We start from the raw sequence: 43,035 nt of genomic DNA, 5'->3' as shown, positions 1-43,035 counted from the left end.
CCCACCTTTTTCTCGAAGTTTAGTATTCCTAAACAACTTTTATAGGCTTGTTCAGGATGGTTTCTACTTTCAATAATATGTAAAATATATTCCCCTACAAAGGCATCAATGCTACTTGCCCAATCAATGAAGCGAGCAGCACTCCACTGGGCTACAAATTGATGCGTACTGGCCAAATGTTCTGGAGTTGTATTATAGATGTAAGGCTTGTAATTTCGCGCGTGAACGGCTATTCGGTTGTATTTGTAATAGATCTCTACGGTTGATTTGGTATATAATAGTTTCGCTTTTTTCTTTATATATTGATAGGGAACGCTGTAGTAATTTTTGTCCTGACTCAATTGAACATGTCCATTTTGCATCACTGTTGCAAAGGATTGGTATTTGATTTCAAAGCGTTCTTGTGGTAGTGGACGTAGTTTTTGTTGCTCGTCTTCTAAAAATAATTCTATACGAGAGTAAGGACGTCCTGTGAGTTTTCGGCTATTATGAGCATCCAATAAATCCCATATCTGCTGGTTTAATTCTTCCAGAGAAAAGAATTTGGTTTCTTTTAGATTTACATAAATCCTTCGGTACAATATCTTAACGGCTCCTTCAACCAATGACTTATCTCTTGGTTTATAAGCCCTGGCAGGCAAGATTGTGGTTTGGTAATGTTCAGCTAAATCAGCCAAGGTCTCATTAATTGTGGGTTCAAAACGACTGCTTTTTATTACTGCAGATTTTAGATTGTCGGGGACAATAGCCTCAGGAGTACCTTCGAAAAAGCACATAGCATTTTCTACAGAACTAACAAAATCTTCCTTTTGTTGGCTCATAGAAGCTTCTGCATAGGTGTATTGACTGGCTCCCAATATGGCTACAAAAAACTGTACTTCTTTGATTTCTCCTGTGTCTTTATCAATGATAGAGAGTGTTTTTCCAGCATAATCTACATACATTTTATCACCAGCTTTGTGATTCATATGCATTACCGGATTGACCCGTTTGCCCCATATTTTGTAGTGATGGCTAAATTGTGAACTCTTGTAGCCTTCAGGGTTTAGGGCAATATATTGCTCCCAAAGGTGCTGAATGGTAACGCCCACTTTTTTAAGTTCCCGTTCCATTTTAGGAAAAAAAGCATAAAGAATCTGCATCTTGGGACTTATTGATTCCACGGTAGTATGTGAAAACAAAAGTTCTAGTTCTGCATCTGTTTTTTCATTAAGGACTTCTAAACTTAATCCAAGGACTTCAAATAAAGAAATATACTTCTTTACTGTATTCCTAGAAAGAGATAAGTAGCTACTTATGAATAACTTACTCTTGCCGTTACAATAGAATTTAATTACTTTTCTAATTTTACTCATGTCTGTTAATTTGTTTGCCATAATCCGTATTTTTTTAACGAATGTATGGTGCTAACAACATGAAAAAGTAAGTAGTTTTTAATGCTCAATTTTACCCCAAAATTAGGTGGTCATTTTGAACTGGAATAGGGTGGTCAGTTTACTCCGGAACTGGTGGTCAATTTGCACTGGAATTGGGTGGTCAATTTGACCGGTTTTTCCACTAATGAACTCATCAGTATTAAAAATGAATTATACATAGCCGATTTTTATAATATAAATAAATCAGGAGCAAATGTCGTAAATGTATCATCAATCATAGGTAAAAATGGTACAGGAAAAAGTAGTATATTAAATTTTTTAAAGAATAATCTATCTAGTGGACTCAATCTTCAAGAAGAAATAATATTAGTTTATAAAGAAAATGATGTTTATAAAATGATAGCTACCAGTGAATTTAAATATGATTCACAAATTATTACAGAAATTCAATTATTTAAAAAAAAGAAACCTGAAAAAGAAATTGATCATTTTTTTGATTTTGGTTACGAGTTTAAGGGTTTTCCTAATACTGACTTTGTTTATTTTTCAAATGTTTTCGATGGAACACCTGGAGGAAGTCTCCATGGCTTGTATGATATTTCTACAAATTGCTTAATTTTTGAAGATTACAAAATGGCAATTTTACAAGGTACAGCTTCCAAAAATGCGAATCAGGTGGGAGTGCATTTAATTGAAGACATTTTTAGACAACTGAAATTTTTAACAAACGATATTTCTAAAGATAAAATTACATTTCAATTACCTGAGGAAATTGGAATAAGTGTAAATCTTGATTATCTTTTATATAATACAGCATCACAAAAAGATAATGAGTTTCAAAAAGAATTTGATAATTTTAAAAACTTAGTTTTAAATGAATATGCTTCGAGTAATGATGAATTCAATCAGTCTCTTAAAGTTTTTATTTGCTATGTACTTTTAAACTTAGTAAAAGAGTTAATCACAGTAAACGTGCCAAGTGAAGAGCATGAATTCAAGATTAAGTATAATTCGAATTTTATTTTGTCAAAAGATAAAATTCCTTTAGTTAATTTAACTTTTGATGATTGCGTACAAAGCTTCTTTGAAGAAATCAAAAAACAATTAGATAATTTAAAATATAATTTCCCAAGCTTAAAACAACTTATAGGCGATAATCAAGTCTTTATTAAATATATTATTGATAATCAGGATAAATTTGAAAATTCTTATCTCAATAGTCAAGAATCAAAAATATTTATTGATATTAAAAATGAAAATATCATAGATAAATTTCTAGAATTATACTTAAAAACATACACAGTAAATTCATATTTGAATTTTGAATGGAGAAGCATTAGTTCTGGTGAAAAAGCATTGTTAAATATTTATTCAAGATTCTTTTCAATTTCAGACAGCCACAAATTTGGCCAAAAATTAGCAAAAAATGTAATAATTCTAATAGATGAAGGCGATGTATATTTACACCCATCATGGCAGAAAAAATTTGTAAAGAATATATTAGAATACTTGCCTGTAATCTTTAGCAGAGATGAACATGGAAATAAAAGAAACTTGCAGATTATTTTCACAACAAATTCTCCAATTCCTGCATCCGATTTACTAAGCTACAGCACAATCTTTTTAGAGAGAACAACTATTGAGATAAATGGCAAATCAGAAATGGTCGTTACTGTAAAGGATAGTTTAAATGATCAAAAACAAACATTTGCTGCTAATATTCATACTCTTCTATCAGACTCATTTTTTATTAAAGATGGTTTAATTGGAGATTTTGCTGCATTGAAAATCAATTCCCTAATAAAAGATTTAATTAATAAAGTCGACATAAATAAAATTGATAGGGAAAGTATAAGATTATTGATTCATCAAATTGGTGAGCCAATAATAAAACACAAACTGATGCAAATGTACAATGAGAGATTCAATTTAGAAATTCATGAAAGATTGGATATTATCGAGAAAAAGCTAAACTTATAAAATGATTAAAATACATTTAGCATCGGCTCCAAAAATTATTGATTTTCATTACAATAATATTTGTGGGAAACAGCCAGGAAAACAACAGAACATTTCAAAAATGTTTGATAAATACATAAAAAAATACAAGCATAATAGATATTATAGAGAAGTTTTAGAGTATTTAAAATTACATGTTGAAAAAGATTCTAATGGTTTCTCATTGATTACAGCCGAACCTTTGGAATTAAAGAAATTTATAGAAAATTTTAATTTAAAGTTTACAGGCAGATTAACCCCAAAATTAAAATCAATTTTAAGTTATGTTTTTTATTATGAAGACTTATCGAAATGGAAAGCTTATGAACTAGGTAAAAAACTAAGTATTAACGTATGTCCTTATTGCAATAGATCATATACGTTTATTGTGGGAAATGATATAATTAAAGGTACTAGATTTGAGTATGATCATTTTTTTAGTCAAACTGATTACCCTTATCTTTCATTATCTTTTTATAACTTAATTCCGAGTTGTCATATTTGTAATTCTAATTTTAAGGGAGATAAGAAATTTTCATTAGAAAATAACATTCATCCATATTTAGAGGGTTTTTCAAATGAAATCGTATTTTCAATAAAACCAAGAAATATTAATTTTATTAATGGTAAAAGCACATCATATAGAATAAGGTTTAAAAAAGGAGAAAATCCAACATGGTCAAATGAGAAAATAAAAAGTGCCTTTGAAAACATAACAACTTTCCAATTGACAAAATTATATAATATGCATAAAGATTATGTTGATGAAATAATAATGAAAGGAATGATATATAGTCCTGCATATATAAATGCCTTATATATGCAATTTCAAGGAACACTTTTTAATAGTGAAAGTGATGTCAAAAGATTTGTGACTGGAAATTATGTTGATGAAAGTGATTATTCAAAAAGAGTTTTGTCCAAGCTTTCCGCGGATATTTCGAAAGAACTTGGTTTAATATAAAATATGATGAAAATATCATTAATTAAATAAAGTAAATAAAAAAGATATGATTAAATTACTGCCATTATTCAACCCCGATGGCGCGGATTTGCAATCCGTGTTCGTTTGATATTAAGTAAAATATAATTTTATTAAATAAAAAAAGCATAACATCCACAAACTGCAAGCCGCACTACTCGACGATAACAAAGAACAATTAAATAAACACAAACAACTGCTAGGGCAATCCGGTATGGTATCAGTTGTAACCGATTGTTTTTCGGCCGAAAACTTTATGCAGCAAATAAAAGAAACCAAACCAGAAGTGCTTTTTCTAGACCTCAATCTTGGGGATTCTTACATGACCGGTATGGTGGTAGCTTTTGAGATTAAGCTTCCTATACTTTTTGTCAACAGTATACCAACCAATACGTCAAAAACATGGAACTCTTAAAGCGCGAATACGACCTGTGTGTAGATGATATTACCAAACCGTTTACCGTAAAATAATTCCTAAAAACAACAGAACGGTTTTTAACCGAAGTGGATTTTTTCTCCAACAGACAGCAGGTGTATCTCGACTTTGGTGCAGCCTCAGGCAATAAGATAGCCCTGGAACATATCGTCTATCTATCTTCCGACAAAGCCAATGGGGCCGAATTAAACAATAAACAAATTCACTTCATCAACCGCAAAGCAGAAAACTGCAAGATGTAGAACTTTTAAAATAGTGTCTTTATTTTAAATAACATAAATTAAACATCACGGGCAATCAAGCGGTCTCTCTACGGTCGTTCCCTTTGTTTCGTTCGGCTGTTCCAGTCGGTCAACCATACATTTCCATAAGAACATTTTTGGTAAATAGGCAATCTATTATTTCAATTCAATTATCAGGTTTCCCTCCGTTCCACAGACACGTCACAGCACAAAAAAATACAGCAGCTTGAAAATAAGCAGCTATATTTCTTCCGCTGTTCGTTCCTCATCTTCACACGGTCTCTTCCTGCGTTCGGTCGGGCTTATGCATCCCTAATACCGCTTCATTTCGTTTCATTCATTCGTTTGCTTTTCGCTCCATTTCATTACGCTACAAGCGCTCTCTTTCATTGCACTATATTCCAGCCGTATCAGGTCTGCCGCCCTATGTTTTTTCAGCGGTTGCTCCTTCGCACAGCCATCGGGGTTGGCTCCGTTACCACTTTGCCCTAAATCAAGGAACGCCATAGGCTGGCTTATATTTTTTCCCCGCCGTTTCACGCTTCTATCCCTTCTCTGTACTTCGCAAAAGCTACGTGTCGTTCTCGGTCTAGAGTGGCTGTTCGATTGCCGCAACCCCGCCACTTCGCTCCTCGAAAAACAATAATTTCCGCTATCGCTACAATTATCATTTTCTGCGGTGCTTGGGGGTGTTAAAATCTTCGACGAGAACTATAGTGCATTTTCTTGAAAAGAAAGAGAAAAAAATCCAGCAAATTTAGCATTCATTCCTCACTTCCAGTCGGTCGTACCTTCCTCCATTCTCGTTCGTCATTGCTGCAGACTATATGGCTTTCTTTTTTTCTCTTTTTTCTTTTCAAAAAAATTAGGTCGAATTTTTAAACCAACAGTACTATGCAAAACTTCATCATCAAAACCCACCAAAAGGACACTGCCTACAAGGGAAACCAAATCTTTATACTGAACAAAGGAATGAATTCTGGGAAACCTCAAAAAGAACCTTTTACAAATAGCTTTGTAATTATGTTCCCGGATGAAAAAGATGCCGAAACAATCTACTGGTTAGCTTACAGTCTATGGAAATCTAAATTCTGGCACCAATTTTTAATTGGGTCCGTAATTCCATTCTTGCGGATAAAAGATTTCAAAAAAAATTTTGACTCAAAAGTCAATGCAATGATGCAGGAACACGAGTTCCACAAGAAGCATGTCCAAGCGTTAAGGTTATTAGAACAGAAAGAAGTTCAATTGTGCCAAAATATTCAATTTATTAACGAAATAAGGAGGACGATTCTACACTCATACTCCAAGTAATAATAAAACCAATTCTTAGAGTTTAATTAGTTACATTTGAGAAACAAGTAAGTCTTGTCAATTATCGCACATAAATAACAAGTTGTTATTAATTTTTAATATGAGTAAAGAACAAAAAGAAGGCTTCACTAGGCAAAAATTAGATGAAATTATTGAAAATGGTGCTGGGATTATTGGATCAGTATCTTCAACAGCACTAGGTTTTTTAGTTGCAGGTCCAGTAGGAGGCTTCGTTGGTGCAGCAGTTAGCTCACCGATTACTAGCATCTTAAAAAGACTTGGTTCTGAAGTCTCAGATCAAATTATGGCTCCACGAGAAAAAACCAGAGTGAGTGCTACATATCTTAAATCTGCAATTATGATCAAAGAACGCTTAGATGCTGGTGAAGAACCGAGAAAAGATGGTTTTTTCGATTTCAAAGATAATGATAGACCTAGTGCAGAAACTGTATTGGAAGGAATGCTTCAAAAAGCTAAAAATGAACACGAAGAAAAAAAACTTGAGTATTATTCTGCTTTCCTAACTAATATAACCTTTGATGATTCAATTGACTTCCAAAAGTCAATAACTTTAATTAAAATAATTGACCGACTAAGTTACCAACAACTATGTATTTTATCATATATTAGTGATTTAAATCAAATTAATTTTGAGAATTGGGGTAAACTCTTCCAAGATGAAGAAAAGGCACAAACTCATTTAGATTTTTATTTTGAGATAGCAGAACTTTTTGAATTAAGCTTATTGAAACAATTTAATGGAAAGCTATTAGGGGGTTTTAAAAATGGAGAATTAACTCAAATTGGTTCAAAATTATTTCAATTAATGAATTTAAATCAAATACCTGAAACTGATAAAAATCTTGTTGAAAACAAGATTAATTTAATAGAAAATCTATAAATTGATTTCAGCTGAAAAGAAACCTCTTATCTATAAATTACGCAGCTAGTCCTGGAGTTATAAACCAAGAAAGCCAAGTCGTGAGACGTGGATTTCTTGGTCAGTCGTGTAAAGGTTACCAATCATAACCAGACTATTTATTTTTCGATTTTGTCAACCATTTCAATAGGAGGGAAACCATAAAACTTACAGTTGCCCCTAGAACTGCCAGGATAATTGTTTTCGTAATATCTTCTGAAAGGATATTAGGTAAAACACTCAAAAAAGTTCCTGATACGGTTCCGGTTCGGAGGGAAATATTAGTCTCCATCTCTAGGTTTATTTGAGTTTTTATCATCTACCGCCATTTGACTAACTGCTGATATCACACCTCCTGCAACTGCCATATATCCTGCTGTAACGATAATCGCCGTGGGTAAAACTATTGGAGCAGCTATAACACTTCCACTGATGGCCAATAAGGCCAAACCTATACTTCTCAAAATCTTGAAAAACTTCGGAGTTGGTGCTTTTACTCTTTTTATAATATTCATAATTATGAATTTAAAATTTAACAATCAATTCAACACTTTCATTACTGTCCAAAGCTTTATAAACCAAGTCTTTTAATTTGGTATATGCTTTTCTCGACATAAGGCCTAAACCAGGTCCTGAAAGTTTCGTTACTGGGGCTATACAACCATTCAATTCTATTAAAGCATTATTAGCAGGATGAAATAAAATCAAACTTCTATTCATCACATTTGTAACTTCCAAATGCCATTTGAACTTATTACTGTATCTTTTTTTTATAAAATATTTCCCTTCCGGAATGCAGGAAACCCTTTTCTCGTTTTCCTTCCAAGGCAATTCAATTGTATAACAAATAAATTTACCTTCACATTCGAGTTTTCCGTTAGTTCCGTTAGGGAAATAAGTTCTTTGTAGTTGAATAAGCATTCTACAATCCGCTCACTGAAACCAACGCTAATGGGTTATATGCACCATTTTTCAAGGCGTACATTTGTCCATTCACTTCTTGGTAAAACTCCAGTCCTAAAGCCAAAAACAGGGGTTTAGTACTGCCCGGAGTCACTGTGTTTACTTGGTTAATCACTGCTGTTGCAGTTTGTCCCCAAGGAAGAATATCACTTTCAGAATGTGCTTCAGTGAAAGTTTCAGCTTCAAAATCAATTTCTGCACCTGCAGAAATGATTTTAAAATGCGTAGTTCCACCAGGTGCAGCAATCATATTTGAAGGAACAAAAGAATCCAAATCAACAGAAATCACACCACTACCTCGATCAATAACCCCAACATAGGGAGCGAATAAACTGGTGCCCAGTTTCCCTCTAATGTTGAATTCAAAGCCAGAAAGCAATTCTGCTTCACCATCAATTACATTACGCAGTCCTCTCTCACTAGTCACATCCGCTTGGATTACTTTAATCATTGCTTGAGTCAATCTACTCACCATTCTACTATCAGCAGAATTCAAGAGTAAAGATCTCATTGCTGTTCTCAAAATCTTACCGGCCTTACCAGCTCTTCCAAATTCAGCACCGTTCTCACGTGTTCTTTGAAACGCAGGATCACTCTTAATTCTACTAGCGTCAATTCCGCCTTTTTCACGTGCCAAATGCCCGTCTTTGGTTTTGTAAAAAGTAATATCTCCGATAGTACCTTTCAACTTAATTATGCCTTTTTGCCTTGCCATAATTTCTAAAATTTAAATTAATAATTTGTTTTAAATTCTCTCAATCATCATCCTGTTGCAACATCTTTAGATTGAATTGGTAACAAATATGTTATTTAAAGTTTTAGTATAAAAGAAACGTTTCATTGCTTTGTACCATAATGATATAGATGTCATAAATAAACATTAATGTCATTCTAAATGGAAAGAATATATTTACTAATTTTATAATCTGACAAGAAATAATGTTAGTAGTGTCTTAATAGTACTCAAAGCCTAGTCAAAGGCATAGATAGTGTATGAAAATCGAAAACAAGAGGTTGTGTATTTACCCGAAGGATATACAGCGCATTACAGGAAAAAGTTATCGCCAAAGCATTAGATTGTTGCATAATATCAGAAAGGAGCTAAATAAGCTCCAAAATGAGTTTGTAAGCATAGAAGAGTTTTGTCAGTACACAAGTTTAAAACAGGACCAGGTAGAATTATTGATTATTGGTTAGTTTCTGGCCACTGTTGTACTATTTAATATTATAAATGGAATTAATCAGCTCGAATTATGTTAGAGTAGGAGTGAAGTAATATTTTTTATCTCCGATATTGATTTTTAGAATATACTATTTTTTTGAGTTCTGCTTCATTTAGACTGTAAGTATCCCTAAATTCAATATCATCAAATTCAATTGCTTGGTCTTTCATAAATCGCCAGTATTCATTATAATCACCTTCTTTGAGAATTAGTATAACAACTTGATAGTTTTCTGCAAATTCGTGTTTTATACTATCAACATAGAACCAATTTAAAGAAGTAAAAGTACTAACAAAGGGTAAGCTAATGTTTTCGCCAATTCTTGGTAAATGCGTTAATTTATCCATTGTAAAATCAAAAGAATGATCTGAATATTTAATATGGAAATGATATAAAACTTTTTTAAAACTTAGATTTAATTTTCTATCATAAGTAAATATTCTTTCGTGCATCTGAAGTAATAGTTTTCTGAGAGTATGAGATTTTAATCCAGTTCCTTCTTCCACATCTTTAATTTTAGGAAAAGGTAAGTCTAAATCGTCATTTAAATAATCTTTAGCAAGTATGAACTCAATTATCGGTTGGTATTCTATTTTATCGATAAACAGTTCCTTTAGTTGTTCTCTGATGTAAATGAAATCAATTACAATTTGTTTGATTGAGACTGTATCTTTCATGATTTCTATTTTTATTATAAAATTAATAAAAAATAGTAAAAATAAAAAGAATGGATTGTGGGGATAATGTGGGGATATTAGGGAAATAAAAAACCCTAACGCCTTTGTTTACAAGGGTTAGGGTATTTTTTCTGCGGAGAAAGAGGGATTCGAACCCCCGGACCTGTTACAGTCAACAGTTTTCAAGACTGCCGCATTCGACCGCTCTGCCATTTCTCCAGTGAGCGACAACCACTACCTGATTGCGAGTGCAAATATAAGCACCTTTTTCGATTTACAAAAACAATTTGGATAAAAATTTAAGCTATTTTTCAAGCTATTTTTTAATTGTTTCATTTCCTTTGCTTTAGGAAAAATATATTTTTTTAAAACAAATGAAAAAAGGCTAATAATTTACATATTCGGTGATTTCTAAGCCATATCCAATCATTCCAACTCGTTTTGCTTGCTGCGTATTAGAGACTAATCTAATTTTAGAAATGTCGATGTCGTGCAGAATTTGTGCGCCAATACCAAAATCTTTGCTGTCAATTTTAATTTTTGGTGCTTTCATTTCGCCTTCTGCCTGTAATTTCTTTAGTTCTGAGATACGACTTAGTAAATTTACAGATTGCATGTCTTGGTTTATAAAGATTACAGCTCCCTTTCCTTGTTCATTTATTACTTTAAACATGTCATCTAGCTGCTGGTCCTCATTGTTAGTCAAAGTACCTAATAAATCATTGTTAACTTGAGAAGAGTGTATTCTTGTCAAAACAGGTTCTCCTAAATTCCAAGTACCTTTAGTTAAAGCAATATGTATTTGTTTATTTGTCGTTTGTTCGTAAGCTCTCATGCGAAAATTACCAAAACGAGTTTGTATATCAAAATCTTCTTTTTTAATAATCAGACTATCGTGCTGCATTCTGTAGGCGACAAGATCTTCGATAGAAACTAATTTTAAATCGAATTTTTTCGCCACTTCTGCCAATTGTGGCAAGCGGGCCATGCTTCCGTCTTCATTCATGATCTCTACAATCACTCCTGCGGATGTAAAACCTGCTAATCTAGCGAAATCGATAGCTGCTTCAGTATGGCCTGTTCTTCTAAGGACACCCCCTTGTTTTGCGATTAAAGGGAAGATATGTCCAGGTCTGGCTAAATCATGTGGTTTAGTGTCGGGATTAGCAAAAGACATAACAGTGGCAGCTCTATCAGCAGCCGATATTCCAGTAGTCACTCCGCCACCTCTTAAATCTACGGAAACAGTAAACGCAGTTTCCATTGGGTCGGTATTGTTAGTAACCATTACGTGTAATCCTAATTCTTTACAACGACTTTCTGTCAATGGAGCGCAAATCAATCCGCGTCCGTGAGTTGCCATGAAGTTGATCATTTCTGGGGTTACTTTTTCGGCTGCTGCCAAAAAATCACCTTCGTTTTCGCGACCTTCATCGTCGACAACTATGATTATCTTCCCTTGACGGATGTCTTCGATTGCTTCTTCTATTGTATTAAGTTGTATTTTATTTGTGACCATTATAGGTGTTTATTTTTTAGATGGAAATAATTTTTTAAATAGTTTTTGGAATGGACTTAAAATAACGTCCATATTTATTAATCCAATATCATTTGTTGCTCGATAGGTTAATAATATGGCTAGTGGCGTCAAGATGAACGATGACATCCAGGCTCCCATAAAAGGAGACATACCGTTTTCTTGTGCTATTTTTTTTCCGAAAGTATTTATAAAGTGAAAGGATATAAAAATTAAAACAGCAAAGATAATGGGCAATCCAAGTCCGCCCTTTCTAATAATAGCACCCAGAGGAGCGCCTATAAAAAACATCATAAAACAGGCATATGCTATTACAAATTTATCGTAAAATGCAAGTTGATGATTGTTAATGTTTTTTTGCTTACTTTCTAAGTTAACTCTAGTAGCATCAATCGAGTATCCTGTGCTTACAGTGTTACTGTTTGCCATTTTTAATATCTCTAGTTTTTGCTTATCCGTATACAATGACAAAAGATCATCAGGAAGTTGTTTCTTTTTTTGTACGGATGTGTTAGGAATAGTATTGTTACTTGTTATTCCAGTTCTCAAATTGATGTTTTCCGAATAAGAAACGATTTCGGTTTTTAGGTTTTTATGCAGAGAATCTAAAGTATAGCTTAACTCATTTATTGTCAACATTGTGTTGGTGTTGGCTATATTGTTGTCATCGACATCCACTTTATTCAATTGTGATAAATCGATGTTGAGGGTGTATTTTTTGAAAGAGCTTTTTGCAAATGGTAACTTTAGCCGATCTTCATATTTTTTTGGAATCAGGTCTTCGTAGTAGTTACCATCATTAAGAACTAATTGTAAAATGCTTGATTTCTCACTACTAACTAATTTTCCATCTTTTGCTTTGATTACCGTTTTGCTTCCGTCTCCTGTATTGGATTTCTTATGAATGGTAATGCCTGTCAGGATATTTCCATTATCTCCAGACTTTTTATTGACCTTTATATTGTAATCACCTACATCGCTAAATTGTCCTTCGGCGATAGCCATTGCTGGTTTTACCTGTGCAATATTTTTTCTGAAATTAATGAATTTGTATTCTGCATACGGAATTACATTGTTGGCAAAAAAGAAAGCGACAATACTCAATAGAAGAATAAATGCAGTCAGACTTCTCATCGCTCTTTGCAACGATATACCCGCAGATTTCATAGCTGCAAACTCATAGTTCTCTGCTAAATTTCCAAACGTCATTATAGAAGCTAGTAATATCGAAAGGGGAAGTACCAGCGGAATTATTCGAGGCATCGAAAACATCAAAAACTTAATAATTAAAGCTATATCTAAGTCTTTACCAGCTAGTTCAGCTATAAATAGCCAAACAGTTTGCAGAATGAATATAAAAAACAAGATTACAAATACCGTAGTAAATGTAATCAGGAATGTTTTTAATAAGTATTTGTCTAGAATTTTCACCTAAGAATTAATCTAATTTATTGATGTAGTAATTTGGATATTTACTTTCGGCAAAGATAAATTGATTTTTTGACAAAGGTTGATTGGTTTTAAAAGAATTAACTGTTAAAGTAGTTTTTGTTCCTTTTTTACCCATTTCTATCAAGTTATAGATGTGTTTGGTTTGTACATCAATACCTAATAGTATTTCTTTTCTCTGGTCTTTCGCGTTAGTAGGGATTAATTTGATGTATTGAATTTTACGTCCTCTTACATCTTGTAGGATATCCATCGAATATTTATAACCACTATTGAAAAAAGTTAACATTTTTGAAGGTGTAATGGCACTATCGTCTTTTTCATTAAAGCTCGAAATAGTAATTTCTTCATCTTCTGGAACAATAGTATAGGTCTTTTTTCCGTCGAATATTTTAGTAATTCCCATGAAATTCAAGACGTATTGATTGTTTTTCATCGTCACATTTCCTTTACTATCCTGATTGATGTTTTCTTTCGAATTATTCAACGAATATTTAAAATCAATTACAATGTTGTCATAACTTCTAACTTTTGAAGTCACTTGATCTAAAAGCGCTTTTGCTTTTTTGTCTTGTGCTTGTGTCGAAAAGCTAAAAAGTAGAATAAATGTAATTAGAATAAATTTTTTCATAGTATTAATTGTTTTGTTCATTGTTAAAAAATTGATCAAGAGAACTCATGTCTAGGATATTTACACCACGTGCTTTACTTCCTTCAAACGGTCCTACAATTCCAGCAGCTTCTAATTGGTCGATTAGTCGGCCGGCTCTGTTGTAGCCTAGTTTTAGTTTTCTTTGTAACAATGACGCCGAACCTTGTTGTGCATTTACAATGATTTCGGCAGCCTCTCTAAACAAAGTATCTCTTTCGGAAATATCTACATCAAGATTGATGCCACTATCTTCTCCTACGAACTCTGGAAGTAAATAAGCTGTTGCATATGCTTTTTGCGAACCAATGAAATCGGTTATTTTTTCTACTTCAGGCGTGTCTATGAAAGCACATTGTATACGCACAATATCATTACCATTCGTGTAAAGCATATCTCCACGTCCAATCAACTGATCGGCTCCAGAGGTATCCAAAATAGTTCTTGAATCAATTTTTGATGTTACTCTAAAAGCAATTCTTGCAGGGAAATTGGCTTTAATTAAACCCGTGATTACGTTTACCGAAGGTCTTTGTGTTGCAATTATCAAATGAATTCCTATCGCTCTGGCCAGTTGTGCTAAACGAGCTATGGGAACTTCTACTTCTTTTCCTGCAGTCATTATCAAATCGGCAAACTCATCTACAACTAATATAATGTAGGGTAAAAAGCGATGTCCGTTTTCAGGATTTAGTTTTCTAGCCTTAAACTTATCGTTGTATTCTTTAATGTTTCGCACCATCGCATCTTTCAGCAACGAATAACGGTTATCCATTTCTACACAAAGAGAATTCAATGTATTGACCACTTTAGCATTGTCAGTAAGAATGGCATCTTCGCTATCTGGAAGTTTAGCTAAATAATGTCTTTCAATTTTGTTAAAAAGAGTCAGCTCTACTTTTTTAGGATCTACCAAGACAAATTTAACTTCAGCTGGATGTTTCTTGTACAATAAAGAAGTAAGAACTGCATTTAAACCCACAGATTTTCCTTGTCCAGTAGCACCTGCCATCAATAAGTGAGGCATTTTTGCTAAATCGACCACAAAGGTTTCATTAGAAATTGTTTTTCCCAAGGCAATAGGTAGCTCCATTTCAGCTTCCTGAAACTTAGCAGAACCAATTACACTTTTCATGGAAACCATGGTTGGATTCTTGTTAGGAACTTCGATTCCTATTGTTCCTTTTCCAGGAATAGGAGCGATGATACGAATTCCTAATGCCGAAAGGGATAAAGCGATATCATCTTCCAGATTTTTAATTTTCGAAATTCGAATACCTGCTTCAGGAACGATTTCGTATAAGGTTACAGAAGGACCAACAGTTGCTTTAATTTGTGCAATTTCTATTTTATAATTGCGCAGTGTATCTACAATTCTGTTTTTGTTTTCTTCTAATTCTTCTTGGTTGATTGTGATTCCACCGGTTGAATATTCTTTTAAAAGATCAATTGTAGGGTATTTATAGTTGGATAAATCCAAAGTTGGATCGAATAAACCAAAATCCGAAACAAGTCTTGACGCTAAATTCTCTTCAATAAGATCTTCTTCAGGGGCTGTTTCAATAACAAATGAATCGTCAACGTCATTTTTATCTGTTAATACTTCTTCGACTGGTTTCGGTTTAGCAACAGGATCGAGATTAATTTCAGAAGAATGGCTAATCGTTGGTTTTAAAGCTTCTTTGTTAACTTCAAACTGTGAAGGCTTTGGAAGTGGCGGAGGATTTTCTGATTCTTTTTCTTCGGTAATGGCAAACTCTTCTAAATTATAAGAGTTCCCTGTTTTAGGAGCTGTATTAGTCCCTAAATCAGATTTAATTTCTTTTTTTGTATTTTCGAAAAAAGACTGAATTCTTTCTGGAGACAGTTTAAGTTTAAAAATAACGTAAAGAATCAGACCGAAAATCAAAAGTAAAAGGGTTCCTGTTTTTCCAATATAATCCTGCAGGAATGAATTTAGTTCATAACCAACTGTTCCGCCTAATTCAGGTAATGAAGTGGCGAAAAATCCAAATAAAACGGACAAAATAATAATAGCAAATAAATCCCAGAACCAGATTCCTTTAAGTTTTTTAGAAGAAACACCTACAATTAAAAAGATTCCAGTCAAGAAAAATAAGCGAACAAATAGAAAAGATGCAAGTCCAAAACCTTTATAAACGATTACATCTGCCAAGAAAGCACCAAATTTCCCCAACCAATTTTGTACGGTTTCTGATCGATCTCCCAATTCAGAAACGGCACTTTGATCTTCTTGTCCGTGAATATAAAAGGATATAAAAGCAACTAGTAAAGCAACAGAAAATAAGATTAAAAGACTGCCCAACACGATTTTGTGTTGTTTAGTTAATACCCACGGTGTACTTTCTTTAGCTTTTGAATTGTTTTTCTTGTCTAAAGGTTCTTTTTTTGTTGTTTTTGCCATTCTTGATTGTATGTTCTAATGCTTAAAAAATTAGAGGCACGTATATGATTAAACCGATTATTATTGCTGTTAAAGCTGCAAAAAATACAGCTCCCGCAGCAATGTCTTTTATGAAACCAATTCTTTCATGATAATTGGGATGAATAAAGTCAGCAATTTTTTCAACAGCCGTGTTTAATCCTTCGATACTCAGTACAAAGCCGATCGCCAATGTTTGAAATAGCCATTCTGTTGCCGAAATTTGAAAATATAATCCAGCAATGGTAACTAAAATTCCCAATGTAAACTGAACCATTATACTGTGTTCGGTCGTGATTAACTTTATTGCTCCTTGCACAGCGAAACTCACACTTTTCAGTCTTCCTTTGATAAAGCTATTGTCTTTTTGAAATTCCATTAAATGAAAATATTATAGTACAGCTAAGGCAGCGTCGTAATTTGGTTCGTCAGCAATTTCAGGAACTTGCTCTGTATAGATAATAGTCCCGTTTGTGTCAACCACAATAAGGGCTCTTGAGTGCAAGCCTGCTAATGGACCATCAACGATTTCAAGACCATTTGTTTTACCAAATTCTCCGGAATTAAAGTCAGATAAGTTAATTACATTTTCAAGTCCTTCAGCACCACAAAAACGTTTTTGAGCAAAAGGTAAATCTCTTGAAACACATAATACTGCTGTGTTTTCTAATTTCCCAGCACTTTCATTAAATTTTCTTACTGAAGCTGCACAAGTTCCAGTGTCGATACTTGGGAATATATTTAACACAAGTTTTTTTCCAGCGAAATCGCTTAGCGAAGCAACAGAAAGATCGTTTTGTATTAATTTAAAATCAGCCAGTTGCGTTCCCACTTTTGGTAATTCTCCTGAAGTATGTATTGGATTTCCTCCTAATGTAATTGATGCCATTTTTTTTGTTTTTAGTTGTGGTTCAAAAGTATGAAATTTATTTAAGATTTAAGTTTTAACAGTTAAGATTTATGAACTAACGCAAACTATTGTGGTCGAATGCTTTTTAACTTACTAAGTGTATAAAATCAGAAAAACGCACCTAAAAATAAGTGCGTTTTGTGCTTGATGTGAAATAAAAACGGATATTATTTATCAATAGAACCCATCACTCTTTTCATAAAAGTATTTAATGCTTCTTTTTTATCAGTACCACTCTTAACCATTTTATGTACTTCAATCGCTCCATACATATTAGAAATTAGTTCTCCTATAACATCTAGTTCTTCGTCTTTCAATGAAGGAATCTCTGTCATTGCTTCCAGAACTTCAATAGTTTCAATAATGTAATCTTGGTCATTTTCTTCTATAAACTGTGTTAGATGCTTTATTACAGGTAATTTCATTTTTTTTATTTTAAGGTTTAAAGTTTTAAAAGTTTAAAGTTATTTGTTGCTTATAAATTGATTTTTGAGTTTAACATTAAACTTATTTACAAAGCTTGACAACATTAAACTTTAAACAAAAACATTAAACTATTTCGTTCACTAATTCAATTAGGACTTCTTGTTTATTTGTTTGAGTTTCATTTACCAGTTTACCGCCTACAAATGTTGCAAAAGTAGGAAGGTTACTTACGTTGGCCAATTTTCGTGATTCAGGAGAATTTTCAGCATCAACAAGAACAAAAGTAATTGCGTCGTTTTCTGAAGCCAATTTTTTGAATTTTGGTTTCATTATTCGACAATTTCCACACCAAGATGCCGAAAATTGAACTACTACCTTCTCGTTTTTAGTTATTAAATCCTGTAAAGTATCTTCGTTTAAATCTATTAACATAGTTGTTTGTTTTAAAGTTTAAAAATCAATGGCAATAGCAAAGCTCAAATTCCACTAAAGAAACTGATTTTTGGTATTGCCATTAAAATTAATTTTGGAACTAATTTTTATTAGTTTAAGCTTAAGTATTCAGCAGTACTTTTTCTGTCAGCACTCATTGCTTCTTTACCAGCTTCCCAGTTTGCAGGACAAACTTCACCTTTTTCTTGGATATGAGTATAAGCATCAACCATACGTAAATATTCGTTTACGTTACGACCAAGAGGCATATCGTTTACACTTTCGTGGAAGATTTTCCCTGTTTCGTCAATTAAGTAAGTAGCTCTAAAAGTTACGTTTGATCCTTCTACTATTACGGAGTCAGTTTCTTCACTGTATTCAGTTGAGTCGATATCAAGAATACCTAATATGTTAGATAAGTTTCTGTTAGTATCTGCAAGAATTGGGTAAGTCACACCTTCAATTCCACCGTTATTTTTTGGAGTATTTAACCATGCAAAGTGTACTTCATTTGTATCACAAGAAGCACCTATTACGATTGTATTTCTTTTTTCAAATTCTGGTAATGCAGCTTGAAAAGCGTGTAGTTCAGTTGGACAAACAAAAGTAAAGTCTTTTGGGTACCAAAATAAAAGTACTTTTTTGTTGTTGTTTACAGCTTCGTCAAAGATGTTGATTTTCATGTTGTCACCCATTTCTGAGATAGCGTCAACTGCAATACTTGGGAATTTTTTACCTACTAATGACATAATTATATATTTTATTATTAATTTATTCTTTCGGCAAAAGTAAACAATAAGGTCATGTTCGTACAATCAATTTTAATTATATATTTCGATAGAGTTATAGTTTTATATTATAGTTTTAAAAAATAATGACACAACTTATTCATAGTCATGTCATTAGGATTTTATAAGGAAGTAATCGAGTTCTTAATTATTTTTTTTATCAGTTACCAATTGTCGGATTTTGATATTAAATGCCGCGAAAATTAAGGTCATAAACGGACTTAAAATATTAAAGAAGGCGTAAGGCAGGTAATCTAAAGTTGAAACCCCTAAGGTACCAGATTGATAAGCTCCACAAGTATTCCATGGGATTAATACAGAAGTCACTGTTCCCGCATCTTCTAGTGTTCTGCTTAAATTTTCAGGTGCAAGGCCTTTTTCTTCATATGCTTTTGCAAACATTTTACCAGGAACCACAATAGCTAAGTATTGATCTGACGCCGTAATGTTTAAGGCTAAACAACTTCCAACGGTGGAAGCGAAAAGCCCGAAAGTAGTATGGGCTAATTTTAGTAATGTTTGGCTAATTCTTGCCAAAGCTCCTATTGCATCCATAATTCCTCCAAATACCATGGCGCAAAGTATCAACCAAACGGTTCCTAGCATTTTTTGCATCCCGCCTGATGTGAAAAGATCTGCCAGAGTTTTATTATCGGTAGGGATTACCACCTTTCCTGTTATGGCATCCATAACTCCTTTATAAGCTGATTGAAACGTCATCTGCTCGACTCCGGCAATTTGATTAATAATATGAGGTTGAAATAGGACAGCAAAGATTCCAGCTAATAAGGTTCCGATTAATAAAGCAACTAGAGGTTCTGTTTTTTTGATAATTAAACCAATAACAATAACAGGTACCGCAAACAACCATGGTGTAATAGTAAAAGAAGCTTCAATATCAGTTAGTAACGACCCAATATTTACATCTCCTTTGATATCGACTGATAGCCCAAGTATGATGAAAAGAATTAGCGTAATAACATATGTAGGAATAGTGGTTAAAGTCATGTATCTGATGTGCGTAAACAAATCAGTTCCAGCCATTGCCGGAGCAAGGTTAGTTGTATCTGACATGGGTGATAATTTATCTCCAAAATAGGCTCCGGAAATTACTGCCCCCGCAACCATCCCTAGATCAAAACCTAAAGCACCACCCACACCAATCAAAGCAATACCAACAGTAGCACTCGTGGTCCAGGAACTTCCTGTAGCAATAGAAATTATAGAACATATAATTAGTGTGGCCGGTAAAAAGATGGCCGGGCTCAGAATTTGTAAGCCGTAATAAATCATAGAAGGAATAATTCCGCTTATTAACCAAGTACCAGCCAAAGCGCCAACCATTAATAATATTAGAATAGCACCAACAGTAGACTTAATATTTTCAGCCACTTCAGCCATCATTTTTTCATAGGTAACTTTATTAAAAAAGCCAACTACAGCCGCAACAGCCGCACCTAATAATAAGACAAATTGATTGCTGCCACTCAAAGCTTCGTCTCCATATACATATACGTTATAACCGAGCATCACTATAAGCGCAGCAACAGGAATTAAAGCTTCCCCAATTGATAATTCTTTATTTTTGTTAATTTTTGTCTCCATTCTATTGCGTTTGAGTTTGCAATATAGATAAAAAAGTTCCTATGAGCCTAAACAGATTTGGTGAAAACTTTAGATTATAGATTTATTTACGGAGCGTTTAGGTTTAGAAAACGAAAACAATTCGATTTTTTTTCTCGTAACTTGTTTTGGGTTATATTTAAAATTAAAGAGAACACTTATTCTTAAAAGTGTGGCTTTCTAATTTTACAACTATTTAAAAGTTGTTAATGCTCACAGACAGAGTTCCTTTGCAGCTTGAATTTTCAAGCAATTGAGATGCGGCAGTTTCCTGAAATTCATCAAAATCTTGATATACTTGAACAAGGCCGCTAATAGATTGCAGGTCTGGTACAATTTGTAAGGCATAAGGATTACCAAATAAATATAATACACATTTTTTTGATAAAATTAATTTTTTCAGCATTTCCAGAACAGCTTCTTCAATGTCAAAATTATTCTGTGGTTTTGCCTTTGGAACAAAAAGAGCAATAATTAAAGTGTCATAACCCTTCAGACTTTTTTCTATCTCTTCAACTGTATTTTTAGTATCTATTTCAATAGCAAATTCTGGTGCAGATAGGGAAGGGCCAAGCGTTTTAAAAAAGGCATTTTCGGTATTTTTATAGATACTCAATTTTGCTAATGTGCCTCTTTTTGATGCATCAATCACAACTGCTGTATTATGAGTGTCTTTGATAGTGGTAATACATTTTTGAGCAATTTTCCCATTTAAAAGCGAAGCTGTTTCAAAATCCATTTCGGCAGCTAGGTTATTTTGGTCGTCGAATAAACCTGCTTTTTGCTTGCATTTCATTAAGCGATTAAAACTTTCTTCGATGCGTTCTGGACTTGCATTTTTAAGGATTTCCTGAATGCCTTCTGGTACATTTTCAGCAAAGCACAATACGTCGTTTCCGGCATTAAAAGCCTCCCATTCTAGTTGGCCTTTTATTTCATAAAGTTTGGAAACACTGTGCATATTAAGTGCATCCGAAATCACTAGTCCATTGTAATTTAATTGCTTTCGCAAAAGCGTCTCAATCACTGATTTTGATAATGTTGCCGAAGTGTTTGCTCCGTTATTTAATGCAGGAACGGCTAAATGCCCTATCATAATCGAGTCAGCATCACTTTCTATTCCTTTTATGAAAGGGTACAATTCATTTTCAAGTAATTGTTCTAATGTTTCTGTCAAAACGGGTAATCCTAAATGAGAATCTACGTTAGTATTTCCATGTCCAGGAAAATGCTTGAGGCAACCCAAAACCCCCGCGTCGTTCATTCCTCGCAAGTATTCTAAAGCAAAATGGGCTACTTTTTCTTTGTTTTCACCAAAAGAACGGTATCCAATCACCGGATTATTCGGGTTGTTGTTTATATCGGCTAAGGGAGCAAGATTATAATGAAGTCCTGCTGATTTTAAATCCAGACCTATTTGTTTTCCCACTTCATACACTAAATGAGATTCACTCATAGGTAAGGCACCTAGTGTGATAGCATAAGGATATTGTGGCGTTTTTTCAATTCGCATCGCCAAGCCCCATTCTGCGTCAATGCTCATCAGTAAAGGAGTAGTAGCACACTTTTGATACCGAGTAATTAAATCTTTCAATCGCTGGTAACTGTCGTCATTAAAAACGATTTTTTTCTTAGTTTCATAATTAGTGGCAGCACTAGCTCTACTATGAAAAAAAGTAAGTCCACCGATGTTGTGCTTCTTAATTAATTCTTCAGTTGCTTGAATATTTTCTTCTGTATCGTTTATAAAAACGGCTGGAAAAAAGAATTGCCCTATTTTTTGTTCTAAAGTCATTTGATTTATTTTTAACCATATAATCCATCTAAGAATAGCTGATGATCTTTTCTAAAACTTATATGTTTATGAATTTTGTTGTTCTGATTTCTTACCGAAGTCTTTTGGAAAAATTAAAAAACGAGACAGAATCAATCCGGGAAGAGTGGCTAGAAATACCCAAATAAAGAAATTTCCGTAGCCTAAATATTCTTGAATGAATCCGCTTGCCATTCCAGGAAGCATCATTCCTAATGCCATGAATCCAGTTGCAATAGAGTAATGAGAGGTTTTCGATTCGCCATCAGCCACATAAATCAAATACATCATAAAGGCGGCAAAACCAAAACCGTAACCAAATTGCTCTGCAATAACAGTAGCATAAATATAATAAACGGAGGCTGGATGAAAATGCGCTAATAGAACAAATCCAAGTATTGGCAAGTGCATCGCCAGAATCATGGGCAGCATCCATTTACCAAGACCATCTCTAGAAATTACAATTCCGCCAATGATTCCACCAATAGTTAGAGAGATTACCCCAAAAGTTCCATATATAATTCCCACGTCTTGAGTCGTTAAACCCATTCCGCCTACACCTTTGTCATCGATAAGGAAAGGGGTTAGCATTTTTAATAATTGTGACTCGCCCAAGCGGAATAATAATATAAAGGCCAGTACAAAACCAATTTGCTTTTTTTGAAAAAAACTAGCGAAGACGGCTGCAAAACTTATTTTTGGTTCTGTTGCTTTTTCTTCTTTAGTAGTTACTACTTCGGTTCTTGGTGTAGAAAAATAATTATAAATGGTCAATGTAGCCATAATCAAACCAACGATAACCATAGTATAAGACCATGCTTTTTGTTTGTCGCCATATTCTTGTTCCAGATAACCACCTATTATTACAATCAAACCATTTCCGGTAAGCATGGAAAGGCGATAGAATGTACTGCGAATTCCAAGGAAAAAAGATTGTTGTTCTTTCTCTAAAGCTAACATATAGAAACCGTCGCTGGCAACATCATTCGATGCTGATGCAAAAGCCGCTACCCAAAAAATGGCGAGACTGATTACAAAGAAATTATTCATGGGAATCGTTAATCCCACAAGTAGAAAGGCAATAGATATCACTAATTGCATGGCTAAAAACCACTTCCTCTTTGTCGCGTATAGATCAATGAATGGACTCCACAAAGGTTTTATAACCCAAGGTAGATACAATAGACTCGTGTATATCCCGATGTCTTCATTGTCAATCCCAAGGTTCTTGTACATAATAACCGAAACCGAGATAATAATAGCGTAAGGCAAGCCCGAGGCAAAGTTCAAAAAGGGTATCCAGTACCAAGGTCTATTGTCTATTTTCGTCATTTAAAGTACTTTGAATCGTTTTGGTTTCTGTTGTTTTATTTAAAAGAACTGCCTCACTTTCATTACCGTAATAATCAATGAATGTGATAGCACAAATATTATTTTTTTCTAAAAGGCTCTTCTGAATTTTGATGCTGATACTATCCTTTTGTTCCTTAAAAGCAATTTTATCAACGATTTGACTTGGATTATTAATATCAAGTTTAGAACTGTCTTTGGCACCATAAACCATTACGTAACGTATTTTACTGAGCAAAGGATAATCCATTGTAACAGTCGAAATTAAATTGTTAGTTGTAATAGTAGAAACCGTAGGCATTTCAATGTCTGTTCTTCTAGAATTAGGAACAACATAGGGAAGTGCTGGGTATCTGTATTGATTTTGCAAAAGTAAATCGGTTACCGCTTTGTTTCTGTTTACAAATGATTTGGCGCTAAAAAAAGCATTTCCCCCAATGTTTTTATAAGTTCTAGTCAAATCAATCTGATTAGGAATTTCACTTGGAATATTCCATTTTTTATCAGAATCGGTATTGATTTTATAACTTCCGTTTCCAATGTAAATAGCGGTATTTGTTGAGTTTTCAGACCACCATTTAATCAATTTTGCATAAGAAGCGGTTCTATGGTCGATACTCCAGTACAATTGTGGTAGTAGGTAGTCAATCCAGCAGTTCTCCATCCATGCCACAGGGTCAGCAAACAAGTCATCGTAATTTGTTTGTCCGGAATTCGTATCGGATCCTCTAGGATCAACAGATTTATTACGCCAAACGCCAAACGGGCTGATACCAAATTGAACCCAAGGCTTGATTTTTTTGATAGAAAAGGCACAGTATTTCACAAAATTATTCACGTTAAGACGTCTCCAATCTGGTAAATTCATTCCGCCCCCATATTTTTTAAATGATGCCGTATCATTAAAGTTTTCACCTGGTATTTTATAAGGATAGAAATAGTCGTCAAAATGTATTGCATCGATATCATAGTTTCTAACTACCTCGTCAACTACAGCAATTAAATGAGTCTGAACTTCAGGCAAGGCAGGATCGTAATAATACTTTCCGCCATATTTAATCATCCATTCCGGGTGCTTGTAATAGTCATGGGTAGGACTTAGAATATCAGTTCTTAAATCCATAGTGGCACGATAGGGGTTTAACCAGGCGTGGAATTCAAAGCCACGGTTATGAGCTTCTGTGATCATCCATTCTAATGGGTCAAAATAAGGACTAGGTGCTTGCCCTTCTTTCCCAGTCAAATATTTAGACCATGGAGCTAGTTTTGAAGGATAAAAAGCATCACCCACGCTTCTAATTTGGACAATAACAGCATTATAATTTAATTTTTTATAGGTATCTAAAATCTCTAGATAATCAGCTTTTTGTTTTTCAATAGGATCCGAACCACTTTTTGGCCAGTCAATATTTACCACAGTAGCAATCCAAACTGCTCTAAATTCGTTTTTAGGATAGCTTACTTTTTCTTGTGCATTTCCATTTGAAAAAGACAATAAAATAAAGGAAAGCAATAAGAATAGGTGCTTGGTACGGTTCATTATCGGGATGTTTTTATAGAGTTCAAAAATAGTTTTTTTAGTGATGTTTATGAGTAATATAAGTATTAAAATTTCACTTTTTTGATTATCTCAATTACTTTGCCAAAGCTATTTTTTTAAATTGGCTTAATAGCCTCATTTTAGATTAAACCAATGTGAATTAAATTATTAGGTTAGTATACTTTTCTTAAACTTTAAAAAATAATTTTTTCTTATAGAAAAACCATAGTAGTAACGACCATAGGGAAGCATAAAGTAGCGCATAAGTCAAGGAAGCTGATTTCTCATTATCAAAATTAGGGTTAATCCAAAATTGATAAGCATAGCTTAAAACTGATATTTTAGCATCGGCATTTTCAGGATTTGGAAAAGTGATCATCCCTAAAGCACGAGGAAGTATTCCTGATAGAAAAAATACAATCATTGGATTCACTCCCCATATTAAGAAAAAGAAGAATCCTTTTTTAGCCCCTTTTACTTCTGTAATATAATGTAAAACAGCTAAAATAAACAAAGCTATTCCTGCACTGTATAATACATAAGAGCTTGTCCAAAGTGACTTGTTTAACGGAAAAACGAATGACCAGAGTAATCCGGTTGTGGTCAAAACAAAGGCGATAGCAGCCATTTTTTTAATAATTTTAATTTTAGACTCATTAGTAAGTATCAGTTTCCCTATGATTAGCCCTATTAATGCTGTTGCAATGGCGGGTAGCGTACTTAATATGCCTTCAGGATCCCAAGTTTTAGTAGCGCCATACATATGTCCTTCTAACAAAAAACTATCTAGCCAAGAGGAAAGATTCGTTCCTTCATTATAATTTGCGGTTCCAATGCCGGGGACAGGAACGATGGTTAGTAAGGCCCAGTAACCAATTAATAAGGCAATCGTAATTCCTATTTGTGTTTCTAATTCTGTTTTTAGATAGATCACTGTAGCGATGAGATAAACGATACCAATGCGTTGTAAGACACCGGGTAATCTCACATCGTTAAAACTTTCAATTCCGCTGTAGGCGAGGAAAAGTAAAATAGTAAAAATAGAAACGGCTAAGAGCAGTTTGACTTTTGGATTAAAATTGCCTAATAAAGCATATCCTACAAGAATTGTTATACTTAAGCGAACGAATAGCAGCAAGATTTGATTATCACTAAAAATGAAGATTTTACTAAAGAAATTTAAAAACAAACCCAAACTAATGATTCGAAGTGTTCGTGTTATTATCTTAATAAATGTTTCTTGATTCCAAGTTTTTTTTGGCATAGCCAAAGGAATAGCAATTCCTAATACAAAAATAAAGGTGGGGAAAACCAAGTCGGTAGGAGTGCAGCCATTCCATTTTGCATGCAATAATGGAGTATATACCGCGCCCCAATTTCCGGGGTTATTGACAATAATCATCAATAAAATTGTCATTCCCCTTAAAATATCGACCGAAATTATTCTGTCATTTTTCATTACGTCTTATTTTTGAATTGCTTCATAGATTATTTTTTGAATATCTTCCCTGATTTTTTCTTTTGCCAGTGTATTTCCTGCTGCTGATACTTCAGGATAGGTTCTATTCGATAAAAAGATATAAACGATTTCATTTTCTGGATCTGCCCAAGCCATGTCTCCTGTAAAGCCAGTGTGTCCAAAACTTGATGGTGAAGCGCATTGACAAGTAGGACCATTTGCACCAAGTCTTTTATCAAAACCCAAACCTCTTTCCACGCCTTCAGAACAAAAGTAACAAGTATTGAAAGCATCAAATGTTTCTTCAGAAAAATAACGATGGTTGCCATAAGAGCCTTTTTGTAAGTACAATTGCATCATTTTAGCTACATCCATAGCGTTAGAAAAGATACCGGCATGACCAGCAACTCCACCTTGCATAGCTGCAGCCATATCATGTACATAACCTTGAATTTGCTGATGTCTAAAATAAGTATCTACTTCTGAGGGTGCAATTACGTTTTTATCAAATTTTTGTAACGGATTGTATAAGGTGTAATTCATTCCAAGCGAGTTGAAAAAATTTTCCTGACTAAGGATATCTAGTTTCTTATGGGTAATTTGTTCTAAATATTCTTTTAAAAGGATGAATGTAAAATCACTATAAACGTATTCTTTTTTGGTTGCCAATGGGGAATCAGCAATGATTTTCATGATGGTGTTTTGGTAGTCAGTTCTTAGGTATAAACTATCAGCAACTTTTATAGAGAATTTGGGATTAGGTACTTTTCGATAATAGGTTTCAGAAGGTTTGTTAGTAGCATCTAAAGTTTCTTTATAAAAAGGAATCCACGATTTCAGTCCTGCGTAATGGGATAATAAATTTTTAAAAAGAATATCCTTTTTATTTGTATTGGCAAAATAGGGGAGCATCGTTCCCAAACGAGTATCCAGAGCAACCTTTTTTTGATCGAACAATTGCATGATGTTAGGAAGTGTCGAAATCATTTTTGACAGCGAAGCCACATCGTACAAATCTGTATTTGTAACCTTAGTTGTAGTGTCATAAGTAGGGTGCCCATAGGATTTTTGAAAAACTACTTTCCCTTTTCGAGCTACAAGAACTTGCATACCAGGGGCCATTTTACCATCGATTGCTTTTTGGGCGATTGCATCAATCTTATTCAAGATCGCAGGATCCATATTCATATTCTCAGCAGCTGTAAATCCGAGTCTATTTAATTTTTCAGTTGCTAATCCATCGTTTACTGAAAAATGGTTGTTGATTGATACGGGTGTTTTTCCTTTGGCTTCAATAGCTCCAAAAAGCAATTCAGCCGAGACAACTTGGGCAATATCAGAATTCTGATACGATACTACAACACCTTCTATATTTTCGAATGTAGGGACAGTCAATAAAGTATAAGGTTTTGTAAAAACATCGAGAATTACTTTGTTTTTGGATGCAATTTGTTCCAGCCAATTTAATTCGGTTTCAGAGAATTCTTGGTTTTCCCATGCTTTATCTAGTTTATGAAAACCAATTATAACCGTACTATAATCTTTAAGTTTATCGTTTAAGCGATCAATATTAGTATCCGAAACTTCGATTACTTCAGTATATTTTTTTAATGTAGTTAAGAAAGAGCTGTTATTAGAATCTCCTAATTTTACATAAGCAATTTTTTGACTTAGGTCTTTTATAGGTAAAATGGACTCTTTATTTTGTAATACTGTAATAGCATTTTCATACAATTGGTAGTGTAAAGCGTCTTTTTTAGAAGAGTTTAAATCTTCCTGCAAATGGGTCGTATTGATTGGTTTGTAGTTATTTAAACCTGATTTGTATTTATAATGGAGTATTTTTTTTACGGAATAAGCCAAGCGATTTTCATTGATTCGATTGTCGTTATATGCCGCTTTTATTTTGGCTATAGCCAAAGGAACATTTTCTGGACAAAGTAAGATGTCATTTCCTGCGAGAAAGGCTTCTAAATCAATTTCACCTGGGCCTATAAAATTACTGGCCCCTTTCATTCCTAAAGCGTCTGTCAAAATAAGTCCTTTAAAGTTCATTTTCTTTTGGAGTAACTTGGTTACCACTTTGTATGAAAGCGAAGTAGGTCTGTTTGAAGATTCTAAACTAGGGATGTTGAGATGGCCTACCATTACCGAAGCTAAACCTTCATCAAAAAGTTGTTTATAAGGATACAATTCGACCAAATTAATTCTTCTTTTGCTAAAGCCAACAGTAGGAAGGGTTTTATGAGAATCAGTAGAAGTGTCTCCATGACCTGGAAAATGTTTCCCAGTACTAAAAACACCTTGTGATTGTTGCCCTTTCATCAAGGCAGTGGCTTTATTAGCTACATTTATTTTGCTTTCGCCAAAAGATCTATTGCCAATAATAGGATTTTTAGGGTTGGTATTGATATCGATAACGGGAGCAAAATTAAAATGGATTCCCATTCTTTTATTTTCTTCTCCCATATTTTGACCTACTTTTTCAACTAATTTCAAATCTTGAATAGCGCCTAAAGTCATGTTCCATGGATAGCGATAAGTAGAATCTAAACGCATACTTAATCCCCATTCTCCATCAATAGCAATAAACAAAGGAACTTTCGCTTTAGCCTGATAACGATTAGTTAAATTAGCTTGTCTGACTGGTCCACCTTGGAAGAAAATAATTCCGCCCACATGGTTTTCGGTTACTAATTTTTCAACAGCCTCTTGATGTGATTCGTCTTTATTAGAATACGCCGAAATCATAAATAATTGACCAATTTTTTCTTCAAGAGTCATTTTAGAATAGATGTTGTCTACCCAAATAGATTCTGAATCAGTAGTTTTAAAAAAGGTATTCCTTTTGGATTTGTTTTTCGATTTATATTTTATTGCGTTTTCTGCGGTGATTCCTTCCTTAAGTAGTCTTTTGGCTTTATAGTTGGCGCAATTAATCATTAGAAACAATACTATAATAGAGGCGCTAATTTTTAAAATTTTATTGTTCATCCGTAATTTATTTTTTTAAATAAGTATCAGTATTCCTAAAATTTTTGCAGTTCAGCTGTGTTTTTACCTGTAAGATACAAACCGATGTAGGTTACAAGTCCGTTTATTATGATTAATTCATTATCAAATACATAGCCTAAAAATAACACTTGGGAATTTTCATTAATAATATAGGTGATAACAGGGGCAAGCACGCAAATTATAGGCACTAGTTTATCGGATACTTTTTTTGTTTTTTGGAATAATCCAAAGGCATATAGACCTAGTAAAGGACCATAAGTGTAAGTTGCGACTTTAAAAATCATTGTTACAACTGAACTATCATTAATGGTGTTGAATAAGACGATGGTTACAAACAGCAGTATTGAAAAAGCCAGATGCACCAGATTTCTGTTTTTTACATTAGTCGTTTTATGACTGTTTTCTTCTTTATCCATAGCTAAGAAATCAACGCAAAAAGAAGTGGTTAAAGCAGTCAATGCAGAATCAGTAGTAGCAAATGTTGCGGCTATCAGTCCTAACAAAAACACAACAGAAGGTACTATAGACAAATGATTCAGTGCTATTTCTGGAAATAATAGATCAGTTCTTGGTTTGCCAGTGATAGCATCTAGGGGTACTGAAATTCCGTTTTTGTTTGCGTAAATATAAAGTAGTGCTCCTACACTTAAAAAGAAGATATTGATAATAACAAAAATTGCAGTGAACGTTAACATATTCTTTTGCGCTTCTTTAGTGTTCTTGCAACTTAGATTTTTTTGCATTAAATCTTGATCAAGTCCTACCATGGCTATTGTAACAAACATTCCGCCCAGTATTTGCTTGACAAAATGAAATTTATTTGTCATAAAATCATCAAAGAAAAATACTTTGGAGTAGGAGCTATCACGTACTTCTTTAAAGGCTTGAATGGCATTTAAATCGAGACTGTCACAAATAAAGTAAATAGTAAGAAATACGGAGCTTACTAAGAAAAAAGTTTGTAAAGTATCTGTTATAATAATCGTTTTTAATCCTCCTCTATACGTGTAGGAATAGATTAAAATTAATGAAATCAGGACCGTTACTGCAAATGGAATATTATAGTATTCAAATACAAATCGCTGCAGTACAATTACCACTAAATAAAGTCTAAAGGCTGAGCTTATTGTTCTACTGATTAAAAATATACTGGCTGCTGTTTTATAGCTGTAAGTACCCATCCTTTTCTCGATGTAACTATAGATTGAGGTCAGATTCATTCTATAATAAAGCGGCAGTAATAATTTTGTAATTACGATGAAGCCTATGGCATTCCCTAAAACAAACTGGAAATATTTAAATTGCTCTCCGCCTGGCGAGCCTACTTCCCCAGGAACAGATATAAATGTTACACCCGAAAGTGCTGTTCCAATCATTCCAAAAGCCACCAAATACCACTTGGAGTTTTTATTGGCTTTAAAAAAAGCTTCATTTCCGTTGTCATTTTTACTGACTTTATGGGAGATGTAGAATAAAACTCCAAAATAAATAATGATAAGAATTAGGATTGCACTTGGTGTCATTGTTGTTAAATTTTAAAGAATAAAATAGTTGTAAAGTAGTTTTTAAGTAGTGATTTAATGGTCAAATCAAACACTGTCTTAATTATTGCTAGGATAGCATTAATTTGTTAGACAGCGCTTAATAGGACCAAACCAAACCAACCTAATTAACTTTAAATAAAGGGTATAAAAGAAGCAGGGCTGCTTATTATTTTTTCATAGCTAGTAAAACTGCCCGGACACTTTGGTGCTGTTTTAAAAGTTTAGCCGCTTCCTCTTTATTTATTTTCAACTCTTCGACAATCATTTCGACCCCTCTTTTTACGAGTTTTTTGTTAGACAATTGCATGTCTATCATTTTGTTGCCGTAAATTCTTCCCAGTTTAATCATTACTGAAGTAGAAATCATATTCAGTGCTAATTTTTGGGATGTTCCCGCTTTCATTCGCGTGCTTCCAGTTAAGAATTCTGGTCCAACTATTAATTCTATTGGGAAATCTGCTATAGCAGATATTTTGCTCTTACTGTTACAGGAAATACTACCTGTAGTAATATTATTTTGTTTTGCTTTTTCGAGTCCACCAATTACGTAAGGCGTATTTCCCGAAGCGGCAATTCCAATAACCACATCTAAATCAGTTATAGAAAAAGCAGAAAGGTCTCTCCAAGCTTGATTAAAATCATCTTCAGCATTTTCAACAGCTTTACGGATTGCACTGTCGCCTCCCGCAATGATGCCAATAATCCAATCATCAGGAACTCCAAATGTAGGAGGGCATTCAGAGGCGTCGAGAATACCGATTCTACCCGAAGTTCCGGCTCCAATATAAAAAAGTCTACCTCCCAATTTCATTTTTTCCACGACCGCATCTACTAATTTCTCAATGTTTGGGATTTGTTGCTCTATAACATTGGGGACCTTTTTGTCCTCGGCATTAATGTTAGAAAGTAACTCTTTCGTACTCATCTTATCCAAATTGGCATAGAGAGATTCTTGTTCTGTATCAAGGCTGTTTTTTTTCATTTTTTTTAAGTATGATATTTAAATAGGGGCAAGGGCAGTTGTAAAATAATAGGCATATTATTTTTTTAAATTATAACCATAAATGTTTGATGGTCTTATGGATAGATTAAATAGTGTTGTCTCATTTTCTTGAAATCATTTAGATCTTTGGTCCATGTTTTTCTAATTTCATTTTCTGAATTTCCCTTTTCAATTTGTTGTTGAAGTTTTTTTGTTCCAGCTAGTTTTGTAAAAAACGCATTAAAGAATTTAGTTTTGTCGCCCGTATTTTGATACGCTTTGATAAGCCATTTAAGCTCTAGCTGAGTTACTTTTTTACTGGATGATAGATCTTCACCAAAGCATTCTTTTCCGTTATGCATTGGGTCTTTTGCACCAAAATTTGGTTTTGGAGTAAAAGTAAAATTGAAACTATTTTTATTTAAAAAAGGAGAGCCATAAATTTGAAATTGCTTTTCAGTACCTCGACCTACACTCACATTAGTACCTTCAAAAAAGCATAAACTTGGATATAGATTTATGGATTGATCGTTAGGCAAATTCGGAGATGGTTTAATGGGTAAATTATAGGACATATTATGGTTGTAGTTAGTGCAAGGGATAACAGTAAGCGTACATTGGATCCCATTTTTCAACCATTTTTCACCGTTAATCATTTTTCCGTATTCTCCAATAGTCATTCCATGAAGCAAGGGAATAGGGTGCATGCCTACGAAACTTGTAAATTCTTTTTCTAAAAGAGGACCATCAGTAATGCCTCCGTTTGGATTTGGTCTGTCAAGAATTACAAGCGGAATTCCATTTTCGGCACAAGCTTCCATGACGTAGTGTAAAGAGGAAATATAGGTATAGAAACGGGCGCCTACATCTTGTAAATCAAATACCATGATATCAATACCAGCTAATTGTTCCTTTTTTGGTTTTTTATTATCCCCATAAAGAGAAATAATTGAAAGTCCGGTTTTTGGATCTTTTCCGTCAACTACGTGTTCACCTGCATCTGCGGTACCTCGAAAGCCATGTTCAGGAGCAAAAATGGTTTGAATATTTATCTTTTTCTCCAATAGAAAATCTACTAAATGAGTTTTGTCACTAAGAATCCCCGTCTGATTAGTAACAAGTCCAATCTTTTTGTCTTTTAATAACGGAAGGTATTTCTCATAATTATCAGCTCCAGTTTTAATGCTGCTTTTTGGAGTCATTAAAAGCACATCTATTTCCTTTTTTAGAGGCATCGAATGGATGCAAATAGGTGCAATAAAAAACAAAATAAAAGTTACTTTTTTTATAAATAAGTCCATGGTAATTGAAGATTAGTCTTATGTTGTTAAAGCCAGAAATTGGTCAAGATAAAGGTAGAATAAACCACCTTAGAAGAGCTAAAGTGGTTTGTTTCCAGTAAAATTAATGGGTTATTTATTAGTGAAATAGGTCAATACAGGAATATTGACGGTAGCACTAGGTAAGCCTTTTGATAAACCTCCTACATATCCTCTACAGATAAAGGTATAGACTCTACCTTTTCGAGCAGTAAGAGTTGATTTAGCAATCACTGTCGTAGATCCTACGGCACGCAATTGAAATTCATAAGTAGTCGATTCTAAATCGGCTATTGGTGTAATTGGGATAAAAACTTCGTTACCTTTTAAGTAGCCAACTCCAGAAAAAACAACTGCGTTGCTATTAAGTTCTTTAATTGATAAGTCAAACCCTGTACTTGGTGAGTTTGCAATTACATTTATAAAACGGATATAGGCCATTGTCGGATCCTTTTCAGCTACAGATAAATCATCGTTAATTGTGTAGGCAGTATAATTAGGAGATAAACCTACTAAGAAACTAGTGTAATTCTTTTTGGCTTCAATATTAAAAGGAGAAGTAAGTAATGCAGTAGCCTCTGTAGTAGCAGTCGCTGGAATTTCTACCTTCAAATTTTTATCGCCCGAGGGAATTAATGAATAGTTTATCGCAGCTGGATAAGCACTTCCATATCCAATCCCTAGTGGTAGACCTGATGATACGTTTACACTAGTCGTTTTTACATCGTCAACGTACCAATTTGCAGTAAAATTTACTCCATCGGGACCTATTGCAGTATGCTGGAACTTGACTAGAGCAGCAGTTTCAGGAACACTTTCTTGATAGGGTGAAAAATTAGTTTCATCACCACAAGAAGAAAAGACGCCTAAAGTAAGTACAGCTAATCCTAAGTACTTCGTAATTGTTATTTTTATATTTTTCATCTGAAATTTATTTAAAATTAAAATAATTATGGTTTAGAGAACCACATTTCTTCTGTGTGATAATCAGGTTTGTCGGCTCCAATTGATTGAAGTGCGGCAAAGTTCCATACGTATTCTGAATTGTAACGAGGACGAACTCTATACGCTAATTTTCCATTGTTATCTGGTGATAATATAGGAAAAACCATTGTTTCGTACACTAAAGGATCATAATGGTATTTTCTCATATCAGTCCATGTTTCTACGTATCCATACCCAAAAAGAGCCACATATTTTTGCATCATAATGTGTTTCAAGGTAAGATTAGCAGCTGTAGGAACTACATTTGGGTTGATCAAAAAAAGTGTTTTTTGAGCTGCTGTTATTAGAGCTGCTGTTGGAGCAACAGTAGATACAACCGTATTTCTGTTCACCATATCTATACTTGCTTCTATTCCTTTTTTATAAGCAGCTAAAGCTGTTGTTTTATCTCCTTTGATAAAGGCTGCTTCAGCTTTAATGAATTGTAGTTCAGTATAAGTCATCAAAGGAAAATCGGCAGTATTTCTAAATAGGTATCTTCCAGGAGTTGACGAGTTTCCAGATATAATCGTTCCCCATAAGTTAGGAATACGCGTTGCGGCAACCGTTCCGGCAGTTGTATTCAAAGGATTTCCTCTAAAAACTCCATCTGCAGAGGGAGAAAGTACATTAGCCATACGCGGATCTGTTACTCCGGTAAATACCGTTCCATCCATAGCGTGTACAATAAAGTCTGTTTGACGAAAACTTGATAAGTTGTTTCGACTAGGTCCGAAAAAGTTAGTATCGGAGTTCGCGATACCAGAAAACGGTACATAACAATCATCATTTATACTGGATAATGATTTGTCTACATATTCTATTACCTTATCTGGGTTATAGCTTGACTTATTGCTTAAGTTATTCGCATTTCTAGCTAAAACACCATAAGCAAATTTAATCCATTTTGTTTTATCACCACTGTAGATTAAATCTCCTTTTGCGGTATAACTAACGTCAGATTTTCCATCCGTTCTTTCTAAGTCAGCAATACCTTCTTTAGCTAATCTAGCTACTTCAGCGTAGGCTTCTTCTTGAGTTCCATAATCAAATGTCAGTCTAGAAGTAAAAGCTTGGTCAAACTTGATAAGGTCAGAATGATAATCTGTAGCTACTTGCCAAGTCCATGCTCTTATTGCTTTTGATAATCCTGCGATATCATAACGTTGATTTTTATTGGCACCATCAATAGCTTGTGTAAGATTTAGTCCAATCGTATAATAAGCCATTTTCCAAATTTCTCCACCACTATCACTATTTGCACTATATCCATATAAATCCCAAATATATCCAACTGAAGAATGAGAGAAATTTTGAGTGTATTTCCCTAAAAATCGAGCGTCATACTGAATACCTAACGCCATAGAGGACTGAATACTAGGTAAAAGATAGATAGGTTCTGTCGCAGTTGGGAAACTCGGGTTAATATTTACATCTGCTATTTCATCACGATTACAAGCTGTAGATAATAAGGCTACCATTGATACAGCTATATATTTTGTTATGTTTTTCATTTTATAATTTATTAAAGTCCAAATTTAAAACCTAGATTAAAACCTCTTGGAGTAGAAAGTACTCCGTAATCAAATCCTGTACCACCAGCACCACCTGAACTTGCGTTCAAACCATTTACAGATGGATCTGCTCCTGTATAATTAGTAACCATAAAGGCATCAGTAACGGTAATATACATAGAAATGCTAGTAAAAAACTTTGTTTTGTTCAATAGTTCCGAAGGGAATTTGTAGCTCGCTGTGATGTCTCGCATTCTTAACCAGTTGATGTCTTTCTCGATAAAATCAGAGTCAACATAATTAAAATTGTAAGCCTCATTTTGATAGTAAGGTGTTACTTGAATATTGTTTTGTGTTGGTGTTGCAGTGTTTTCTAAACCGTCTTGTAAAACTCCTTTTAATACTCGAGGCGTTTCGCGATCTAACGTTTTTGTGCTTAGACCTTGAGTGTATAAATACGCTGCTGTTCCATTATAAATATCACCTCCTTTACGGATGTCTAAAAGAAAGGATAATTTAAAGTTCTTGTAATTAAAACTATTTTGAAGACCAATTACAAAATCAGGGTTTCTATCACCTACAATTGGGAACGATTGGTCTTTCAACGCTTGTCCATTAGATGGGTTAATTAAAATGTCTCCGTTGTCATTTCTCAAGTTGGTATATCCTGTGAATGTAGTCAATGAAGATCCTACTCTAGCACCACCTCTTATGTTTCCAAATAACCAAGTGTCTGATGTATAATATTCAGGTAAAGTAGGAGGTAGGTTTAATAATTCACTGTCTGTTTTTGTGAAATTGGCCATAACATCCCAACTAAAGTCATTTGTCAAAATAGGTGAACCAGTAAGGGTGATTTCAAGACCTCTGTTTTGTAGTGCACCAAAATTGAATGCAGTCAATACAAATCCCGTTCCATAACTTAAACGCATGTTGTTGATAATAGGGTTGTCTGTTTTTCTTTTGTAAACAGCAACATCTAAACCAATTCTGTCTTTAAGGAAACGCAATTCTGTACCAAGTTCTGTTGATGTATTCATCTCCGCTTGAAGATTAGGATTTGCTCCAGTCACTGAGTATCCAAAACCTCCACCAGTGGTTGATTTTGTTTCATAAGTAGGTGATATGGAATAAGGTTTAGCATCATTAGCCACTCTTGCAAACGAAGCTCTTAATTTTCCATAAGATAAAATATTACTGTTCTTTAATGCTTCTAATTCTGTGAATACAAAACTTAAAGAAGACGATGGGTAAAAGAAGGAGTTATTTGCTCGTGGTAATGTTGACGAAACATCATTTCTACCTGTTAAAGTTAAGAAAACGATTTTATCATAGTCTACAGTAAACTCACCAAAAATACCATCCACACGTCTTTTAATAATTCTTTCTTGTGAACGCTGTGTTAATGGATCTGTATTATTGATATTCATTACGTCTGATTCGTAGTATTTTTCACCTTTTGTAGAAAGAATCTTATAATTGTTCTCTAATCGAGCTACACCTACACGAAGTAGACCATTGAATTTTCCAATTGATTTTTTAGCGGTACCAAATCCTAAATAGTTATAATTGTTAGACTGATCTGTATACTGTTCAAAATAACCTCCAGTAGAAATTCCTGTACCACTACCTATTCCGAATGCGCTTCTTGCTGATTCTGGATGTACTGATTTGAATCCTTGAGTTGAGTTGGCGTCAATACCAAAACGTCCTGTAAAACTTAACCACGATAATGGATCATAAGTTAAAGAGACATTAGTTAGAATACGATTGTTTTTATCGTTTCCTCTATTTTTATTTACTTCAAAAAACGGATTATCTACTTCAGTATCATTTGACCCATCAGTAATTTTGCGTCGGCTACCATCTGAATTTAGATAGTTAGTTACGTCCTCATTAGCAGGGTAGCTTAATAGACTTAATAAAAATCCACCAGCACCTTTAGATGTTTTATCTGTTTCAGACTTGATGTAAGAGAAAGTAGCTTCCGACTTTAATTTACTCGATAGTTTTGCAGTTCCGCTTAAAGATAGATTCAATCGATTATAAGCTGAATTTGGAACAACACCAGTTTGCTCTAAATTAGACATAGACAAACGATAAGTCAATTGTTCTGTTCCGGCATCAAAAGTTAGGGAGTTTGTTTTCTTAATCCCTGTCTCAAAGAAGTTGTTGATGTTGTCATATAGTTGAGTTCCTTCTGGATATTTTTCTCCAAAATGCCTGCGATAATTATCATTTGTTATACCATTTGAACCTCTTTGATATACTCTTTGAGTTTCAGGAAATCTATAAACATCATCTAATCTAATATCTGTTGAATATGTGAATGAACCTTTTCCGTTTTTTCCTTTTTTAGTAGTAATGATTATAGCTCCATTTCCTGCCTCGATACCATATAATGCTGCTGCTTCTGGTCCTTTTAATACAGTAACTGATGCAATATCATCAGGGTTAATATCTGCACCACGATTGGTGTAATCAGTATCTCTATTAGGACCATTTGATATTAATAATCCTTGATCTAGCGTAGAGTTACTAATAGGTAAACCATCAACAATAAACAAAGGTGAGTTATTTCCACTCATGGAGTTTACCCCTCTAAGTTGGATTGCTGCCGAAGCACCAGGAGCACCAGATGTACTGGTAACAGTCAAACCGGCAATTCTTCCTTGCAAAGCATTGATAAAATTTTCTCTTTGAGTATCGGCAATTTCGTCACCTTTTACTCCTTGAGTAGCATAACCTAAAGATGCTTTTGGTCGGTTAATACCAAAAGCTCCTGTTACAGTAACTTCTTTTAGTGTTTCAGCACCTTCACTCAGGGTAAGATTTAATTTTGATCCTGTTACTTTTAATTCTTTGGTTTCAAAACCAATATAACTAAAGACAAGTGCGTCAGTAGACGATGCATTAATCGTGTAGTTACCATCTAAATCAGTGATACTACTTTTGGTAGTACCTTTAATAAGAACTGTAACTCCCGGAATCGGAATCCCATCGGCTTTGTTTTTTACAGTTCCAGTTATTGTTTTTGTTTGTGCAAATGTGGTTTGAACAAACAAAAACAATAATGAAATCAGGAATAATTTTTTCATAATTATTTGGTTTATGTTATGGTTATTAAACAAATATATTTATTTTTTGCATATAAATGCAATATGTTTCCGTTTATTTTCGATTTTAAGGCAAATAACGCAATATAACGCATGTTTAAGGGTTTGAAAATCGCATTTATTCTTTGGGAGTAGCTAATTGTCTCCATATTAATGATTTATTTTAATACATTTGTATCCTATCATTTACTTTAGAACTATGTTAAAAGCAGAAAGGCGCAATTATATAATGAATAAACTTGCTGAAGAGCAGCGAGTTAGTACCATAGAGTTAGCTGAGCTATTGGTTGTGTCTGAAGATACTATTAGAAGAGATTTAAGCAAGTTGCATGAAAGAGGTCTTCTTGAGAAAGTATATGGTGGTGCGATTCCTATTGCTGACAAGCCTAGAAATGTTTTTGATATCGTAATATCTAACGAAACAAAGAAAAATGAAATAGGCCATAAGGCACTTTCTTTACTTCATGATGGTCAGGTAATTATTATGAGTGGAGGTACTACAAACTTGGTTTTTTCTAAATTAATTCCGCCGTTATTAAACGCAACAATCTATACATATAGTTTGCCTATTGCAATGCAATTATCTCAATACCCGAATATTGACTTAATATTTATTGGTGGTAAGATGCAAAAAAATGCCATGGTAACCATTGGAATGGATGTGCTTAAGGTTTTGTCTAAAATCAAAGCAGACATTTGTTTTATGGGGGTGAGTAGCGTAAGTGCTAAGCAGGGACTAACCGAAACAGGTTATGAAGTTTCGATTGTTAAAAAAGCAATGCTGGAAGCATCTGATAAGGTAGTTTTAATGTTAACTGCTGAAAAATTGAATACTAAGATGCCTCACGTAGTTTGTGAGATTAGTAGCTTAAATACGATGATAACTGACTTAAATCCAGAGGACGAGGTCTTAGAAGAATACAGTAGAGCTGGGATAACCATACTTTAATGCGTGATTTAGCATTGTTTAAAAAGTAGTTGTTGAGATAACGCATGTCTGTGCATTTTTTTTTCTGTATTTGTGGAGTTAACTTTCTTAAAATACAACGAAGCTATGGACGAAATACCCAACAAAAATAAACGTAAATAAAATTAGGTAGAGAGGATTACAAGCGTGCCTATTTACATGGGACAATCGAGTAGAAGTGTCTTGAAAGCTCACTGGCTTGCCGACTATAATCATAAAAATTGAGATAACATTTCTTAAAAAGACTATTACCTAAAATTGTTCAAAAATCATTTTTAATTAGGAAATGAAATTTTACCCATTGAAATGGACGGAACACCTTCTCTTTTTCCGAATTCAGCTTCACCGCCAGATAAAGTTTCGTTAGCTAAAACTGCAAATAATACGGCTTCCTTTGCATCTCCTAAAATGCCTAATTCATCGGTTCTTTTAAACTTACAAGGCAGTAATTCATTTAAATATTGAATCAATAAGGGGTTGTGCATGCCTCCTCCTGAGACGTAAACAGTAAACTCACAGATATTTAAACCGGAGTTTTTAATTGGATATTCTATAGCTTCAATAATTGTTTCGGCACTAAAACGGGTTAAGGTTGCTAATAAGTCTGAGATACTAATATCTTCATTGTTACTTTGTACGATAGCTTTTTGAACATATTCAATATTAAATAATTCAGGACCTGTAGTTTTTGGGAATGCAGTTTTGAAGAATATATCTGATTTAAGTTGAGAAAGAAGGTCTTGGTTCACTTGACCTTTTTTTGCTATTGCAGCATCTTTATCATACGACATCTCTGGAAAGTGTAATCGGGTGAATGCATCAATTAAAGTATTTCCTGTCCCTGTATCGGTGACAAAAACATCTTCAGAATTCATAGTTGATGGTAAATAAGTAAAGTTTGCTATTCCTCCTAAATTTAGCATAATTCTATTTTCTCCCTTTTTTCCAAAAAGGAAATAGTCTCCGTAAACTGCCAGCGGTGCGCCTTCGCCTCCTGCTGCAAGATGTTTTTGTCTAAAATCAGATATTGTGATAATACCGGTTTTTACAGCTATATGATCTCCATCACCAATTTGAAGCGTCGCATTTGGAAACTTATCTATTTTATGTTGGGTTTTAGGGATATGCATTACAGTTTGTCCGTGAGAAGCTATAATATCAATTTCAGAAGATTTTAAATCCCATTTATGAAGGGCTTCATTAATCTTTTGAGCATGCAGCAAGCCAATCCATTCGTTTAATAATGCCAAATGTCGAAAATCAATGTTTTTTTTAGCAAAAACGGTACGGATTTCCTTCTTGATGTCTTCAGAGTAATCCGAAGTCTCAAAATGAGTTACTTTAACATTTGTATTTTCTCCTGAACCTGAAATTTCACATAAGGCTATGTCAAGACCATCTAACGAGGTACCAGACATTAACCCTATAATTTTTCGAACAGGTTTTCTTGCAATGTTATAAAGCGATTCAATATTTTTATTCATCTGTTCAATTTTTAAATTTTTCTTTTCCCATAATGGACTAAACTAGAACTAAAAGTAATCTTGATTTGTTTTGCTAAGGTTTAGAATTATAAATATCTGTTTTGAACATTTTAAATTATTTCGCTAACTTATTGGCAAGTATTGCTACTCTGACTCTTTTGTGTTCTAATACTAATTGTTGAGCATCATCCTCATTAATTTCCAATTCATCAATAAGCATTTTAATACCTCTTTCTACTAATTTTTTGTTACCACGTACCTTATTACAAAACCCATACTAGTAATTTCTTACTTTTTTTAATCATCCCAAGCTGGGTTATAGTCATCTTTGGCATTTTTAACTGCTTTTCACATTGCAGAATCACCACCTACAATAATTCGAATAACTAAACCATTTTTTTTATAATTAAAGCTGATTTAAAAAAACGACGAGGTAAATATTTCTAATTACCTCGTTGTTGATTTTTCTTTTTTAATTAGCAGGATCTGCAGGTGTATTAGTATTGTTTAAACGTTCAGAGTCTGGATAAGGATACCAATTTCGGTTTCTTTCTGTCGTTGGACGGTCAAAACGTCTAGTATCTTCTAATTTTAGACCTGACATGTATAATTCGACACAACGATTTCTGTAAATTTCAGACAAAAGGCTCGATTGATTTAGTAAGCCAGTGTAAGGCGGTAAATTTGCACCAATCCCAAAGGCATCATTTGCCGCTGTTTTAGTTAAGATCTTGTCTAGTTCTACTTTTGCTTCAACAAGCATATTGGGAGTCTTTCTAGCATAAGCCTCCGCTTTTATTAATGTGATTTCTCCAGGTAAATAAACAGGTATTGCTTTTATATTTGAATTAAAAAAACCAGCGGCAGTCGTTGGACTTGAACCCGGAGTGATATAAAAGGCAATACGTGCATCTATGCTTATTGGTGCTAGATTGCTAGGTAAGCCAAAACTTCTATCTATTGGCTGATATACATTATTTGTTAAAATTGAATTGAATGCAATTGGGTTATTACTTACTGCATCGTATAAAAAAGTTGATTTAGACTTTAGATCAACTAAATTAGCATGTTCTAATGCTTTATCATAATTATTAGACATGAGATAGTAACGGGCTAAAAGAGCATTTACTGTGTTTTTATAGTTAATACCAGATATTAAACCTGTAAACCCATTGGCATTAGCTAAAAAAGGTTCGGTAGATTTTAATGTAGCTATTACTGCACTTAGTACTTCAGTTCTTGAGTTAAATGGAGCATTTTTCATTGTTTTCAATGGAACGCTCTCATAAAATTGAATTAACGTGCCCAATGCCATTGCCTTATATATTGATGCATGGGTTAAAATACTAGCTTTTTCACTTTCAACGGTGATAACATTAATGTTATCTAGTATTTTTTGGGACTCTGCATTAATTACTAAGCATTGTGACCATAGGTTATTGGTTAGTCCATTTTTAGCAGTTAAAGAAACACCCCCAATCGACAGTTCACCCTCCTCTGCATTACCAGCATTGATTAGTCTCAATTCATTAGTAGTAAATCCGTTTGCTGTGATAATAGT

34 protein-coding genes and 1 tRNA gene (1 of these 35 cut by a window edge) are annotated in these 43,035 nt (G+C 33.8%); 6 read left to right on the top strand and 29 right to left on the bottom strand.

Going from position 1 to position 43,035, the window contains the following annotated elements; genetic code table 11:
• On the bottom strand, nucleotides 1-1,376 hold a 1,376-nt coding region (gene istA, locus QO200_RS12815), incomplete at its 3' end, for an IS21 family transposase (RefSeq protein ID WP_371540831.1).
• Nucleotides 1,377-1,517: 141 nt separating this feature from the next.
• Between istA and QO200_RS12810 the strand changes: the two genes are divergently transcribed.
• The 5 genes from QO200_RS12810 to QO200_RS12790 all read left to right on the top strand — a co-directional run bounded on the left by QO200_RS12810 (nucleotide 1,518) and on the right by QO200_RS12790 (nucleotide 7,249).
• On the top strand, nucleotides 1,518-3,356 hold the full coding sequence (locus QO200_RS12810; protein ID WP_371540830.1) for an AAA family ATPase: 1,839 nt from the start codon (nucleotides 1,518-1,520) through the stop codon (nucleotides 3,354-3,356).
• A gap of 1 nt (nucleotide 3,357) precedes the next feature.
• Complete coding sequence (locus QO200_RS12805) at nucleotides 3,358-4,338, top strand: hypothetical protein (RefSeq protein ID WP_371540827.1); 981 nt, start codon at nucleotides 3,358-3,360, stop codon at nucleotides 4,336-4,338.
• Between the two features lie 274 nt (nucleotides 4,339-4,612).
• Nucleotides 4,613-4,771, top strand: a complete 159-nt coding sequence (locus QO200_RS12800) for a hypothetical protein (RefSeq protein ID WP_371540825.1) — start codon at nucleotides 4,613-4,615, stop codon at nucleotides 4,769-4,771.
• Nucleotides 4,772-5,928: 1,157 nt separating this feature from the next.
• Nucleotides 5,929-6,348 carry a hypothetical protein gene (locus QO200_RS12795; protein ID WP_371540822.1) on the top strand — a complete coding sequence of 140 codons (420 nt, stop codon included), beginning with the start codon at nucleotides 5,929-5,931 and terminating at the stop codon, nucleotides 6,346-6,348.
• Nucleotides 6,349-6,448: 100 nt separating this feature from the next.
• Entirely contained in the window at nucleotides 6,449-7,249 is an 801-nt protein-coding gene (locus tag QO200_RS12790) for a hypothetical protein (RefSeq protein WP_371540819.1), read from the top strand.
• A gap of 299 nt (nucleotides 7,250-7,548) precedes the next feature.
• Here QO200_RS12790 and QO200_RS12785 read toward each other — a convergent pair whose 3' ends face one another.
• The 26 genes from QO200_RS12785 to QO200_RS12660 form a co-directional block, all read right to left on the bottom strand.
• Nucleotides 7,549-7,782, bottom strand: coding sequence for a hypothetical protein (locus tag QO200_RS12785; RefSeq protein ID WP_371540816.1), 234 nt, complete (start codon nucleotides 7,780-7,782; stop codon nucleotides 7,549-7,551).
• 10 nt (nucleotides 7,783-7,792) lie between these two features.
• Entirely contained in the window at nucleotides 7,793-8,188 is a 396-nt protein-coding gene (locus tag QO200_RS12780) for a DUF5675 family protein (protein WP_371540814.1), read from the bottom strand.
• A 1-nt stretch (nucleotide 8,189) separates the two neighbouring features.
• Nucleotides 8,190-8,945: a hypothetical protein gene (locus QO200_RS12775; RefSeq protein WP_371540813.1), complete on the bottom strand. Its 756-nt coding sequence runs from the start codon at nucleotides 8,943-8,945 to the stop codon at nucleotides 8,190-8,192.
• Nucleotides 8,946-9,512: 567 nt separating this feature from the next.
• Nucleotides 9,513-10,130, bottom strand: coding sequence for a hypothetical protein (locus tag QO200_RS12770; protein WP_371540809.1), 618 nt, complete (start codon nucleotides 10,128-10,130; stop codon nucleotides 9,513-9,515).
• Nucleotides 10,131-10,264: 134 nt separating this feature from the next.
• Nucleotides 10,265-10,349: transfer RNA gene (locus tag QO200_RS12765), tRNA-Ser, on the bottom strand.
• A gap of 166 nt (nucleotides 10,350-10,515) precedes the next feature.
• On the bottom strand, nucleotides 10,516-11,649 hold the full coding sequence (gene ribB / locus QO200_RS12760) for a 3,4-dihydroxy-2-butanone-4-phosphate synthase (RefSeq protein WP_371540807.1): 1,134 nt from the start codon (nucleotides 11,647-11,649) through the stop codon (nucleotides 10,516-10,518).
• A gap of 9 nt (nucleotides 11,650-11,658) precedes the next feature.
• Nucleotides 11,659-13,098, bottom strand: a complete 1,440-nt coding sequence (locus tag QO200_RS12755) for an LptF/LptG family permease (RefSeq protein ID WP_371540804.1) — start codon at nucleotides 13,096-13,098, stop codon at nucleotides 11,659-11,661.
• Nucleotides 13,099-13,105: 7 nt separating this feature from the next.
• Entirely contained in the window at nucleotides 13,106-13,747 is a 642-nt protein-coding gene (locus tag QO200_RS12750) for an outer membrane lipoprotein carrier protein LolA (RefSeq protein ID WP_371540802.1), read from the bottom strand.
• A gap of 4 nt (nucleotides 13,748-13,751) precedes the next feature.
• Nucleotides 13,752-16,190 (bottom strand): DNA translocase FtsK, encoded by a 2,439-nt coding sequence (locus QO200_RS12745; protein ID WP_371540799.1) that lies wholly within the window; start codon nucleotides 16,188-16,190, stop codon nucleotides 13,752-13,754.
• 22 nt (nucleotides 16,191-16,212) lie between these two features.
• Nucleotides 16,213-16,587: a diacylglycerol kinase family protein gene (locus tag QO200_RS12740; protein ID WP_371540797.1), complete on the bottom strand. Its 375-nt coding sequence runs from the start codon at nucleotides 16,585-16,587 to the stop codon at nucleotides 16,213-16,215.
• 12 nt (nucleotides 16,588-16,599) lie between these two features.
• Nucleotides 16,600-17,097, bottom strand: coding sequence for a thiol peroxidase (gene tpx, locus QO200_RS12735; RefSeq protein ID WP_371540795.1), 498 nt, complete (start codon nucleotides 17,095-17,097; stop codon nucleotides 16,600-16,602).
• Between the two features lie 188 nt (nucleotides 17,098-17,285).
• Nucleotides 17,286-17,543 (bottom strand): hypothetical protein, encoded by a 258-nt coding sequence (locus QO200_RS12730; RefSeq protein ID WP_371540792.1) that lies wholly within the window; start codon nucleotides 17,541-17,543, stop codon nucleotides 17,286-17,288.
• Nucleotides 17,544-17,667: 124 nt separating this feature from the next.
• Complete coding sequence (locus QO200_RS12725) at nucleotides 17,668-17,976, bottom strand: thioredoxin family protein (protein ID WP_371540790.1); 309 nt, start codon at nucleotides 17,974-17,976, stop codon at nucleotides 17,668-17,670.
• A gap of 110 nt (nucleotides 17,977-18,086) precedes the next feature.
• Nucleotides 18,087-18,725: a peroxiredoxin gene (locus QO200_RS12720; RefSeq protein ID WP_371540788.1), complete on the bottom strand. Its 639-nt coding sequence runs from the start codon at nucleotides 18,723-18,725 to the stop codon at nucleotides 18,087-18,089.
• A 183-nt stretch (nucleotides 18,726-18,908) separates the two neighbouring features.
• The gene (gene nhaC / locus QO200_RS12715; RefSeq protein ID WP_371540785.1) at nucleotides 18,909-20,369 is read right to left on the bottom strand and encodes a Na+/H+ antiporter NhaC; all 1,461 of its coding nucleotides are present in this window, start codon (nucleotides 20,367-20,369) and stop codon (nucleotides 18,909-18,911) included.
• A gap of 214 nt (nucleotides 20,370-20,583) precedes the next feature.
• A complete protein-coding gene (locus QO200_RS12710; RefSeq protein WP_371540784.1) occupies nucleotides 20,584-22,182 on the bottom strand; it encodes a glycoside hydrolase family 3 protein in 1,599 nt (532 codons plus the stop codon).
• Nucleotides 22,183-22,248: 66 nt separating this feature from the next.
• Nucleotides 22,249-23,532: an MFS transporter gene (locus QO200_RS12705; RefSeq protein WP_371540781.1), complete on the bottom strand. Its 1,284-nt coding sequence runs from the start codon at nucleotides 23,530-23,532 to the stop codon at nucleotides 22,249-22,251.
• Complete coding sequence (locus QO200_RS12700; RefSeq protein ID WP_371540779.1) at nucleotides 23,513-25,090, bottom strand: glycoside hydrolase family 10 protein; 1,578 nt, start codon at nucleotides 25,088-25,090, stop codon at nucleotides 23,513-23,515. Before QO200_RS12700 ends, QO200_RS12705 begins: the two co-directional genes overlap by 20 nt.
• A gap of 187 nt (nucleotides 25,091-25,277) precedes the next feature.
• The gene (locus tag QO200_RS12695) at nucleotides 25,278-26,549 is read right to left on the bottom strand and encodes an acyltransferase family protein (RefSeq protein WP_371540776.1); all 1,272 of its coding nucleotides are present in this window, start codon (nucleotides 26,547-26,549) and stop codon (nucleotides 25,278-25,280) included.
• Nucleotides 26,550-26,555: 6 nt separating this feature from the next.
• Nucleotides 26,556-29,543, bottom strand: coding sequence for a glycoside hydrolase family 3 N-terminal domain-containing protein (locus tag QO200_RS12690; protein WP_371540773.1), 2,988 nt, complete (start codon nucleotides 29,541-29,543; stop codon nucleotides 26,556-26,558).
• Between the two features lie 35 nt (nucleotides 29,544-29,578).
• On the bottom strand, nucleotides 29,579-31,087 hold the full coding sequence (locus QO200_RS12685; protein ID WP_371540771.1) for a sodium:solute symporter: 1,509 nt from the start codon (nucleotides 31,085-31,087) through the stop codon (nucleotides 29,579-29,581).
• Nucleotides 31,088-31,274: 187 nt separating this feature from the next.
• Nucleotides 31,275-32,090 carry an N-acetylmuramic acid 6-phosphate etherase gene (gene murQ / locus QO200_RS12680; protein ID WP_371540768.1) on the bottom strand — a complete coding sequence of 272 codons (816 nt, stop codon included), beginning with the start codon at nucleotides 32,088-32,090 and terminating at the stop codon, nucleotides 31,275-31,277.
• Between the two features lie 95 nt (nucleotides 32,091-32,185).
• Complete coding sequence (locus tag QO200_RS12675; protein ID WP_371540833.1) at nucleotides 32,186-33,325, bottom strand: exo-beta-N-acetylmuramidase NamZ domain-containing protein; 1,140 nt, start codon at nucleotides 33,323-33,325, stop codon at nucleotides 32,186-32,188.
• A gap of 177 nt (nucleotides 33,326-33,502) precedes the next feature.
• The gene (locus QO200_RS12670) at nucleotides 33,503-34,333 is read right to left on the bottom strand and encodes a DUF4397 domain-containing protein (RefSeq protein WP_371540765.1); all 831 of its coding nucleotides are present in this window, start codon (nucleotides 34,331-34,333) and stop codon (nucleotides 33,503-33,505) included.
• A gap of 26 nt (nucleotides 34,334-34,359) precedes the next feature.
• Nucleotides 34,360-35,907, bottom strand: coding sequence for a SusD/RagB family nutrient-binding outer membrane lipoprotein (locus tag QO200_RS12665; RefSeq protein WP_371540762.1), 1,548 nt, complete (start codon nucleotides 35,905-35,907; stop codon nucleotides 34,360-34,362).
• Nucleotides 35,908-35,918: 11 nt separating this feature from the next.
• A complete protein-coding gene (locus tag QO200_RS12660; RefSeq protein WP_371540760.1) occupies nucleotides 35,919-39,005 on the bottom strand; it encodes a SusC/RagA family TonB-linked outer membrane protein in 3,087 nt (1,028 codons plus the stop codon).
• Nucleotides 39,006-39,222: 217 nt separating this feature from the next.
• On the opposite strand from QO200_RS12660, the gene QO200_RS12655 reads away from it, so the two are divergent.
• Nucleotides 39,223-39,972, top strand: a complete 750-nt coding sequence (locus QO200_RS12655; protein ID WP_371540757.1) for a DeoR/GlpR family DNA-binding transcription regulator — start codon at nucleotides 39,223-39,225, stop codon at nucleotides 39,970-39,972.
• Between the two features lie 293 nt (nucleotides 39,973-40,265).
• Here QO200_RS12655 and QO200_RS12650 read toward each other — a convergent pair whose 3' ends face one another.
• Nucleotides 40,266-41,474, bottom strand: coding sequence for an anhydro-N-acetylmuramic acid kinase (locus tag QO200_RS12650; protein ID WP_371540754.1), 1,209 nt, complete (start codon nucleotides 41,472-41,474; stop codon nucleotides 40,266-40,268).
• A gap of 472 nt (nucleotides 41,475-41,946) precedes the next feature.
• Nucleotides 41,947-43,035, bottom strand: the 3' portion of a protein-coding gene (locus tag QO200_RS12645) for a carbohydrate-binding protein SusD (protein WP_371540752.1). Its footprint extends 180 nt past the window's final position; only the last 1,089 of its 1,269 coding nucleotides appear in the window; its start codon lies beyond the right edge, outside the window; it ends in the stop codon at nucleotides 41,947-41,949.

The organism is Flavobacterium sp. Arc3, from assembly GCF_041431375.1.
GTDB lineage: Bacteria > Bacteroidota > Bacteroidia > Flavobacteriales > Flavobacteriaceae > Flavobacterium.
The sequence above is the reverse complement of the archived record's forward strand: the minus strand, read 5'-3'. Positions and strand labels throughout refer to the sequence as shown.

Coding starts and splice junctions, on each gene's coding strand:
- QO200_RS12695 (WP_371540776.1), bottom strand. CDS start 26,549: ATGAAAAATGACAGAATAATTTCGGTCGATATTTTAAGGGGAATGACA.
- QO200_RS12675 (WP_371540833.1), bottom strand. CDS start 33,325: ATGCCTCTAAAAAAGGAAATAGATGTGCTTTTAATGACTCCAAAAAGC.
- QO200_RS12655 (WP_371540757.1), top strand. CDS start 39,223: ATGTTAAAAGCAGAAAGGCGCAATTATATAATGAATAAACTTGCTGAA.
- QO200_RS12800 (WP_371540825.1), top strand. CDS start 4,613: ATGCAGCAAATAAAAGAAACCAAACCAGAAGTGCTTTTTCTAGACCTC.
- QO200_RS12790 (WP_371540819.1), top strand. CDS start 6,449: ATGAGTAAAGAACAAAAAGAAGGCTTCACTAGGCAAAAATTAGATGAA.
- QO200_RS12650 (WP_371540754.1), bottom strand. CDS start 41,474: ATGAATAAAAATATTGAATCGCTTTATAACATTGCAAGAAAACCTGTT.
- QO200_RS12740 (WP_371540797.1), bottom strand. CDS start 16,587: ATGGAATTTCAAAAAGACAATAGCTTTATCAAAGGAAGACTGAAAAGT.
- tpx (WP_371540795.1), bottom strand. CDS start 17,097: ATGGCATCAATTACATTAGGAGGAAATCCAATACATACTTCAGGAGAA.
- murQ (WP_371540768.1), bottom strand. CDS start 32,090: ATGAAAAAAAACAGCCTTGATACAGAACAAGAATCTCTCTATGCCAAT.
- ribB (WP_371540807.1), bottom strand. CDS start 11,649: ATGGTCACAAATAAAATACAACTTAATACAATAGAAGAAGCAATCGAA.
- QO200_RS12710 (WP_371540784.1), bottom strand. CDS start 22,182: ATGACTTTAGAACAAAAAATAGGGCAATTCTTTTTTCCAGCCGTTTTT.
- QO200_RS12775 (WP_371540813.1), bottom strand. CDS start 8,945: ATGGCAAGGCAAAAAGGCATAATTAAGTTGAAAGGTACTATCGGAGAT.
- QO200_RS12685 (WP_371540771.1), bottom strand. CDS start 31,087: ATGACACCAAGTGCAATCCTAATTCTTATCATTATTTATTTTGGAGTT.
- QO200_RS12705 (WP_371540781.1), bottom strand. CDS start 23,532: ATGACGAAAATAGACAATAGACCTTGGTACTGGATACCCTTTTTGAAC.
- QO200_RS12770 (WP_371540809.1), bottom strand. CDS start 10,130: ATGAAAGATACAGTCTCAATCAAACAAATTGTAATTGATTTCATTTAC.
- QO200_RS12785 (WP_371540816.1), bottom strand. CDS start 7,782: ATGAATATTATAAAAAGAGTAAAAGCACCAACTCCGAAGTTTTTCAAG.
- QO200_RS12720 (WP_371540788.1), bottom strand. CDS start 18,725: ATGTCATTAGTAGGTAAAAAATTCCCAAGTATTGCAGTTGACGCTATC.
- QO200_RS12795 (WP_371540822.1), top strand. CDS start 5,929: ATGCAAAACTTCATCATCAAAACCCACCAAAAGGACACTGCCTACAAG.
- QO200_RS12700 (WP_371540779.1), bottom strand. CDS start 25,090: ATGAACCGTACCAAGCACCTATTCTTATTGCTTTCCTTTATTTTATTG.
- QO200_RS12805 (WP_371540827.1), top strand. CDS start 3,358: ATGATTAAAATACATTTAGCATCGGCTCCAAAAATTATTGATTTTCAT.
- QO200_RS12660 (WP_371540760.1), bottom strand. CDS start 39,005: ATGAAAAAATTATTCCTGATTTCATTATTGTTTTTGTTTGTTCAAACC.
- nhaC (WP_371540785.1), bottom strand. CDS start 20,369: ATGGAGACAAAAATTAACAAAAATAAAGAATTATCAATTGGGGAAGCT.
- QO200_RS12665 (WP_371540762.1), bottom strand. CDS start 35,907: ATGAAAAACATAACAAAATATATAGCTGTATCAATGGTAGCCTTATTA.
- QO200_RS12780 (WP_371540814.1), bottom strand. CDS start 8,188: ATGCTTATTCAACTACAAAGAACTTATTTCCCTAACGGAACTAACGGA.
- QO200_RS12670 (WP_371540765.1), bottom strand. CDS start 34,333: ATGAAAAATATAAAAATAACAATTACGAAGTACTTAGGATTAGCTGTA.
- QO200_RS12725 (WP_371540790.1), bottom strand. CDS start 17,976: ATGTTAATAGATTTAAACGAAGATACTTTACAGGATTTAATAACTAAA.
- QO200_RS12750 (WP_371540802.1), bottom strand. CDS start 13,747: ATGAAAAAATTTATTCTAATTACATTTATTCTACTTTTTAGCTTTTCG.
- QO200_RS12690 (WP_371540773.1), bottom strand. CDS start 29,543: ATGAACAATAAAATTTTAAAAATTAGCGCCTCTATTATAGTATTGTTT.
- QO200_RS12730 (WP_371540792.1), bottom strand. CDS start 17,543: ATGAAATTACCTGTAATAAAGCATCTAACACAGTTTATAGAAGAAAAT.
- QO200_RS12745 (WP_371540799.1), bottom strand. CDS start 16,190: ATGGCAAAAACAACAAAAAAAGAACCTTTAGACAAGAAAAACAATTCA.